Origin of the sequence: Streptomyces sp. 4F14, from assembly GCF_048159485.1 — a bacterium.
Taxonomy (GTDB): domain Bacteria; phylum Actinomycetota; class Actinomycetes; order Streptomycetales; family Streptomycetaceae; genus Streptomyces.
Window position 1 is genome coordinate 452,254 of the sequence record NZ_JBLRVY010000002.1, and the last position, 57,671, is coordinate 509,924.

The following is a 57,671-nucleotide window of genomic DNA, read 5'->3' on the forward strand; positions in this document are numbered from 1 at the left end:
CGGTGTTGAGGAAGCCTTCGTGGGACGCCGTGCGGCCGCGTTTGATCTCCGTCTCCCGTTGGAGGCGGGCGTGGAAGGACTCGACGAGGTCGCTGTCGGCGCGGCGCTCGGCGTAGCTCGTGAAGAAGAACGGCGGTCGGTCGGTCACGGATCCTCCCCGAAGTCGTGGGCCCGCCCGGCGGAGCCTGCTGCCCGAACGCCGTTCACAAGAACCCCGTTCACGAGACCCCGTTCACCGGTGCTCCCCCGCGGCCCTCCCCGAGTGTGCCCGAAATGCCCCCGGAGAACGCCCTGTTCCGGGAAGACGTCAGCTGGAGCCGCCCTGCTTGCCGTCCTTGACCGCCTTGTCGACCAGGTGGCGTACGACGCGGGTCGCCTCGTTGTCGCCCTGTTCCTCCAGCGCGTCGGCGAGGGCGGTGAGGACGGCCGGGGAGGTGACGGCGAAGTTGACGATGGCGATCGTCCGGTTGCGGGTGGAGCCGGCGTCGACCAGCGGGGCGAGCTGGATCGGGTCGACGGCGAGCTGGACGGACTGGATCCACAGGTCGAAGGTCTCGCGCGTGCCGTTGACGGGGGAGCGCAGCAGCGCCTCGATGAGGGTGCGCTTGTCGATGGGGTCGAGGAGGCTGCCGGGGCTGAGGACCGGCGTGCCGTGCGGCGGCGTGTCGAGGGTGGCGGGCGTGAGCTGGGCCATGTAGCCCTCGTACCCGAACTGGTAGACGTTGTCGGCGGCCATGAGCAGCGCGCCGGGGTGCCCGCCCGCGAGGCCGGCGAGGTGTTCGGCCTGCTCCGCGGTGATGCCGTCGGCGTGTTCCAGCAGGAGGGCCTGGGCGATGGTCTGGCTGAGCCCGTCGAGCGCGAGGCAGTTCTCGCCCCAGGTGAGGCCCTTGGTGCGGGAGGTGACGAGGCGGTGTCCCGCGCCGGGGACGAAGTGGTCGTAGATCCGGTCGGGGTCGGAGACGTTGTCGTACACGAAGAGCCACTTGCTGTCGGGTCTGGACCGCGGGGGAGCGCCGGGCGCCTGGGCGCAGCGTTCGCGCAGCACCCGGTACTGCTCCTCGATGAGCGCGGCCAGCCGGGTGTCGTCCTGTTCGCCGAAGCAGTCGAACCACCAGGCCACGTTGTAGCGCCGGGTGAAGCGTTTGCAGTACTCGATCGCCATCTGGGTCTTGCCGAAGCCCTGGCCCGACTCGGCGTCGTGCAGCAGGACATGGCCGTACCGGGAGAAGAGCCGCATGAGTTCGGCGATCTGCTCGTCGCGGCCCTGGAAGGGCAGGCTCTGTTCGGGGATGTTGGATATCGGCGGCGGTGCCGTGGCCGAGCGGGCGGAACGCGGCAGCGGCGGCTGAAGGGTCACCGCGTGTCTCCCCCGTGCTGTCCCGGTACGGCCGGGCCCAGGTCGTGGACCATGTCGCGCAGCAGTTGGGCCTGGCCCTCGTCCGAGCCGGTGAGCTGGACGACCGGAACGCCCCGGCGGACGAGCAACGGCCGTGGCTCGGCGTCGATCTGAACGGGGATCAGATCCGCCGCGTCCGGGCCGACGAACACCTCCTCCCACTGGTAGGGGTCGGGTGCGCCGGCGGTGAAGTAGCTGCGCGAGAAGACGACGACGACCCGCGAGCCCTGCTCCCTGGCCCGCTGGACCGCCTCCGACAGCGGCTCCAACTCGGTTCTCCAGCGCACCTGGTGGACGGCGGCGTCGGTGTCCTCCTCCAGCACCTCCTGCATCCAGTCGGCCCACGGCTGGTCGGCGCCGACGTAACTGATGGCCACGGAGCGGAGTTCGGGGGGACGGTGGCCCGTGTCCGTGAAGTGCAGGTAGCCGTTGTCCTCGCGCAGACCGGGGCCGGGGCCGGTGTGGGCGACGGCGAGTCCGGGGGCCGGGGCGGGGCGGCGGACGGCGGAGTGTCTGGTGCCGAACGCGGGGTGCAGGGACCAGGGCCGGATGCCTTCGAGGGGTTCGAGGCCGATGCCGCGCGCTCTGGCGATCCGGTGTGCGAGCAGGCCCAGGAGAGCGACGTACAGGTCGACCGCCTCGGGCAGCTGGGACTGCATCAGGCCCGACAGGCCCCGGCGTTCGTACAGGTCGCCGGCCTCGGTGCCGACGCCGTCCAGGTCGGCGAGGAACGGCCAGGGCTCCGGGGTGTCCAGGGGGCGTTCGCGCCGGGGGACCGGCTTCCACACCAGGGGGATCAGGCAGTCGGCGACCGGCAGGTCCGTGCGGTACTCCTGGCCGCGGATGCGGTGGCGGAACACCGCCCACTCCAGGCCGCAGTCACGGTCGCGGAAGTACTCCGGGGAGTAGAGCGCGACCATCACGCCGACCTGCGTGACCCCGCTCTCCAGCACCGGCCCCGAGCCGGTCTGCGGTCCGAGGACGCCGGCCACCCACAGGCCCTCCTGGGCCTTGAGCCGGTACTCCAGGTCGGCGTGGAAACGGCTGAGCGACGGCCAGCCGTCACCCCGGGTGCAGCTGGTGTAGAAGTAGTTGACGGATCGATCCACGCGCCCCTCGCAGACTGCCGCCGGACGGCCGGCAGGGCGTTGCTCTCACTGGCCTGAAACATGGGCTTCGCAACGTCTGGCTCCGGGTCGGCCCGGGACCCCGCTCTTCTGAGGATAGGCTTCCCAGGCCGCCCTGGGTACAGTGAAGAGTGCCTGGCGGGCGCACACGTCAGGCGTACGGGCACACGTCAGGCGTACGGAGGGGTATTCGCCGACGTCTCACGAGTCCCGGACTTTAGCAGGGTCCGAGGCCGGTCCCGCCTGCGGCGCGGGGCTCGGGGGGATGGGAGCGTGGCGTGACCAGGACCGAGCAGGACCGCGAAGGCGGGCGGGAGCGGGGCGAGTTAGCCGACGTGCTCCGGGCCGGGCCGGGTGACCGGCTGGACGGCCTGCCGCGTTCCGCGCTCGTCGAGGCCCTGTTGCGCCGGAACAGGAGCGGCCCCCTCACCCCGCCGGGGTGGCACAGTGCGGTCTGACGTCCGGCCGGCTGTCACCTTCTCCCAGTTCGTCGTCAAGCTGCACAGCCGCTGCGACTTCGCCTGCCCGGACTGCTACGTCTACGCCCTGCGCGACACCGGCTGGTCCACCCAGCCCCGTGCGATGCCGTACGAGGTAAGGGAGTTGACGGCCCGTCGGATCGCGGACCATGTCCGCGCGCACCGCCCGCCCCGGGCCCGCGTCATGCTGCACGGCGGCGAGCCCCTCCTCGCGGGCGAGCGCCGCGTCGCGCACTTCGCCGAGGCGCTGCACGGGCGGTGGCGGGACCTGGACATCCCGCTGGAGCTGGTCGTGCAGACCAACGGCGCGCAGATCACGCCGAGTTGGCTCGACCTCTTCCACCGCCACGGCATCCGCGTGGGCGTCAGCCTCGACGGGACGCGGGAGGCGCACGACCGGCGCCGGCGGCGCAGGTCGGGCCGGGGGACGTACGACGACGTACTGAAGGCGCTGGAGCTGCTGCGCGCCCACCCGTCCCTGTACGCCGGACTGCTGTGCGCGGTCGACCTCGAAGCCGACCCGGTGGAGACCTACGAGGCCCTCCTGAAGCAGCAACCCCCTTCCCTGGACCTCCTGTTGCCGCTCGGCACCCGCCAACACCCGCCGCCCGGACTGGAGTCGGGCCACACCCCGTACGCCCGCTGGCTGGCGACGGTGTTCGACCGGTGGTTCGACGCGCCGGTCCGGGAGGTCCCGGTGCGGATGTTCGACTCGCTGGTGGACGTCCTGCTCGGTGGGTCAACCGGCACTGAACTATGGGGAGTCGGCGGCTCCGACGTCGTCGTGGTCCAGCCCGACGGCGCCATCGAGCAGAACGACATCCTCAAGGCCGTCCACGAGGGCGCCGCGGGCACCGGCTTCCATCTCGCCCGGCACAGCCTCGACGAGGCCGCCGCGCACCCCGGGTTCGCGGCCGAGCGGGCGGGGATCGGCGGGCTGTGCGCGACCTGCCGGGACTGTCCCCTCGTACACGTCTGCGGCGGTGGGCTGCGGGCGCACCGGTACCGGGACGCCAACGGGTACGACAACCCGTCCTGTTACTGCGCCGACCTCAAGGCGTTCATCGCGCACGTTTCCGAACGCGTGAACGACAGTCTGCTCGCACTGGTGAAAGAGTGTCACAACCCCGTTACAGGACAAGGGAATCCCTCTACCATGGGGATGCCCGCCGGGGTAGAGCCGTTGCATTGATCAAAGGGATTCGCAAGGGCCTGGGCTGGGCCGGGGGGAGGCGAGCATGGTGCCGTACTTCTTCGTCAGCCATGCGGTCGAGGGCGCGGGGCGACGGGACGTCGAGCACTTCCACGCGGACCTCCAGACCGAGATCCGGGGCCGTACCGACCGCGAGCCGGGGTACGACGGACTCCTCGCCGACCACCGCCGCAGCGACCTCGCGCCGACCCCGCCGCCCGAGGTGCCCGCGATGAACTGCCGCTGCCTGGTGGTCCTTTATTCGCGGGAGTACTTCCGCAGCCCCTCCTGCGCCTACGACCTCACGGTCTTCGAGGAGCGCCTCAGCTGGCGGCTGCACCGCACCGGCGACGCCTCGGTGCGGCCGGTCGGGGTGGTGTGGCAGAGCGCGGGGCTGCCCGCGCGGCTCGTGGAGGAGACGGCCCGGCAGTCCGGGCAGAGCGCGGGCGCCGACTATCCGCGCCGCGGGGTGGGGCAGTTGATGCGCGATCCGGCGGCCCGCGGCGGCTACTTACGGGTGTTGCGGAATGTCGCCGACCGGGTACTGTCGGCGGCGGAACGGACACCGCCCACCATGACCGCACATGATGTCGGGTACCTCACGCCTTTCCGGGCTATGTCCCGTACGTCGGCCGTCTCATGGGATGTGCACCTTGCCCCCGTACCGGTACCGTGGCTGAGCGGGCGCACCGGTACGCCACAGGAACGGCCGGACTCGCCCCCTCGCACCAGATCCTGGTTCTCCTCCCCGGAGGACGGTGAGCGTCCCGTCCTCCGAGGACCGCATGGCTGACGCGAACATGTGGAGCAGCATCAATGAGCAGCGTGGAGCCGGAGCCGCCCGGCGCCGAGGCCGCCCATGAACCGGCGACCGTAGTCACCTTCTACTCCTACAAAGGAGGAGTGGGCCGCACGATGGCCCTGGCCAACGTCGCCTGGACCCTGGCCACCGAGGGCAGCCGCGTGCTCGTCGTCGACTGGGACCTGGAGTCCCCCGGCCTGCACCGCTTCTACCACCCCTTCCTGAACGACCCGGAGCTGACCCGCACGACCGGCGTCGTCGACATGGTCCAGGGCTACGGCCGGGACGTGGAGGCCCTGCTCGAACAGCAGCGTGAACAGCAGCTGGACGAGGACACCTTCGAACAGCGCCTGGGCGACCTGCTGTTGACGCACACCGACGTCCTCCCGCACCGCGACACCATCCGCTGGAGCGACTTCCGCGCCCCGGGCACCATCGACTACCTCGGCCCCGGCATCCAGAACGACGAGTACAGCGAACGCGTCGCCTACTTCGACTGGGCCGCCTTCTACGGCCAGCACCAGGGACGCCGCTTCGTCGAGACCCTCCGCGAGAGGCTGCGCCGAGGGCCGTACGACTACGTCCTGATCGACAGCCGCACCGGCCACTCCGACAACGCGAGCGTGTGCACGCTGTGGCTGCCCGACGTCGTCGTCGCCGGGTTCAACCTCAGCAACCAGTCCATCGAGGGCACCGCCTCCGTCGCCCACCAGATCCACCAACAGGCCCGCGAGACCCGGCGGGAGATCCGCATCCTGCCCGTCCCGATGCGCGTCGAGCACGCCGAACCCGGCAAGGCGGGCCGCCGCCGGGCCTACGTGGAACGGCGGTTCGCCGGACTCGTCGCCCCCCTCACCACCGGCTCCCTCGACGAGTACTGGGGCCAGGTCGAGGTCCCGCACCACCCCGCGTTCGCCTACGAGGAGACCCTCGTCCCCTTCACCCTGCGCCCCGGCACGAAATCCCTCCAACTCGACGCCTACGTACGGATCGCGCAGGAGATCACCCGCGGCAAGGTCTCCGGTGTGCGGCCCGTCCCCGAACCGCTGCGCCTGAGGTTCGCCGAGCTGTTCGAGGAGGTCCGCACCCCCGGCCGGCGCACCGCGCGCATCGTGCACGCCGCCCCCGACCGGCTGTGGGCCGAGTGGATCCGCGGCGTCCTCGCCCGCCTCGGCATCAGCTGCGAGACGACCCAGGAGTGGGACCCGCGCGCCCTGCCCGCCGACGCGAAACCCTCGTACACCATCCTCGTCGTCTCGCCCGCCCTCCAGTCAGCGCCCGCGCTCGACGCGGTCATCGAGCAGCACATGCGGGCCGCCGGGCGGCTCGGGTCCGGCGACCGGACCGACTCGATCGTCGCGGTACGGGTCGAGGAGACCCGCGTGCGGCCGCCGCTCGGCGACCTCAAGGGGCCGCACCTGCAGAACCTCGGCGAGAGCGAGGCCGAGGAACTCCTCCTCGACCACTTCGCGCAGAACGGCCAGGCCCGCACCCCGGGTTCCGGCGGGGTGCGCTTCCCCGGACAGAACCCGAAGATCTGGAAGACCCCGCCGAGGGGCGCCACCTTCCAGGGCCGCGAGGAGTGCATCGGCGCCCTGCGCGACACGTTCCCGCCCGGCCGGCCCGTCTCCCCGGCGATCCTCACCGGCCCCCTCGGCGTCGGAAAGAGCCGGATCGCCCTGGAGTTCGCCTACCGGTTCGCCCCCGACTACGACGCGATCTGGTGGCTGCGCGCCGACACCGCCACCTGCGTCCGCGACGAACTCGCCGCCCTCGGCGAGAAGTTGGGCGTCGCCCGGCGCTCCGCCACCGACGCCGTCGCCCGCACCCTGGACGCCCTCGCCGGCGGCTGGGGCGACCACCACCGCTTCCTCCTCGTCTACGACGACGTACGACGCGCCGCCGACCTGGGCGGCCTGCTGCCCGGCGGCGGTTCGAGCCACGTCCTGATCACCTCCGACGCCACCGACTGGCACGCCACCGGCCGCCCCTTCGAGATCGGCATGCCCACCGAGACCGAGGCGGGCGAGCAACTGCGCCTGCACTTCCCCGGGTTGCCCGCCGACCTCGTCCACGACATCCTCGGCGTCTCCGGCTGCCTCCCGCAGACCGTCGAACAGGCCGCCGCCTACATCAAGAACGCCGGACCGCCCCTGCGCGAGGCCGTCGCCGCCTACGTCCGCGCCATGCGCACCCGTGCCGAGGGCGGCCAGGCCCCCGACGCCGCCTCCGAACCCGGCTACCCGGCCGCCGCGCACGCCACCTGGGCCGTCGCCCTGGAGTCCCTGCGCGCCGACCACCCCGCCGCCGAACGGTTCCTGCTGCTGCTCGCCCACCTCTCCCCGACCGGCGCCGCCCTCGACGTCCTGCGCAGCCCCGCCGCCCTGCGCTGGCTGTGCCCCGAGGAGCAGCCCACCGGCCCCGCCACCGCCGCCCGCGCCTTCCACGCGCTCGGCGAACGCGCCCTGGCCCGCACCGACTACGGCGTCGGCCGCGTCGTCGGCGACCCGATGGGCCTGCGCTTCCTGCGCGACGCCCTCACCGCCGAGGAGTTCCAGCAGTCCCGCGCCGCCACCTGGCGCGTCCTCGCCGCCCTCGTCCCGCCCGACCCGGAGGTCGACGAGGAACGCCACCAGCCGGTGTTCGAGGAACTCGACCAGCACGTCGACCCGAGCGGCGCCGCCCTCGGCGACGACCCGGACGTCCGCCGCTGGCTCGTCAACCAGGTACGCCACCGACGCCTCGCCCGCCGCCTCGACCCGGCCCGTGCCCTCGCCGAACAGCTCCTGGAGTCCTGGACGGAGAAACACGGCGACCTCGAAGTCACCGACGACATCCTGACTTTGAGGCTCGCCGTCGAACTCGGCAACGTCCACCGCGACGCGGGACGCTTCGCCGACGCCGAGCGGATCAACCACCGGGCGCTGAGCCGGCTGCGCGCCCAGCTCGGCCTGGAACACCCGTACACCCTGCGCAGCGCCACCGGCCGGGGCGCCGAACTGCGCGCCCTCGGCGAGGTCCAGGACGCCTTCGCCGAGGACCAGTCGACCGCCGACATCCTCACCACCGTCCTCGGCGCCGACAACCCGTACTCCCTGATGGCGTTCCTCAACCTCGGCCTCTCCCTCGCCATGGTCGGCATGACCGCCGAAGCCCTCGACCTGCACCGCGAGACCTACGAACGCAGCCGCCGCGTCCTCGGCATCACCCACGAACTCACCCTCAGCCTCGCCGTCCAACTCGGCTGCCGCTACCGGGAGTCGGGCGACTACCCCACCTCCCTCGCACAGCTGCGCCAGGCGTTCGCCGACGCCGAACGCCACCACGGCGAGTCCGACCCCGTCGCCCTCTACGCGGGCCGCGCGCTGGCCGCCACCCTGCGCCGCACCGGCCGCCACGACCCCGACCGGCTGCGCACCGCCCGCAAGTGCGATGCCGACGCCATGGCCGGCTGGCTCGCCTACGCCGGACCCGACCACCACGAACACCTCGCCGCCTCCCTCGCCCTCGCCGCCGACCTCAGGCTCCTCGGCGAACACGCGCAGGCGTGCCGCCTCGCAGAGAAAGCCGTACGCGGATACGGCAGTTGGCAGGAGGGCCACCCCTTCCACCGCATCGCGCAGACGAACCTGGCCCTGTGCCGGCGCTCCGCCGGGATCCTCGACGGCATGGCCGAGACCAGCGAACAGGGCTGGCGGGGCCTCGCCGAAACCCTGGGCTCCGACCACCCGTTGACGCTCATCGCGGCTCTCGACCACGCGGGCGCCCTCGTGTACGTGGGGGAGTCGGCCGCCGCCCTCGAACTCGACCGGCGCACCTACGAACGCCTCCGGATCCGCTGCGGCGACCGCCACCCCCTCACCGCGTTCGCCGCGACCAACCTCCAGGACAGCCAGGCCCGCGCCGGGGAGAGCGGCGGCGGACCCGGCGCGCAGCGGACCGAGCTAGACATCGACGTGCCGTACATCTAGAAGGGCAAGACCGTGAGGAACGGGCGGGAGTGGGGGCAACCGTGGTCGGCCGCGGTGCTCTCGCCGTGGAGAGGAACCGGGGCGAGCCTCGTGACGGCCACCGCCGGAGCGCTGATCGACGCCGAGACGGGGCCCAAGGGGCAGGACGTCGTCCTCATGGACGCCGACCTGGAGAGCGCCGGGCTCACCGCGCTGCTCACCGCCTGGCAGCGGCCCTGCGGCGACGAACAGGGCTGTGGGCTCGTCGGGTTCGCGCGGGAGGAGAAGATCGCGCTGCGCGACCGGGCCGCCCAGCCGCTGCTGCGCGAACTGTGCTCCAGCGACGGCCGCAGCAAGAACATGAGCCTCTTCGACGGGCTGCGCGGCCGGGGCAGTTCGGCGTTCGCCGGCCGCCCCGACCTGCCCGACATCGTCGGCCGGGCCACCGAGAGCCTCGCCGAGATCGCCGGCTGCCTCCTCGTCGACTGCGGCACCGGCTGGGGGCCGTGCACGCGCCGGGTCTGCGAGAGCGTCGAGTACGTCTTCCTCGTCGGCCCGCCGGACGGCCGTACCCATCCCGCCGTACGCGAACTCACCGCCCGCCTGGAGCGGGCGGGACTGCTGCGCAAGCTCGCGGGATACGTGGCGAACAGACCCGGTCCCCCTCCGCGACTTCCCGGCCACAATTCGGCAAACGGGGTTGGAGGCGCGGCCTCCAGGGACACACTGCCAGTACGCACCATTCTCGACCTGCCCTACGACCCCCGAGCCGCGCAGACCGTCGCCCAGGGGGCGCTGCCCGGCCCGCAGAGCCCCTTCGGCAAGGCGTTCCGCGAGGGCCTCGAAGCGCTCGAACCCGACCTGTTCCGCACCGGCTTCGGCCCAGGCGGCCACTGAGGAGGCGTGGTGGACACCGCGGACCCCGACCGAACCGACACCCTCACCAGGACCTCGGTGCTGACCCCGCTGCGCCTGCGCGCGGCCCATGTCACCACCGCCAGCGACGACTTCGTCGAGATGTGCGCCGAGGCGCTGCACTCCGACGGGCTCCACCACGTCGCCGCCTACCACCGGGGTGTCTACAACTACTCCGTGGACATCCTGGAGTCGGTCGCCGAGGACGCCGCCGTCGACCGCGAGCTGTACATCCGCGTCGGACGCCAGCTGAACTTCCTGCTCGGCCGGATGGACCGCGCGCTGCGCCCCGCCGAGAGCGGACGCCTCATCCGCACCGTCCTCAGACTGGGCGAAGCCTCCGTCTTCCACTACTACGTCCGCCCCGGCGAGTACCTGACCGGCGTCTCGCTGGGCGGCGAGCACGACGAGTCCGGCGACCGCGCCATGGCCGCCCTCGCCGTCCGGTTCGCGGAGACCCTGCGCCAGCACGGCCCGAACTACGGCGGGTTCGAGCCGCCCGACCTCAAGAAACCGCCGCCGCCCAGCCGTTCGAAGCCGGACGGCCCGACGACCCTCACCGAAGCCCTGCACACCGACCGCTCCGGCGCCGTCGGCCCCTGCCCCGAGGACCTCCTCACCGCCTGCGCCGCCGCCCTGTCCGTCGAGGACCTGCACTACGTCGCCTACCTCGACCCGGCCGGCTTCCTCTCCACCGACGTCCTCGAACTCGCCCAGCTCACCCCCTACTTCCGCAACATCAGCCGGCAGAGCCGCCGCGACCGCTACCAGGACATCGCCCAGCGGCTGCCGTTCGTCGTCGCCCGCCTCAACCACTCCTTGAAAGCCGTCCTGCCCGGCCGGCTCACCCGCACCGTCCTCGACGTCGACGAGGGCGCCCTCTACTACTCCGTCGTCGGCGACGGACCCTTCCTGCTCGGCGTCACCCTCAACCAGGACCGCGTCTTCTACGCCGACCGCGCGATGGCCGCACTGACCTCGACCGTGCAGGGCGTTCTCACGGCCGAGAGGTGAGGCAACTCGCCCTGCTGCTCGGCCTGCTGGCGGCGGGCTGGGTGACCGGGCTCGCCACCGGCGCGGACAGCCCCGGCGGGTTGGACGGGTTCCTGTTCACGACGATGCTCCTGCTCGCCGTCGGCCTCTACGGCGCCACCTGCGACATCTCGCTGCGTGAGGCCCGCGACCACCTCGGGCTGCTGCTCCTCGCGGTGACGGTCGGCGTCGTCGCCAAAGCCGCCCTGATCGCTCTCGCGCTCTGGGCCGTGGTGAGCGATCCCGCGTACCTCGTCCTCGCGATCACCGTCGCCCAGGTCGACCCCCTCTCCGTCGCCGCCCTGCGCGACTCCTCCCGCATGTCCCCGCGCGCGAAGACGATCCTCTCCGTCTGGGCGTCCTTCGACGACCCCGTGACCGTCCTGCTCACCGCGTTCACGGTCCCCCTGGTAGCCGACGGCGCGGGCATCGGCGGCTCGGCAGGAGGGTACGCGGCCCAACTCGGCTGGAGCGCCGTGCTGGTGGGGGGCGCCGGGGCCGTGTGGTTCTTCGTACGCCGGTGGCGCGGGCGTCTCGCCGATGCGGCCGGGGTCGTCCTGGTCGCGGGGATGCTGGTGCTCGCCGCGTCGTACACGCTGATGCTGGGGATCGCGGTCGTCGGGCTGTTCTTCCGGCCGGAGGCGCTGGGGCGCCGGCTCCCCCAAGTGACCAGGTTCGCCTACGGGTTCGCCGCGATCCTGCTCGGGCTGCTGCTCGTCGGGGGCGTCAGTGTCGGGTACGGGGTCGTGCTGGGCGCCGCCGCGTTCGCCGCGCACGCCGCCGTCGCGTCGGTGCTGACCCGGCGCCTGTCGCGCGGGGACCGGGTGCTGCTCGCGCTCGGCCAGCAGAACGGGGTCACCGCGATCGTCCTCGCGCTCTCCCTCGAACCGGCGTTCCCGCGCGCGCCGGCGATCGTCGCGCCCGCGATCGTGACCGTCAACCTGCTGCACTGGCTGGCGAATTCGACCGTGGGCGGGGCGGGGAAGGGGAACGGCCCGGTCCCTCGGTGGAAGAGGGGGCCGGGCCGTCGTTCACGTACCGCTACGGCTGGAAGCGCAGCACCTGCGGGTCGTGGTCGCTGATCTGGTCGTGGAACTCCGAGTTGATGTGCACGGAGTCGTACGCGAAGTCGCAGGACCGGCGGATCGAGGGGCTGATCAGGATCTGGTCGAGGACCTGCGCGTTGCCCTGGTAGACGTACGAGTAACGCTCGCTCTTCGGCAGGGACTTGATCGCCGACCAGAGCGCGCCGTCCGACTCCAGGATCTGCGCGGTGCCGGAGAACTCGAAGTCGTTGATGTCGCCGAGCGCGATGACGTCCGCGTTCTTCTGGGTGTCCAGGATGTTCTTGACGAACGCGTTGACCAGCGTGGCCTGCTGGTGGCGCTGCACCTCGGAGGAGCGGGCCGGGGGCTGGTACTGCGAGGTCAGAGCCTGGTCGCCGCCCTTGGAGTTGAAGTGGTTGGCGATCAGGAAGACGGTCTTGCCGCGGAAGGTGAACTCGCCGACGAGCGGCTTGCGGCTGTTCTTCCACGCCTCGTTCGCCGGGTCGATCCGGCCGGGGGAGACGGTCAGTTCGGCCTTGCCGCGCACCTTCGTGACACCGACGGCCGTCGTGGCGTCGCCGCCCGCGCGGTCCGTGAAGGAGACGCGCTCGGGGTTGAACAGGAACACCTGGCGGATGTTGCCGCCGGGCTCGCCGCCGTCCTGGCCGTCGAGCGGGGAGATCGAACGCCAGTCGTACTTCGGGCCGCCGGCCGCGACGATCGCGTCGATCAGCTTGGTGACCGTGACGTCCGCGGCGGTCGTGCCGTCGTTCTTCGCGCCGTTGTCGTCCTGGATCTCCTCCAGGGACACGATGTCGGGCGACTGGAGGTTGTGCACGATCGCGGCGGCGTGCTCGGCGAACGTGTTGTCCGAGGGGTCGAGGTTCTCGACGTTGTACGTCGCGACCGCCAGCTCGTTCCTGGACTGCTTGCGGGTCGTCTCGCGCTGGACGCCGGCGCTCTTCAGCGTGCCGAGCCGGCTCGCCACGAGGGTGTAGCCACCGAACTGGTTGTAGTCGAGGGGGCCGGTCGTCGCGCCCTTGAGGGTGTCGCCGACGTTCGCGACGGGGAAGTCCGCGGTCGCGCCGAGGGACTGGATCTGGAGGCGGCCGGTGTTCTGCGAGCCGTACGAGCCGTAGAGCGTGCCGCCCCGGCGGTTCGTGTTCTCCCACGGCTTGACCGTCACCCACAGCTCGGTGAACGGGTCCGTGGCGCCGACCACGCGGGTGTCGGCGACCTGGACGTTCATGCCCTCCAGGGACTCGTAGTAGTCCAGGGCGTACTTCCTGGGCTCCAGGGTGAGGGCGTTGATCGAGCCGTTCGGGGCGGGCGCGTACGCGGCGGGGACCGACCGCGCGTTGATGACGACCGGCGCCGGGACCGCGTTGCCGCTGGAGACGACCGTGGTGACCGGCTTCGTGATCTCGGTGATCGCCTGGTTGCCGGAGGCGGTGCCGCCGGGGACGAACTCCGAGACCGTACCCGTGACCGTGACCGCGTCGCCGACCGCGACGCCCTTGGGGGCCGAGCTGGTGAAGACGAAGACGCCCTCACTGGTCGCCGGGTTCGCGTCCGGGTTCGGGTCCTGGATCCAGAAACCCTTGGACGAGCCGTACGTACGGATGCCCGTGACGATGCCCGCCACGTCCGTGACCTGCTGTCCGGCGTACGGCGAGGTCCGGGTCGTGCCCTGGATGTCGTGGATGCGGACGGTGTCCGCGTGCGCGGGCGAGACGAGGACGACGGTGGACGCGGCCGAGCAGACGGCGGCGACGGTGAGCGCGGCGAGACGCGCGGACGACTTGCTGGGCAAGTTGATCCCTCCGGGGCGGGAATGGGTCGGGGCAAGGACGGCACAGCGCGTGGGGGGAGTGCGGGGTGTGTGACACGCGTAGAGAAACGGAGAGGACGGTGAACAGTCGTTCCCTGTTTCTACGCGCGTCAATCTCCTTGTTGATCGCGCCACTTGTCAAGGTTTCGGCCATGTACGGGGGCTGACGGGCAGGTGAACCGGGCGACAGGGGGCGAAACCCGTCTAGGCTTCGGGGTGAGGTACTTACGGGTCGTACCGCTGAGGAGAACAGCCGATGTCAGACAGCTCCCCCCTGCCGCCCGTGCGGCTCGCCCCCGAAGCGGAGCTGGCGCGCGAGGCGCTCGCCGTGCCGCTGCTGGAGCGGGCCGCGCGGCTCGCCCGGTGGGCAGGGCCCGGGACCCGGGTGGACGCCGGGGGCGGGCTCGTGGAGGAGCAGCTGCCGGCCGCCGCCGAGGAACTGGGGCTGACCGGGGAGGACGCTCCCGCGTACGCCAGCGAGGCGTGGCGGGTCGCCGTCGACGCCGGGCTCGTCGAGATCGCCGACGAGGAGGCCGGGACCGTCCGCACCGGCGAGGACCTCGCGCTGCTCGGCGGCTCCCCGCAGGACGTCCTGACCGTGTGGCTCGCCGCGCTGGAGACCGCCCTCGCCGACGCCGCCACCCCCGACCTCGACGCGCTCATGGAGATGATGGACGAGGGCGGCCGGGTCGACCTCTCCGAACTCGACTGGGACCCCGAGGCCGAGGCCGAGTTCCTCGACGGCGTCCTCGGCAACCTCTACCTGCTCTCCGTCAGCGAGGACGGCCCCGGCGAGGGCCCCGTCCCGCTGCCCGCCCTCGCCGCCTCGATGATCGTCCCCGGGGACATGGGGGAGCCCACCAACGACGTCCTGGAACAGGTCTCCGACGCGATGATGCGCCTCGACGACCAGTTCCGGCTGCTGGAGCCCGTCGGGCTCGTCGAGTACGACCCCGTCGACGAGGCACTCATGGACGGAGGGGACGGCGAGGCCGCCGACGGCGTCGACGAGACCGACGTCTCGCGGTACGGGATGGTACGGCTCACCCCGCTCGGCCGGTACGGGCTGCGGGCCCGGCTCCTCGACGCCGGGTTCGTCGTGCCGGCGGTCGGGGAACTCGCCGACAAGGGCGCCGACGCGCTGCTCGACGGGACCGCGTCCTACGGCTCGCGCGCGGCGCAGGCCGAGACCGAGCAGTGGCTCGGGCGGCGTCAACCCCTCGACGCGGCGCGGGAGTTGCTCGCGGCCGCCCGGGGCGCCGACGAAGGGGCTCCGCTGCGGCGGCTGCGGTGCCAGCAGGCGCTGTCGCTCGTCGGGGCGGAGGCGGAACCCGCCGTACGGGACGTCCTCGACGATCCCGAGCTGGGCGGGCTCGCGCGGGTGTGGCTCAGCGAGCTGGGGTTCGCCGATGTGCCCGCGCCGTCCGAGGAGATGGTGTTCTGGCTGACCATCGACACGGTGGCCGCGCAACTGGCCGCCGAGGGGAACTCCGAGGAACTCCAGGCGCTGGTCGAGGGGTTGGCCGCGCAGCACGAGGGGTTCTTCGCGGCGGTGTGGCGGGTGGGGCATCCGGCGACGGCGGACGTGCTGGAGGCGATGGGGAGGCTGCACCCGGACAAGCGGGTCGCCAAGGAGGCCCGTAAGGCGGCGTTCAAGGCGCGGTCGCAGCAAGGGAGTTGAGCCCTGTGCCACGGCTGCCGTTCCGTGCGGCGGTCCGTGTCCTTGGCGCGTTGTCCACCTGATGTTCGGATGTGACCCGAGGCGGGTCGGCGGACCCTCGTACGCCGCCCTCCATCGGCACTTCGACCGACTCAGGAGACCACCATGCCGCTCACCCGCAGGGACTTCGCCACGAGATCCGCGCTCACCGGAGCCGGCGTCGTACTGGCCGGAAGCGCGGGAGTGCTCGCCTCCGCACCCAACGCCCTCGCGTCCACCGGCACCGGGAGCGAGGACCTGGGGTACGGGCCGCTGATCGCCGACCCCCGGGGACTGCTCGCGCTTCCCGCGGGGTTCACCTACCGGGTCATCACCCACAGCGGACGCACCAGGCTGGAGTCGGGGGAGTTCACGCCGTCCAACCACGACGGGACGGCCGCGTTCGACGGACCGCGTGGAACGACCCTGCTGGTCAACAACCACGAGTTGCAGGGACCGCGCGACGGCTGGACCCACCCGGTGCCGCTCACCGACGGACTGGTCTACGACCCCGCCGCCTCCGGTGGCTGCACGGTCGTCGAGGTACGCCCCGACGGACAGGTCGCCGAGTGGGTCGGGATCGCCGGGACCTCCACCAACTGCGCGGGGGGACGCACCCCTTGGGGAACCTGGCTGACCTGCGAGGAGAACTCCGACCGCGCCGGCACCAACGGCATGACCAAGGACCACGGGTACGTCTTCGAGGTCGACCCCGTCGACCGCCGCGCCAACAAGGACCCGAAACCCCTGAAGTTCTTCGGGCGTTACGACCACGAGGCCGTCGTCATCGACCCCAGGCGCGGCCACGCCTACCTCACCGAGGACGCCGCGAGGCCCAGCGGCCTGCTGTTCCGCTGGACCCCGCCCGAGGGCTTCCGGCACGGCAGGGGGAAGCTGCGCACCCTCGCCGACGACGCGGGTGTCCTCCAGGCACCCAGGTGCTTCGACTCCACCGGCGCCTTCGTGGACGACCTGTCCCGGGCGACGAGGACCGGCACGGTGTACGGGGTCGACTGGGTGGACGTACCCGACCGGGACGCCGGCACCCTCCCCGTACGGATGCAGTTCGCCGACGGCGAGGTCACCCGGGCCCGCAAACTGGAGGGCATGTGGTGGGGCGACGGCGGCGCCTACTTCGTCTCCTCCTACGCCCGCTCCGGGAGCCCCGTCCAGCACGACGGACAGGTCTGGTTCTACCACCCCGAGCGCCGCACACTGACCCTGAAGGTGCTGCTGGGTCCCGCCGGGGACGACGCCTACCTCGGACCCGACAACATCACCGTCTCCCCCTACGGCGGCCTCGTCATCGCCGAGGACGGCGAGGGCGCCCAGCACCTCTTCGGCGCCACCGACTCCGGCCGCACCTACCCCATCGCCCGCAACGAACTCAACATCGGCACCGAAGAGGCTCCGGACTACGGCGAGTTCGCGGGCGTGACCTTCTCGCCGGACGGGCGGACGCTGTACGCCAGCATCCAGACGCCCGGGATCATGGTGGCGATCACGGGGCCGTGGAAGCGGCAGAAGCGGTGATTCCGGATGGGCCGATGAGCGGAGACGCCCGTCGGCCCATGCGCTGATCCTCGCCGCGCACCGCCCCCCGCGACGCCCCCGGCGCAGCACAATGCCACCATCACGGCGGCACGGGCGACGGGGGCGCACGGTGGAACGGATCGAGGTGCCCGACGTACCCGGCATGATCCGGGCGTACCACGGCGGCTGGGGCCAGGGCACCTTCCTCGCCCGGCTGAGCCACGACGACCGCGTCGCCCTCGTCGAGGCGGGCGTCGTCGTCGAGTTCGGCCGGGGAGAGGTCCTCGTGGCCGAGGGGGACGAGGGCACCGACGTCTTCCTGCTGCTGTCCTCGACCGTGAAGGTCACCGCGCGCACGGACAGCGACCGCAGCATGCTCCTCGCCGTGCGCACCGGCGGCGACGTCATCGGCGAACTCGCCATGCTGGAAGGGGTCCGGCGCACCGCCACGGTCTGGGTACGCGGCCGTGAACCCGTCCGCGCCGTACGCATCGAGGGGCCCCGCTTCCTCGACGCGCTGCGGGCTCTGCCGGACGCGCACGTCCGGCTCACGACCGCCGTGGCCCGCAAACTCAGGGCGGCCACCCGGCGGCGTGCCGGGATCGCCGGGTGGGCGACGGAGGTGCGGCTCGCGCAGGTCATCACGGACATGGCGGACGACTACGGGGTGCGGGGCAAGCCCGGCGGGGACGGGGCGATCATCGGCGTGGACCTCACGCAGGACGAGTGGGGTGCGCTGATCGGCGTCAGCGAGAGCACCGCGTACCGCGCCCTGAGCAGGCTCAAGGAGCGGAGACTCGTCTCCGTCGGGTACCGCAGGATCGAGGTGCCGGACGTCGAGAAGCTGCGCGCGTACGGTTCGCGGCAGCCGTAGAACCCGTCATCTGACGGCGTGCCGTCACGGAGTGCGGGCAGATCGTCATACTGCTGCCACGCGATGCCCGGTTGACCCGGTGCGCCGCGTGTCACACCGATCGCCACTCCTGTAAGGGGTTATGGCAGATGATCCGGAAAAGCGACAGGGGGAGTGTCCTCCGCGCCATCACCTTCGACGACGTACCGGGCTACAGCGGCAACGCGCCCCACGGCCAGCAGGCGCTGCTGCGCTCGGTGGGCGACGCGCGGGACAACGCCGCGCTCAGCGCCCAGATCCCGGACGCCAAGGAGTTCGTCCAGAACCACGGCGACGGCGAACTGGCCCGCTGGAACGAGCGCGTGCGGGCGCTGGACCTGCTGGACCGCTACGTCCCGGCGCTCGCCGTCGAACTCGGCAAGGAGAACGAGAGCCGCAGGCCGCAGCAGTGGGCGCGGCTGCGGCTCGCGGTGGTGGAGGGGTACAGCAAGCTGGCCGGCGACACTCTCCTCGGCAGTGCGACGGTCGCCGCGCGGCGCTTCCTGGACTGCGAGCAGTGCCGCCGGGCCCTCGCACTGCTGCCGAACCGGCCGCTGGTCGTCGTGATCGGCGGCGGGCTCTACGAGGTCGTCAAGGAGCGGTACGGGAGCCTCGCGCCGGAGCAGTTCGTGCGCATCGAGGTGGACATCCCGGAGAAGGGGTTCCGCGAGACGGCCTGGCTGACCGTGCCGGGGTGCGACACGGCCGAACTGGAGGTGCTGCGCAAGGAGTTCGAGGGGACGCGGAGTCGCGGTACGGGGGAGGGGACGGGCGGCGAGAGGGCGGGCGGCGGGGAGGCCCGCCGGGGTGGGGAGGCGGGCGGTGGCGTGCGCGGTGGCGAGGCGCAGGGGGAGGGGGAGGAGGGGGAGGGGGAGGGGGAGGGGCGCGATGATGACGTCCGCCGTCCCGCGCCGCGCCCTCGTCCCGCGCCGGATTCTCGCCTCGCGCCGGACCCCGGCTCCGCCGCACCTGGCCCCGGCCCCGCCCCGGACCCTGCCCCCGCCGCCCGGCGTCGTCGCTTCCGGTGGACGTCGAACCAGGCGCTGGCGACCGTCGTCGCGTCGGTGATCGCGGCCCTGGGCGCGCTCCTGCCCTCGCTGCTCTCGGACAGCGGCTCGTCCGGCGATTCCGGCAAGCCCTGGGTCGACGTCAGCGGTACCTGCACCGCACCGGGCGGTCGGCTCCAGGTCGGCTCGGGCGGGTTCACGCCCGGCAAGCCGTACACGGTCTCGGTGACCGACCCCGACGGCCGCCCCTACGGCCTGTCGTACGGCGCCGGCGGTACGGCGACCGCGCGGGGGACGCTGAACACCGGCTGGACCTGCGAGGCGCAGGACGCGCCGGGCACGTACACGATCACCGTCACCGACAGCACCACCGGCGAGAGCGCGCGCGACACGTTCCAGGTCGCCCGGGTCGGCTGAACACCCCGTAAGGAGAACGTCCATGCGTACCAACCGATGGCTTACGGCGGTCACCTCTGTGGCGCTCGTCGGCGGTGTGACCTTCTGGCTCACGTGGGACCCGTCCGGCACCCGGACCGCCGAAGGGGTCGCCGCGTCGGAGAGTGCCGACGCCCGTGCCACGAGCGCCGGTTCGCCGTACGTCCACACCCGCCCCGTCGACGACAAGGAGGGCGCCAACGGGAAGGTGACGCTGCGCAGTTGCCCGCAGGCCGGTGCCGACAAGCCGGTGGGGCAGAACGCGTGGGGCCTCAACTGCATGGCGCTCGCGAGCCTGGAGAACGGCACGGCCGTGACCATGCACTGCTGGGTGAGCACCACGCCTCCGCCGAAGTACGAGAGCGAGGACCAGGAACTCCCGTCGTCCGCGAAGTGGTTCAAGGTCACCGTCGCGGGCGGCGCCGAGCAGGGCCGCGAGGGGTGGGTCTGGTCGGACCTGGTCCGGGACCAGACGGACGAGACCTCCGAATGCCCCAGCATCGGCCACGAGAACGACCCGACGCCGCCCCCTCCCGAGCCGCTGGTCTTCCAGGTGACGGGGGTCTGCACCAGCGCGGGCGGTCGACTGGGCAACCGCAGTGGGGGGTTCACCCCGGGCGGGGAGTACACGGTCTCGGCGACCCGTCCCGACGGATCGCTCTACCCGCTCGCCTCCGACTCGGGCACGGTCGCGGCGGACGGCTCGGTCACGTGGAAGTGGCCGTGCGAGGGGGACCCCGCAGGGACGTACGCGACGGAACTCGTGGACGGGTCCACCGGGCGCACGGTGGGGGACACGTTCACGATCGGAGCGGCGCCGACACGGCCTGTCGGGTCGACACCGCCTGTTGACCCGACACCGACACCGACACCCACACCGCCGCCGCCCGTCCGGGAGATCACCGTCCACAACAAGGTCACGGACGGCCCGACCCGGATGCGCGAGGACAAGCCCGCCTACCTGTCCGAGGTCACGAAGAACTTCTGCGCCAGGAACGGCTGCGCCCTCCCCGGCACCGAACTGCGCACCGGCGACCGCATCACCGCCGTCTGCCGGACCGAGGGGGAGCGGACGACCAACGGCGAGGACGGCAACGCGCGCGACGACGCCAACGAGGGCCTCGCCGAGACCACGCTCTGGTACGGCATCCGTACGGGCGACGGCCGGTTCGGCTACATCTCCGCGATCTGGATCGAGCCGGGGCAACGCGACGGGCTCGGACTCCCGTCCTGCTGACGGGAGTTCCGGCCGCCGGACGGAAAATGATTCGCAGCGCCCGGAACACGCCTCCTAGAGTGAGGCACACGAAAGCACGCACCTCCCGGTGCGCGGACGGCGGTTACTTCTTCCAAAGAATCCGACACCGCAGTCGACTTGATCTCGGGAGGCGCGGCTTGTGGTGGGTGCCCGGTGCGCAGGCAACGGTTACTTCGGGACCTGGTCCTTAGGAATAGGGGTGCGGGTTCGAATCCCGTGATCGGCTCAGGGCCGATGTGGCGGAACGGAAGACGCGCCAGGATTTGTACCGTCGCCGACTCCTGACCTCGGGCCCCCTCCACGCGCCGTGCCTTCCCTCACGACTCACTGAATTTCGGGGGGAATTCACCATGGCCCGTTTCAACACCCGTGCCACGAAGGCGCGGACGACATCTCCCGTCACCACCACCGGCCGCACCCTGCGCACCGAGGAAGGCGGCCGAGGCCGCGAACGCGACCCGCGTTCCGAACTCTTCCTGCTCGCGGTCGCCAACTTCGTCTCCGAGGACACCTTCTACGAGTCCGGCGCCACCCGCGACAACCGGTTCGCCACGCTGGTACGCAAGTTGGCGGTCACCGACCCCGACTGGACGGCCGGCCTCCTCGGCTGGCTGCGCGGCGAGGGCAACCTCCGTACGGCGGCCGTCGTCGGCGCCGCCGAGTACGTGCACGCCCGCCTCGCGGCCGGCGTCACCGAGGGCCCCTCGAACCGCCGGGTCGTGGACTCCGTACTGCAACGCCCGGACGAGCCCGGCGAGTTGCTCGCCTACTGGACGGCGACCCACGGCCGTAACATCCCGAAGCCCGTCAAGCGCGGCACCGCCGACGCCGTACAGCGGCTCTACCACGCCAAGTCCCTGCTGAAGTACGACACTTCGGCCAAGGGGTACCGCTTCGGCGATATCCTCAACCTGGTGCACGCGGCGCCGGACCCGGCGAAGCCCTGGCAGGGTGAGCTGTTCCGGTACGCGCTGGACCGGCGTCACCACCCGGAGACGGCCGTGGCGCCCGCGTCGGACCAAGTGCTGCGGGCACACCGGGAGTTGATGGAGCTGCCGGTCGAGCGGCGGCGGGCGGTCGTCACCTCGCCCGGCGGCGCCGAGCGGCTCGCGGCGGCCGGGATGACGTGGGAGGCGCTGGCGGGCTGGCTCCAGGGGCCGATGGACAAGGAGGCGTGGGAGGCGGTCATCCCGTCGATGGGCGCGATGGCCCTGGTGCGCAACCTGCGCAACTTCGACCAGGCCGGGGTCTCCGACGAGGTCGCGGCTCAGGTCGCCGCCCGGATCAGCGACCCCGAACAGGTCGCGCGCTCCCGGCAGTTCCCGTTCCGCTACCTCGCCGCGTACCGGCACGCGCCCTCGCTGCGCTGGGCGTACCCGCTGGAGCGGGCGCTCGGCCACTCGCTGGCCAACGTGCCCGCGCTGCCCGGCCGCACCCTCGTCCTCGTCGACCGGTCCGGCTCGATGTGGCACCGCCTCTCGGAGCGCTCGCAGCTCAACCGGGCCGACGCGGCGGCGATCTTCGGCACGGCGCTCGCGCTGCGCGCCGAGGACGCGGACCTCGTCGAGTTCGGGACGACGAGCCGGCGGCTCGACCTCGACAAGGGGGAGTCGGTGCTGCGGATCCTGGAGCGCTTCGGCGACCTCGGCGGCACCGACACGGTCTCCGCGATCCGCTCCCACTACCGGGGCCAGGACCGGGTGCTGATCGTCACCGACGAGCAGTACGCGTACAGCTCGCACGGCGACCCGACGGAGCAGGTCCCGGCCCATGTCCCGGTCTACACCTGGAACTTGGCCGGATACCGGGCTGGTCACGGTCCTTCCGGGAAGGCGAACCGGCACACGTTCGGCGGGCTCTCGGACGCGGCGTTCCGGATGGTGCCGCTGCTGGAGAGCGCGCGCAACGCCGACTGGCCGTGGGTTTCCTGAGAATCGCCGCGTGAGAACACGCGTGAGAATAGAGGCCCGCACTTCGGGGGAGTGCGGGCCTTGCCCTTCATCTGACTGACATTTAACATTTCAATTCATGGAAGCCATAAGACCCGTGGGCCGCACCCTCCTCAGGGACCGCGCCTGTGAAGCCATTCGGGACGCGATCGTCAGCGGAGAGATCGAACCCGGCTCGGTGGTACGGGACATCGACCTGGCCGAGCGGCTCGGACTGTCGCGGGCGCCGGTGCGGGAGGCGTTCGCGCGGCTCGTGGACGAAGGGCTGCTGGAGAGCAAGCCGCAGAGCTACACGCGGGTCACCCCGCTCGTCGCGAGCGAGGTGCGGGACGCCGCCGCGGTCGTGGGCGCGATGCACGAGCTGGTCACCCGGATCGCCGTACCCTGCCTCGCCCCCGCGGACATCGCCGCGATGCGCGCCGCCAACGAACGGTTCGCGGACGCCGTCGTCGCGGGGGACGTCGACGCCGCGCTCCTCGCCGACGACGAGCTGCACGACGTACTCGTCCGGGTCGGCGACAACCGCGCCGCCGCCGCCACGGTCGCGCGCTACACGCCCCTCATCCGCCGCCTGGAGCGGCGCCGGTTCGGGGAGGGCGGGAACTGCCGGTCCACCGGGCTGCACGAGCAGTTGATCGACGCGTGCGAGGCGGGTGATGTGACCGGGGCGGTGCGGGTCACGGCGGAGATCTGGCGCGGGCTGGAAGAACTCGTCGACCTCGCCTGACAGTTGTCGATACACCCTCGGGAGACCCTCATGTCCCTTTCCTCGTACGAGCGTTACCCCCTCCTCTTCGGCCCCTCCCCGGTCCACCCCCTGGAGCGGCTCACCGCGCACCTCGGCGGCGCCGCGCTGTGGGCGAAGCGGGAGGACTGCAACTCCGGTGTGGCGTACGGCGGCAACAAGACGCGCAAGCTGGAGTACCTGGTCGCCGACGCCCTCGCGAAGGGGTGCGACACGCTCGTGTCGATCGGCGGGGTGCAGTCCAACCACACCCGCCAGGTCGCCGCCGTCGCCGCCCGCGCCGGGCTCAAGTGCGTGCTGGTTCAGGAGAGTTGGGTGGACTGGCCGGACGCCGTCTACGACAAGGTCGGCAACATCCTGATCAGCCGCCTCGCCGGGGCGGACGTCCGGCTTGTGAAGGCCGGGTTCGGGATCGGGTTCAAGGAGAGCTGGGAGCAGGCGCTGAGGGAGGTCGAGGAGTCGGGCGGTACGCCGTACGCGATCCCGGCCGGTGCCTCCGACCATCCGCTCGGCGGGCTCGGGTTCGCCGGGTGGGCGTACGAAGTCGCGGAGCAGGAACGGGAGTTGGGCGTCTTCTTCGACACCGTCGTGGTCTGTTCCGTCACCGGCTCCACGCAGGCCGGGATGGTCGCCGGGTTCGCGGCGCTGGAGGAGGCCGGCGGGCGTCCCCGCCGGGTGCTCGGCATCGACGCCTCCGCGAAGCCCGCCGCCACCCGGACCCAGATCGCCCGCATCGCCCGGGGAACCGGCCAACTCATCGGCGTCAAGCGCGAGTTGACCGAGGACGACGTCGAGCTGGACGAGCGCTACCACGCCGGGATCTACGGCGTCCCGGACGAGACGACCCTCGACGCGATGCGCCTCGCGGCCCGCACGGAGGGCATGGTCACCGACCCGGTGTACGAGGGCAAGTCCATGGCGGGCATGGTCGATCTGGTCCGGCGCGGTGAGATCGGCGCCGAATCGACCGTGCTGTACGCCCACTTGGGCGGGCAGCCGGCGCTGAACGCGTACAGCGCCCTGTTCTGAGCGGGCCGGCCCACGGCGATCCTGCGGCCGTGGGCCCGTTCGCGGGGGATCATGTTCGCGCGATGGCCGGATACAGTTCACAGCGTGTGGGCCGACGAAGAGCGACAGAAGCCGCGTATCGAGCAGCCTGACGGCTCCGGCCGCCGGGCCACCATCCATGACGTGGCCCGGCTGGCGGGCGTCTCGCGGCAGACGGTCTCCCGCGCGGTCAACGACAAGGGCGAGATCGACCCGGCGACCAAGCAACGCGTCCTGGACGCCGCCCGGCTGCTGGACTACCGGCCGAGCCGGTTCGCGCGCGGCATGGTCAGCAAGGGCACGGTGACCGCGGGGCTGGTCATCCCCGACCTGATGAACCCCTTCTTCCCCGAGGTCGCCGCCGGGGTCCTGGAGGCCGCCGAGCAGCGCGGCTGGCAGGTCGTCGTCTGCGACACCCGCTCCGACGAGATCCGCGAGCGCGAGGCGCTGGACATGCTGTCCCACCAGGCGGACGCGGTCGTCGGCTACTTCAAGAACGAGGACGACGTCCTCGCCCGCCACCTCGGCGGCGTCCCCCTCGTCCTGCTGGAGCGCGGCCCGCAGCAGACCCGGTTCGCGGCCGTCGGCATCGACGCGGCGGGCGGTCTCGAAGCCGGGATGGCGCACCTCGTCCGCGCCGGACACCGCCGGATCGGCATGCTCGACGGGGACCGCTCGCCCGGCCCCGGGCCCCGCCGGGAGGCGTTCCTCGCCGAGGCCCGGCGGCACGGCCTCGACCTGGACGAACGGTGGGTCGTGCGCTGCCCCGAGCACAGCGTCCTCGGTGGCGAGGCCGGCATGGAGCGGCTGCTCGACGAGCACCACCCGGAGGTCACCGCCGTGTTCGGGTTCAACGACCTGATCGCGGTCGGCGCGATGCGCACCGCGCGCCGGCGCGGGCTGACCGTCCCCGGCGACCTCGCGGTGATGGGCTTCGACGGGCTCGCGCTCGGCACCCTCGTCGAACCCGCGCTCACCACCCTCGACCTGGACAAACGCCTGCTCGGGAGGCTGGCGGTCGAGCAGGTCGCGCGGCTGCGCGCGGGGGAGGAACCGCTGTCCGGCGAGGACGCCTGGGTGACCCCCGAACTGGTGGTGCGGGCCTCGGCCTGAGCGCCCTGTCCTGCTGACAGGACGTCAGCACAATCCCCGTGTACGTGTCTTGACACTGGTTTTCGGCCGCCCCAATACTCAACGGCAACGTTCCCGTGAACGTTCACGGGAACGTTCACGAGGGCATCGACATCGTTGTCTTCGTTGCCTTCCTCGTCCTCGTAAAGCGAGCCGCTCGTGATGGAACACCGAACGATGTCCCGCAGACGCCTCCTCGGGGTCTCCCTCGGCGGCGCCGGCGGGGCCCTGCTGGGCCTGTCCGGCTGCGGGGCGAGCAGCGGCTCGGCCTCGGCGGGCACCGACCACCTGAGCCTGTGGTACTGGAAGGGCGCTCTGAGCGAGAAGCTCCTCGCCACCGCCCGCGACGCGGTCCCCGGCGTACCGGGGCTGCGGGTGCGCGGCGCGCAGATGCCGTCCGGCGAGATCGACTCCAAGGTGCGCACCAGCCTCGCCGCCCGCGCCTACGTCCCCGACATCACCGTCGCGAACTCCGACAACCTCGCGACGTTCTTCCCCGACGAGGACCAGTTCCTCGACCTGCGGGACTACGGCGCGGAGAAGGTCCAGGGCCAGTACCTCGACTGGAAGTGGAAGAGCTGTTTCACCCCGTCGGGCCGCATGATCGGCTTCCCGCTCGACGCCGGTCCGACCGCCCTGTACTACCGCCGCGACCTCTTCCAGAAGGCGGGGATCGCGTACGAACCCGCCGACGTCGCGCGGGAGTTGTCGACCTGGGAGAAGTTCATCGAGGCCGGCAGGAAGCTGCGTGCGGGCAACGGCCCGTACCTGGTCAGCAATATCGGCAACATCTTCCAGCAGGCCATGCTCCAGAGCACCAAGCAGTTCGTCGACTCCGGCAACCGGTTCATCGGCGATCAGGCGCACGTCCGCCGCGCCTGGGACACCGCCGTCGAGATCCTCAGGCAGGGCCTCGCCGCCCGGGTCTCGGACGGCACCCCCGACTACAACGCCGCGATGAACGGCAACCGCATCGCCACCATGACGACGGCCGTGTGGGCGATCAACGGCCTCAAGGACACCGCGCCGAAGACGACCGGGCTCTGGCGGCTGACGACGATGCCCAACGGGCCGGCGAACTACGGCGGTTCGTACATGACGCTGACCCGCTACTGCCGGGAGCCGGAGCGCGCGTTCGCCTTCCTGACCTGGCTGCTCAGCCCCGCCAACCAGCTCAAGTCCTACCAGGAGGCGGCCCTGTTCCCCACCACCCCGGCCGCGTACGCGAACCCCGCCATGCACCAGGCCGACCCCTTCTTCGGCGGCCAGCGGCCCATCGACGTCTTCGGCCCGGCGGCCCAGAAGGCGCCGGTCCTCTACTTCAGCCCGTACGAGGAGATCGCGAACACCCCGTTCTTCCAGGAGCTGACCAACGTCCAGACGCTCGGCAAGAACCCCGAGCGCGCCTGGCGGGACGCCGTCGACAGCGCCGAGTCCGCGCTGATCAGAGTGGGGGTGAGCTGACATGGCCGCCGTCGCCGAACAGGCCGCCCGCAAACGGCCGTTGGTGCGCCGTACGTCGTCCACCGCGCCCGGCGGGCCCCGGCGTCATCTCGGGCCGTGGCTCGCCATCGCGCCGTTCTACGTGCTGTTCGCCGTCTTCGGGGCGTTCCCCGTGGTGTTCTCGCTGTACCTGTCCTTCCAGGACTGGGACGGGATCGGGGACATGCGGTTCGTGGGGCTCCAGCAGTACGGATGGCTGCTCCAGGACTCGGTGTTCTGGCACTCGGTCCTCAACACCTTCGAGATCTGGCTCCTTTCGACGGTGCCGATGCTGTTCCTGGCGCTGGTGCTCGCGTTCCTGCTGCACTCGCAGGTGCGGTTCGGCGGGGCGCTGAGGGTCGCGTACTTCATTCCCAACGTGACCTCGATGGTCGCGATGACCATCGTCTTCGGGTCGGTGTTCGCGCAGACCGGGCTCCTCAACTCGGGCCTCAAGTCGGTGGGGTTGGGCGGGGTGGGCTGGCTGTCCTCCGAGTGGGGGATCAAGTCGGCGATCTCGCTGATGATCATCTGGCGGTGGGTCGGCTACAACGCGCTCATCTTCCTCGCCGGGATCCAGGCCATCCCGACCGAACACTTCGAGGCGGCGCGGATGGACGGCGCGAACAGCTGGCAGACCCTGTTCCGGGTCGTCGTACCGCAGCTGAGGCCCGTGATCCTCTTCGCCGCCGTCACCTCCACCATCAACGGGCTCCAGATCTTCACCGAGTCGCAGGTGCTGTTCCAGACCGACGACGTCGGGACCACCGGCGGGCCGGGTCAGGAAGGGATGACCATCGTGCTGTACCTGTGGCAAAAGGCGTTCAAGGACCACCAGTTCGGGTACGGGGCCGCGATGGGGTGGGTGCTCTTCGCGATCATCGCGGTGTTCACGATCGTCAACTGGCGTCTGGTGTCCGGGCGTCAGGACGGGGGGTCGCGCCGTGGCCGCTGACGAGAGGCAGAGCGCCGGACTCGCGATCGGGTCGGGGAGCCGGCTGACCCGGATCGCCGTCCGTGCCGTCCTCCTGCTGGGTGTGCTGGTCTCGCTGTTCCCCTTCTACTGGCTGGTCGTGATGGCGTCCGGCACGACGCAGGACATCTACCGCTATCCGCCGAAGCTGGTGCCGGGGCCGCATCTCCTCGACAACATGAAGCGGGTCGTCGACTCGGTCGATTTCTTCGGGTCGCTGTTCAACACGGTCGTCGTCGCGGTCGTCGGAACGGCGCTCGTGCTGTTCTTCGACTCCCTCGCGGCGTTCGCGTTCGCCAAGTACGACTTCCCGGCCAAGCGGTTCATGTTCGGCATGCTGCTGATGACGTACATGATCCCGGCCCAGCTCTCCCTCGTCCCGCAGTTCGTGACGATGGCCGAGTTCGGGTGGGCCGGGTCGCTCAAGGCGCTCATCATCCCCGGCGCGGCCAACGCGTTCGGCATCTTCTGGATGCGGCAGTACGCGGAGAACTCCTTGCCGGACGAGCTGCTCGACGCCGGGCGCATCGACGGGGCCGGGTTCTTCCGGCTGTACTGGCAGGTCGCGCTGCCGATGTTCCGGCCCGCGCTCGCGTTCCTCGGCATCTTCACGTTCATCGGGCTGTGGAACGAGTACATCTGGCCGCTCGTCGTCATGATCGACCCCGAGAAGGTCACGCTCCAAGTGGCGCTCGCCAACCTCAACGTCCTTTACCAGGCGGACTATTCGCTGGTCATGGCCGGGGCGCTGATGAGCGTCGTGCCGCTGATCGTCGTGTTCCTCATCGGGGCGCGGCACTTCCTGCGGGACCTGGCGGCGGGGGCGACGAAGATGTGAGGGCCGCGCGGACGGGGGCGCCTTCTTGGTGCCGGGGGCGTGTCGCCTGAGCCGACGCCGTACGCGGTCCGTGTTCGGCGTACTACGTCCGGGCTCGGCACAATACGTACGGTGGAGACAGCCCCCGGCGCGCGAGGAGTTACCGGATGACGCAGGCCAAGCCCATGCGCGCGGACGCCCGCCGCAACTACGAACGCCTGCTGAGGGCCGCCGCCGAGGCGTTCGCCGAACACGGGGAGCACGCGTCCCTCGACGACATCGCCAAGCGCGCCGGCGTCGGCTCCGGCACCCTCTACCGCCACTTCCCCACCCGCCAGGCCCTGCTGGAGGCGGCGTACCTCGACCGTATGGAGGCGCTCGCGGTGCGCGCCGACGAACTGGGCGCCGCCCTGCCGCCCGACCGGGCGCTCGCGGAGTGGCTCCACGAACTCTGCGTCGTCACCATCCAAGTACGGGGCATGCGCGCCCTGTTGGGGTCCGCCGTGACCGACGCGAACGCCAGCGTCTGCGGCACCCGGATGAAGGAGGCCGCGGGGAGGCTGGTCGAGGGGGCGCGGGTGGCCGGGTTCCTGCGGGGCGACCTGTCGACGGTCGACGTCCTGCTGCTGGCCCACGGGGTCGCCACGGCCGCGGAGTTGGGGCCCGGTGAGGGCCAAGTACAGCGGTACGTCGGGGTGTTGGTGGCGGGGATGCGGGCGTAGCCGTACGGGGCGAAACTCGTTTGCGCCGCCCGCACGGCCCGGCGATAGGTTCGCCGGCATGGACGAGATGGCCCTGCTCAAGCGTTCCGGTGGCCCGGTCACCCGCAGCCGCATCAGCCGCGACCTGGCCGCGCTCGGCCTCGGGCGCGGCGACGTCGTCATGTTCCACACCCGGATGTCCGCCATCGGGTACGTGCCGGGCGGGCCGCCGACCGTGATCGGGGCGCTCCAGGACGTCGTCGGACCGGCCGGGACCCTCATGGTGACCTGCGGCTGGAACGACGCGCCGCCCTACGAGTCCGTGACCTGGCCGCAGGAGTGGCAGGACGCCCTGCGGGCCGAACACCCAGCGTACGACGCCGACTTGAGCGAGGCCGACCACGGCAACGGCCGTCTGCCGGAGGCGTTGCGCCGTCTGCCCGGGGCCGTCCGCAGCCGCCACCCGGACGTCAGTTTCGCGGCCCTCGGCGCGGCGGCGGACGCCCTCATGGCCGACCACCCCTGGAACGACCCCCACGGCCCCGGCACCCCTCTCGCGAAGCTGGTCGCGCTGGGCGGCCGGGTCCTGCTGCTCGGCGCCCCCCTCGACACCCTGACCCTCCTCCACCACGCGGAGGCCCTCGCCGAGGCCCCCGGCAAGCGGTACGTCGACTACGAGCAGCCGGTCCTGGAGGACGGCCGCCGCGTCTGGCGCCGCTTCCACGACATCGACTCGCAGGAGGGGGCGTTCGACTACACGCCGGTGGTGCCGGAGGGGGAGGAGCCGTTCGCGGTCATCGCGCGGGACATGCTCGCGGCGGGGATCGGGCGGCGGGGGGAGGTCGGGGCGGCGGAGAGTTACCTGTTCGAGGCGGGGGAGGCGGTCGCTTTCGCGCGCGCGTGGATCGAGGGGAAGCTGGCGGGGTAGGGGGCGGCCGGGACTCCAGGAGCGTCGGGGGGAGGGCCGGCGCGCGCCCGCGCGTGAGCGCCTCGCCCGTCAGGAGGCGCACCGGGACCGGTGGGGGTTCCGGCGCGCGCCCCCGTCCGCCCTCAGCGCCGGGCCAACGCCCCCCGAGTCACCTCCAGGTCCGCGTCCGACGCGAGCCCCGCGTGGTACAGCCGGATCTCCGTCGCCCCCAGCGCCCGCGCGCGGGCGACGTCGTCCGCGAGGTCCCCGGGGCGGCCCCCCATCGCGGAGACGATGCCGAAGTTCGCCGCGATGACGGCTTGCCGGCCGGTGTCGGCGAAGGGGGACAGGAGTTCCGGCCCGCCCGCGCAGGGGACGACGACGCCGTCGGCGACGGAGAGGATGTGGGCGGGGTCGACGCCCGGGTTCGCGCCGACGTGGTAGGTCACCGGGTCGGCGTGCAGGAGGACCTGGAAACCGGCCGGGGCGGCGGCGCGGACGGCCCTGACGGCGGCCTCCTGGAGCGTGCGGGCCCGCTCGTCGCGCCACGCGCGCGTGGCCGTCGCGTACGCCTCGCCGAGCAGCTTCTCGACGCCCGTCCAGCCTTCGTCCTCGTGCGCCCCCTTCCACAGGGGCTCCAGGGCCTGGCGTACGGCGGCGGCGAGCGCGTCGGGGTCGGCGCCCTGCGCGGCGTACCCCTCGCGGCAGACGGCGCAGAAGCACAGGGCCATCAGGTACAGCCCCGCGTCGCCCAGCGGCACGCCGCCGGTCTTGTCGTGGGCGTGCAGGTGCTGGAGCCCGTACCAGCCGAGGGACTCCAGCTCGGTGCCGGCGGCGCCGGGGCGTACGGCGGCCTCGGCGGCGAGGTCGATCAGGTACGCGCGCGTGTCGGGCTGCGCGATGCAGGGCGCCCAGGGGTAGCGGTCGCCGTACGCGTTGACCACGGACGTGGTGGGGTGTTCGGCGCCGAGGCGGGAGTTGTGGGCGAGGACGACCCAGGTGTGGATCTCCAGGCCGGCCCCGGAGAGGGCCTCGGCGGCCGCTGAGAAGGCTTCTGAGGGCGCCCAGTCCCCGGCGGGGTACGGGCGGAGGGTCCGGCCCTCCCAGCGCGCGTCAGGGCCGTACAGGACCGCCGCGTGCTCGGCGGTGACGATGCGGTGGCGCGGGTGACGCGGCGTCAGGGCGCGCGTCGAGTGGTACGCGGCGGCCAGCGTCACCTGCTCCACGCCGAGCGAGGCGATCCGGGCCGGGGCCTCGGGATCGCCGTTGACGTCCCAGGGGTAGACGAACGTCGACGCCTTCACTTGGTCTCCTCCTCCAGCAGCGCGTGCCCGCGCTCGATCAGCTCCGCGAGCCGCTTCACATGATCCTCGGCCGGCTCGTGCAGCGGCGGCCGGACCTCCCCGACGTCCAGCCCGCGCATGCGCACGGCGGCCTTGACGAGAGAGACGGCGTACCCGCGCCCCTGCGCGCGCAGTTCGACGTACGGCCGGAAGAACCCGTCGAGGAGCCGGTTCACGGTGTCGTCGTCGCCCTCGCGCAGCGCGCGGTGGAACGCGTTCGCGAGGTCGGGGGAGAAGCAGAACACGGCGGACGAGTACAGGGTGACGCCCAGCGCGCGGTACGCGAGCTGCGTCTGCTCGGCGGTCGGCAGGCCGTTGAAGTACAGGAAGTCCCCGGGGACCTCGGTCCGTACGGCGCTGACGATGCGCTGCATGAGGTCGAGGTCGCCGTACCCGTCCTTGAGGCCGACGATGCCTTCCGTGCGGGCGAGTTCGACGACCGTCTCGGGCGTGAAGACGGCGTTGTCGCGCTGGTAGACGATCACCGGCAGCGGGGTCGCGGCGGCCACCTCGCGGTAGTGCCGCAGCAGCCCTTCCTGTCCGGCGACGACCAGGTAGGGCGGCAGGACGAGCAGCCCGTCGGCGCCGGCCTCGTGCGCGGCGCGCGCGTACCGGACGGCGAGCCGTGTCCCGTACCCGGCGCCCGCGACGACCGGCACGCGCCCGTCGGTCGCCTCGACGGCCGCGCGCACGCACGCCTCGAACTCGTCCAGGTCGAGCGCGTGGAACTCGCCGGTGCCGCAGCACGCGAAGACGGCCGCCGCGCCGGCGTCGACGCCCGCGCGTACGTGCGCGCGAAAGGCGTCCAGGTCGAGGGAGCCGTCCGCGGCGTAGGCGGTGACGGGGAAGAAGAGGGGCCCGGTGGGGGCGGTGAGGCGGTCGGCGAGAGGGGCGGTCGGCACGGGCTCTCCCTGGCGGTCGGGCGACCGCTCACAGACAGGCGGTCACACTTCTGATCGACGTACATATTCATGAACGTGACCACTCTAAGGAGCCCTGTTGTGGCGGGTCAAGCGTGCGGAGGCGGCCCGGGGAGCGGATCTCGCGACTCCGTGCCCTCTTGACGAGGGGCGACGGGAAACCTACTTTGTCCAAGCATGTGAATATCGATCACGCATGCGCCCACTCGTTCGCCCCGGAGGAGAACCCGAGGATGCCCGCTCCGCGCACCGTCCTGCTCACCGGCGCCGCCGGCGGCCTCGGCACCCTGATGCGGGGCCTGCTCCCGGCGTACGGCTACGACCTGCGCTGCCTCGACCTCGTCCCGGTCGACGGCGACCCCGGCGCGATCACCGCCGACCTCGCCGACCGCGACGCCCTCAGGGACGCCGTACGGGGTGTCGACGCGATCGTCCACCTCGCGGGCATCTCCCTGGAATCCTCGTTCGAGAAGATCCTCAAGGCAAACATCGAGGGCACCTACAACCTGTACGAGGCCGCGCGCGCGGAGGGCGTGCGCAGGATCGTCTTCGCCTCCTCGAACCACGCCGTCGGCTACACCCCGCGCCCGCGCGAGGGCGACCCGCTGATCCCGGTCGACACACCGCGCCGCCCCGACACGTTCTACGGCCTGTCGAAGTCCTTCGGCGAGGACCTGGCCCAGCTCTACTGGGACAGGCACGGCCTGGAGACGGTCTCCGTGCGCATCGGCTCCTGCTTCGCCGAACCCACCTCGGTGCGGATGCTGTCGATCTGGATGAGCCCCGCCGACGGCGCGCGCCTGCTGCACGCCGCGCTGACCGCCGAGGACGTCGGCCACACCGTCGTCCACGGCTCGTCCGCGAACACGCGCCTGTGGTGGGACCTCACCTCCGCGCGGGCGCTGGGCTACGACCCGCAGGACGACTCCGAGCCGTACGCCGAGAAGCTGATCGCCGAGCAGGGGGAGCTCCAGGAGGGCAACGAGGCGCACGCCTACCTCGGCGGCGGCTTCGTGACGGATCCGCCGATCTGGCCGCACTGACCCCCCACGGGATCATGCGGGCGGGCGCCGAACGGGCCCGCCCGCAGCCCATTCGGGCACCCGCCCCGCCCGGTCCGGCGGGCCCGCGCAGGTCCGAGCGGGCACGCGCCCGAAGACGACGGGCCCGAACGGGCCGCATCGGACGCGTGACGGACCTGTTCAGCGCACCGCCCCGCCGGTAGAACTTCCCCCGAGAGCCCGAACGGGCCCCGCGAGCCCCTGATGGGCCGTCACGGGCCCTGATGGGCCGCTGTGAGCCCGAACGGGCACCGAGGGATCCCGGAGGTGGTCGGCATGGATCAGAGGACCGCAGAGGAGCGCCAGCGCGAGATCGTGCGCGTCGCCCGCGCCACCGGCTCCGTCGACGTCACCGCCCTCGCCGCCGACCTCGGCGTCGCCAAGGAGACCGTACGGCGCGACCTGCGCGCCCTGGAGGACCACGGCCTCGTCCGCCGCACCCACGGCGGCGCCTACCCCGTCGAGAGCGCAGGCTTCGAGACGACGCTCGCGTTCCGGGCGACCAGCCACCTCCCCGAGAAGCGTCGCATCGCCGCCGCCGCTGCCGGGCTCCTCGGCGACGCCGAGACCGTCTTCGTCGACGAGGGCTTCACCCCGCAGCTCATCGCCGAGGCCCTGCCGCGCGACCGCGCGCTGACCGTCGTCACCGCCTCCCTGCCCGTCGCGGGCGCGCTCGCGACGGCCGACCACGTCTGCGTCCTGCTGCTCGGCGGGCGCGTACGCGCGGGGACGCTCGCCACCGTCGACCACTGGACGACGAAGATGCTCGCCGGCTTCGTCGTCGACCTCGCCTACCTCGGCGCCAACGGCATCACCCGCGAGCACGGACTCACCACCCCCGACCCGGCCGTCGCCGAGGTCAAGGCCCAGGCGGTGCGCGCCGCGCGCCGGGTCGTCTTCACCGGCGTGCACACCAAGTTCGGGGCGGTCAGCTTCTGCCGGTTCGCCGAGGTGGGCGCGGTGGAGACGATCGTCACGAGCACCGCGCTGCCGGCGAGCGAGGCGCACCGGTACTCGCTGATGGGACCGCAGGTCCTGCGGGTCTGAACAACCGACTCAGTTCATACGCAATCGATCCCCAGGGAGCGTCCCATGCGCGTCCCCAGTCTGCTGTCCGCTCTCGGCCTCCTCCTCCTGACCGGCTGCTGGACCGGTGCCGGCGGCTCCGGCTCCGGCGGCGACTCCATCAACGTCCTGATGGTCAACAACCCCCAGATGACCGAACTCCAGAAACTCACCCCCGACCACTTCACGCGACAGACCGGCATCAAGGTCAACTTCACCGTCCTCCCCGAGAACGACGTCCGCGACAAGATCAGCCAGGACTTCGCCAACCAGGCCGGCCAGTACGACGTCGCCACCCTCTCCAACTACGAGATCCCCATCTATGCCCGCAACGGCTGGCTCCACCCCATGGACACCTACCTCGCCAACGACCCCGCGTACGACGAGAAGGACGTCCTCGCCCCCATGCGCACCTCCCTCACCGGCGACGACGGAAAGCTCTACGGCCAGCCCTTCTACGGCGAGTCCTCCTTCCTGATGTACCGCAAGGACCTCCTCGCCGCCCACGGCCTCACCATGCCCGCCCGCCCCACCTGGACCCAGGTCGCCGACCTCGCCGCGCGGCTCGACGGCGCCGAACCCGGCATGAAGGGCATCTGCCTGCGCGGCCTGCCCGGCTGGGGCGAGGTCATGGCCCCCCTCACGACCGTCGTCAACACCTTCGGCGGCACCTGGTTCGACAAGGACTGGAAAGCCCGCCTCGACTCCCCGGAGTGGCGGCGGGCCGTCTCCTTCTACGTCGGCCTGGTCCGCGACCACGGCGAGTCCGGCGCCGCCCAGTCCGGCTTCGCCGAATGCCTCAACAACATGACCCAGGGCAGGACCGCCATGTGGTACGACGCCACCTCCGCCGCCGGCTCCCTGGAGGCCGCCGGCTCCCCGGTCAAGGGCAGGATCGGCTACGCCCCCGCACCCGTCGAGAAGACCGACGCCTCCGGCTGGCTCTACACCTGGGCCTGGGGCATGGAGAAGGCGTCCCACAACGCCGACAAAGCCTGGAAGTTCATCTCCTGGGCCTCCGGCAAGCAGTACGAGCGGCTCGTCGGCGAACAGATCGGCTGGGCCAACGTCCCGGCGGGCAAACGCAGTTCCACCTACACCTACCCCCAGTACCGCCGATCCGCCGCCGCCTTCCAGGAGATGACCCGCGAGGCCATCGAGGCGGCCCGCCCGAACGACCCCGGCGTCCAGCAACGCCCCGCGCCCGGCATCCAGTTCGTCGGCATCCCCGAATTCACCGACCTGGGCACCAAGGTCTCGCAGGAGATCAGCGCGGCCATCGCGGGCCGCCAGTCCGTCGACTCGGCGCTGCGCAAGGCCCAGCGGCTCGCCGAACAGGTCTCCGAGGAGTACGAGGGACGATGACCGCGATGTCCGTACGGCCGGCCGGAGTTGCCCCGCGCCTGCGCGCCTGGTCCACCCGCGCGCCCCTGCTCCCCGCCCTGGTCTTCATGATCGTCGTCACCCAACTGCCGTTCGTGGCAACAGTGGTGATCTCCTTCTTCGACTGGAACGCCCTCTACCCCGACGCCCGCGGCTTCACCGGCCTCGACAACTACCAGCAGGTGCTGACCGATCCGGACCTGCGCCACTCCGTGTGGACGACCGTCCTGCTCACGGCGTCCGTGGTGATCGCCAGCCTCCTCATCGGCCTCGCGCTCGCCCTGCTGCTCGACCGCCGCTTCAAGGGCCGGGGCGTCGTCCGCACCCTGCTCATCGCCCCGTTCCTGGTCGTGCCGGTGGCCGCCGCGCTGCTGTGGAAGCACGTCCTCTACAACCCCGAATACGGCCTGCTCAACGGCCTGTTGCACTACGTCGGCGGACCGCGGCCCGACTGGATCTCGAACACCCCGCTGCTCGCCGTCGAGGCCGCGCTCGTGTGGCAGTGGACGCCGTTCATGATGCTGATCCTGCTCGCCGGGCTCCAGAGCCGCGACCGCGAACAGATCGAGGCCGCCCGCGTCGACGGCGCCGGGGACTGGCAGGTGTTCCGGTACCTCACGCTGCCCCACCTGCGCCGCTACCTCGAACTCGGCGCGCTGCTCGGCTCGATCTACATCGTGCAGAACTTCGACGCCGTCTTCACCATCACCTCCGGCGGCCTCGGCACCGCCAACCTCCCCTACACCGTGTACCAGAGCTTCTACCAGGCCCACGAGAACGGGCTCGCCTCGGCCGCCGGCGTCCTCGTCGTCATCGGCTCCCTGATCATCGCCACGCTCGCGCTGCGCGTGGTGTCGTCCCTGTTCCGCGAGGAGGTGTCGCGCGCGTGAACGCCGTACGCAGCAAGGGACTCGGCCTGCTGGCCTGGTTCCTGGGGATCGTGTTCTTCCTGCCGATCGCGTGGATGGCGCTGACGTCGTTCCACTCCGAGAGCGACGCGGCGACCAACCCGCCTTCCTTCACCGCCGCGTTGACGCTCGACGGCTACCGGGACTTCTTCGGCGTCGGCGGTGGGGCGAGTCCCTGGCCGTCGCTGATCAACTCGGCGGTGGCGTCGGTGAGTTCGACGCTGCTGGTGCTGCTGCTCGCGCTGCCGGCCGCGTACGCGCTGTCGATCCGGCGGGTGCGGAAGTGGACCGACGTGCTGTTCTTCTTCCTGTCGACGAAGATGCTGCCCGTCGTCGCCGGACTGCTGCCCATCTACCTCTTCGCCAAGAACACCGAACTCCTCGACAACATCTGGCTGTTGGTCCTGCTCTACACGTCGATGAACCTGCCGATCGCCGTGTGGATGATGCAGTCCTTCCTGTCCGAGGTGCCGGTCGCCGTGATCGAGGCCGCCCGGGTCGACGGGGCGCGGCTGCCGACGGTCCTGCTGCGGGTCGTCGCGCCGATCGCGCTGCCCGGGATCGCCGCGACCGCCTTGATCTGCTTCATCTTCAGCTGGAACGAACTGCTGTTCGCGCGGGTGCTGACCGGGGTCGTCGCCGAGACCGCGCCCGTCTTCCTCACCGGGTTCATCACCAGCCAGGGGCTGTTCCTCGCCAAGGTGTGCGCCGCGTCGCTCGTCATCTCGCTGCCGGTGCTGGCGGCGGGGTTCGCGGCGCAGGACAAGCTGGTCCAGGGCCTGTCGCTGGGAGCCGTCAAATGAACATCCACGCACGTGAGTTGGGAGCCGCGACATGAAGGCCGCCGTCATCGAGTCCGTGGGCCGCGCCGTCGTCACCGAGGTCCCCGACCCCACACCAGGCCCCCGCGAGGTCGTCGTCGAGGTCGCCGCCTGCGGCCTGTGCGGCACCGATCTGCACATCCTCCAGGGCGAGTTCGCGCCCAGCCTGCCGATCGTGCCGGGCCACGAGTTCGCGGGCGAGATCGTCGGACTCGGCTCCCAGGTCACCGAGTTGAGGATCGGCGACCGGGTCGCCGTCGACCCCTCCCTGTACTGCCACGAGTGCGCGTACTGCCGTACCGGCCGCAACAACCTCTGCGAACGCTGGGCCGCGATCGGCGTCACCACGGCCGGCGGAGCGGCCCGCTACGCCCTCGCCCCGGTCGCCAACTGCGTACGCCTCCCGGACCATGTCCGCACCCAGGACGCGGCACTCGTGGAACCGCTGTCCTGCGCGGTGCGCGGCTACGACGTGCTGCGCGCCCGCCTCGGCGCGCACGTCCTGATCTACGGCTCCGGGACGATGGGGCTGATGATGCTGGAGCTGGCCAAGCGGACCGGCGCGGCGAGCGTGGACGTCGTCGACGTGAACCCGGCGCGGCTGGAGACGGCGAGGCTGCTCGGCGTCTCCAAGTCGGCGGAAAACGCTGACGAGTTGGAGCGCCCCCAGGGCTGGGACGTCGTCGTCGACGCGACCGGCGACGCGGCGGCGATCCAGGACGGGCTCGGGCGCGTCGCGAAGGCGGGCACGTTCCTCCAGTTCGGCGTCGCCGACTACGCGACCCGGGTCACCATCGACCCGTACCGCATCTACAACCAGGAGATCACCATCACCGGGTCGATGGCCGTGCTGCACAGCTTCGAGCGGGCGGCGGAGCTGTTCGCGGGCGGGGTGCTCGACCCGGACGTGTTCATCAGTGACCGGCTGCCGCTGGAGAACTACCCACAGGCGCTGGAGCAGTTCGCGAAGGGTGTGGGGCGCAAGGTCGTCGTAGTACCACGGTAGGGGATTCGGCAGGCACCATTCCCTTTCCGGCCGCACCCTGTGCACCATGAACCGCCAACCGCCACAAGGCGGTTGGCGACTTCCCGCACGACTCATGGAAAGGGCGAATCCCTTTCCTCCTTGTCTCTGGGGGGACTTCGTGAACCGAAGACCAACGACCGTCGGCGTGTCCGTCGCCGCCCTGCTCCTGGCCGCCGCGCCCCTCGCGGCGCCGACTGCCGCAGCCGATACGGCAGATACCCCGGCCTCCATATCCGGCCGCTATCTCGTCACCCTCACCGACCAGCCGATCGCCACCTACGACGGTGGCGTGGAGGGCATCCCCGCGACCAAGCCGGAGGCGGGCGAGAAGGTCGACGTCACCACCGACGAGGCCCGCCGCTACCGCACCCACCTCGTCGACGAGCAGAACGCGGCGGCGAAGAAGGTCGGCGCGAAGGTCGCCCGCCACTACTCCGTCACCACCAACACCTTCTCCGCGAAGCTGACTCCGGCCCAGATCCTCAAGCTCTCCGCGACCAAGGGCGTCGTCTCCGTGACGCCCGACCGGATCCACCAGGCGACCGACGACAAGAACTCCGTCGACTACCTGCACCTCTCCGGCCGCAAGGGCCTGTGGTCGGCGCTCGGCGGCACCGCCAACGCCGGCAAGGGCGTCGTCATCGGCGACCTCGACACCGGCATCTGGCCCGAGAGCGCCTCCTTCGCCGCCCCCGCGCTGACCGCCGCCAAGCCCCCGGCCTGGGACAAGTACCGCCCCTACCTGAGGGGTACGACGACCGTCATGCGCAAGACGGACGGCGCGACCTTCACCGGGACCTGCGAGGCAGGCGAGGAGTTCACGGCCGCCGACTGCAACCGCAAGGTCATCAGCGCCCGCCAGTACGGCGACGCCTGGCGCGAGTGGGTCCCCGAGGCCAACCGCGCCGACTACATGTCCCCGAGGGACGGCGGCGGCCACGGCTCGCACACCGCCTCCACGGCGGCCGGCAACACGAACGTGCCCGCCTCGATCGACGGCCGCTCCTACGGCAAGATCTCCGGCGTCGCGCCGGGCGCCGCCATCGCCGTCTACAAGGTCCTGTGGGAGAGCAAGGACGGCACCCAGTCCGGCGGCCTGACCAGCGACATCGTCGCCGCGATCGACCAGGCCACCGCCGACGGCGTCGACGTCATCAACTACTCCATCGGCAGCAGCTCCGAGTCCCCCGTGGACGACCCGATCCAGATCGCGTTCCGCAACGCCGCCGCGGCCGGCGTCTTCATCTCCACCTCCGGCGGCAACTCAGGCCCCGGCGCGAGCACCCTCGACAACATCGCGCCGTGGACGACGACCGTCGCCGCGAGCACCATCGAGCCGTACAAGGGCACCGTCGTCCTCGGCAACGGCGAGCGCTACACCGGCATCAGCACGACGCTGACGGGTACGGTCGGCCCCGCGCCGCTCGTGCGCTCGACGGCCGTGAAGAACGCGGGCGCGAGCGCCGCCGACGCCGCCGTCTGCGCGCCGGACACCCTCGACCCGGCGCTGGCCGCGGGCAAACTCGTCGTCTGCGACCGGGGTGTCGTCGACCGGGTCGCCAAGTCCGCCGAGGCCAAGCGCGCGGGCGCCGTCGGCCTCGTCCTCGTCAACGTCTCCCAGGGCAGCACCGACGGCGACTCGCACAGCCTCCCGACGGTGCACCTCAACGTCCCGGACTCCACGACCGTACGCACCTACGCGGCGGGCGCCGGCGCGACGGCCTCCCTCGTCACCGGCGGCGCGGACATCCCCTACCCGCAGGTCGCCGGGTTCTCCTCGCGCGGGCCCTCGCTCCAGAACAACGGGGACATCCTCAAGCCGGACATCTCCGCGCCGGGCGTGACGATCCTCGCGGCCGTCGCCCCGCCGTCCAACCGGGGCCACGACTTCGACTTCTACTCCGGTACGTCGATGTCGGCGCCGCACATCACCGGGCTCGCGGCGATCTACCTCGCGCTGCACCCCAAGTGGTCGCCCATGGCGATCAAGTCGGCGATGATGACGACCACCACACCGACCCTGACGCCCGAGGGCAAGACCAGCGAGGACGTCTTCGCGCAGGGCGCCGGCGAGGTCTCCGCGTGGGGCATGCTGCGGCCCGGGCTCGTCTACGACTCAGCCGAGCGCGACTGGCTGCGCTACCTGGAGGGCCTCGGCATCGACACCGGCACGGGCGCGAAGCCGATCGACGCCAGCGACCTCAACTCGGCGTCCATCGCCGTCGGGGACCTCGTCGGCAGCCAGACCGTGACCCGTACGGTGACCGCCGTCACCCCGGGCGTCTACCGGGCCTCCGTCGACCTGCCGGGCGTCAAGGCGACGGTGACGCCGTCCACGCTGCGGTTCACCCGGCCGGGTGAGCGCAAGACGTTCACCGTCAAGCTCGACGTCACCACCGCGCCCGTCGGGGTCGCCGACACCGGGTCCCTGACCTGGACCTCCGGCCGTACGGCCGTCCGCAGCCCGATCGTCGTCACCCCGCAGGCCGTCCGCGCGCCCGCGCGGGTGACCGGGACCGGCGCCGCCGGGCAGGTCGCCTACCAGGTGACCTCGGCCGCCTCCGCGTTCACCGCGACGCCCACCGGGCCGGTCTCCGCCACGCCCGACAGCGGGACGCTGACCGGGGCCGACGAGGTCGACTACCTGCCAGCCGTGCCCGCCGGGACCAAGGCCGCCGAGATCACCGTGCGGTTCGGGGCGAGCACCGGGGTCACCGGGTTCGTGTACGGGCGGATCGTCGACGGACAGCTCGTCGACACCGCCGTCGCGCTGCCCGACGCGCAGGGCGTCGCCAACGCCGTGCTGACGAAGCCGGAGGCGGGGACCTACCTCGTCGCCGTCATCCAGGAGGCCGGTACGAGCACGCCCGGGACGACGACGTACTCGTACCAGTTCAACGCGGTCGGGAGTGGATCGGTTCCCGCCGGGTCACTGTCCGTGACGCCCGCCTCGGCGACCACCACGCCGGGGACGCCGGTGAAGGTGACGGCCGCCTGGAACGGGGTCGGCACGGGCGCGCGGTCGACCGGGTGGGTCGAGTACGCGAACGGGGCGGGGACGGTGGTGAGCCTGAACTGACGCTCCGTCCTTGAGCAGGGGTGGCCCCGTCTCCCGGGAGTTCCAGGGGGCGGGGCCGCTTCCGTCGCACGGCCGGAGATCGCCCGTCCGGGTGAAGGTGGGACAGGAGAGCGGGTAAGGGAACGGCAAAGTGGTCTCGTTCGTTCACCCGGCATGACCGCTATGACCCCCGGCTCGAACATCCCTCTCCCCGTCGCGAGAGTGACGGTGGACGTCTCCGCGCCCGTGCGGCTCGACGTCTCGGGCCTGCTGCTCACCGCCGACGGCAAGGTGCGCTCGGACGACGACTTCATCTTCTACAACCAGCCCGCCGGCCCGGGGGTGACCTACCGTTCCGGCGGCGGCTCCGCGCCCGACGCGATCATCGTCGACACGGCCGTGATCCCGCCCGGCATCGAGAAGGTCGTCGTCACCGCCAGCCCCGACGCGGCGGGCCAGACCTTCCAGGGCATCGAACCGACCGCGACGATCCGGGGCGCCGACGACAACGGCGTCATCGCGACGTTCACCCCGCCCCAGCTCGGCGCCGAGACCGCCCTCGTCATCGTCGAGATCTACCTCCGCAACGGCGCGTGGAAAGCCCGCGCGGTGGGACAGGGGTACGCGAACGGGCTCGCGGGCATCGCGACGGACTTCGGCGTGACGGTGGAGGAACCCGCGCCGACGCCCGCATCCACGCCCACACCCGCGCCCGCGCCTGCGCCTGTGGCGCCCGCCCCCACGCGGGCCGTCGCCTCGACGCCGCCGCCCGCCGCCGCGCCCCCGATGCCGGCCGCGCCGCCGCCCGGCGCCGGGAAGATCAACCTCGACAAGGGGCGCGTCAGCCTCCAGAAGAACCAGACCGTGTCCCTCGTCAAGGGCGGTCAGCCGCTCCTCGCCCAGGTCAAGATGGGGCTCGGCTGGGAACCGGCCTACCGGGGGCGCGACATCGACCTCGACGCGTCCGTCATCGCGTACGGGCCGCAGCGCAACCACGTCGACAGCTGCTACTTCGGCAAGCTGTCCATCCTCGGCGGCTCGATCAAGCACTCCGGCGACAACCTCACGGGCGAGGGCGGCGGTGACGACGAGGTGATCGTCGTCGACCTCGGCCGTATCCCGCAGGACGTCACCGGCCTCGTCTTCACCGTCAACTCCTTCTCCGGGCAGAAGTTCACGGAGGTCGCCAAGGCGTACTGCCGCCTCATCGACGCCGCGAGCGGCGAGGAACTCGTCCGCTTCGACCTCACCAGCGCGGAGGCGCAGACGGGGGTGATGATGGCCAAGCTCATCCGGCAGTTCACGGGCGAGTGGGAGATGACGGCGATCGGCGACTTCGTGAAGGCACGGACGGTCCGGAACATGGTGAAGCCGGCGGGACAGGCGCTGTAGGACACGCCGGGTTCCCGCTCCGGGCGGGGCACCTCCTGCGGGGGCGCGCAGGGGGTCCGCCCGGGGCTTCGGAGGGCTTGCGGAGGCCGGCTGGAGCGCCTTCGGTTGTGCCGGTGCCGTCGAGCTGACCGTGGTCGCAATGCGGGGAACGCTTCCCCTGCGTAGCGGGAGCGTGGGTCTCCCTCCGGCCTTCCCTCACCTCGCGTGCTGTTTGGTGCCCCCGGCCCGCAGCAGCGGCAGTGCCGTTCCCAGCCACGCCGCTCCGAGTGCGACCAACACCGGGCGGTAGCCGACCAGTTCGACCAAGGCCGCGCCCGCACCGAGGCCGATCACGTTCGGTGCGTACACCAGGGTGTTCGCCGTGGCCACCGTCCGGCCCAGCATCTCGTCCGGTGTCTCCCGCTGTACGGCCGTCAGCGTGGCGATCAGGACGCACGGCAGCCCTGCGCCGATCGCCGCACTGGTCAGGAACGCCACGGCGTCCGACGGGACCGCCCGCAAGGCCACTGCGACCGCCGTCACCCCGATCCCCCACGCCGCGAACCTCCTCTCCCCGAGCCACCGCAGGGCCCGCCCCGACAGCAGCCCGACACTCACGGAGCCGGCTCCCTGCACGGCGTACAACACCCCCGCGAACGAAGGGGAGTGGCCCAGGCCGTCGATCACCGCGTACAGCAGCGCGCCGTTCAGCCCGGCACAGAGCATGGAGAAGCCGCCCGCGAGGACGAGGGGCCGGAGGCGGGGGTGGGCCCAGAGGTGACGGGCGCCGGCGGAGGCGGGGGAGAGGAGTTGGCGGAGGGGGCGTCGGTGGGGGCGGGGGTGGTCAACTCGCTTTGCCTGTGGGGGAAGTGGGGGTGTGTCGTTCTGGGCGTGCTCGGGAAGCGGGTGCGCGGAGTCCTGTGGCTGACTGGGAGGTGAGTATGCGGGGGCCTGTGCCTGCTCGGGAGTTGGGAGCCCGGCGTCCCGCGCTCGCCCGGGAATCACGTGCCCGGCGTCCCGTGCCCGTCCAGGAAGCAAGCGCACGGTTCTCCTCGCCCGCGCGGGAAGCGAGCCCCCGGTCCTTCTCGCCCGTGTGAGCAGGGACCGCACCTTTCCTCTCGCCCCTGGGGGAAGCGCACCCCCGGCGCTCCTCGCCCGTACGGGAAGTGAGCGCGCCCCGCCCTTCGCCCCGGTCGTCCGCCCGACTCCCGCCACCGGCCCCGGCGTTGTCCGTTCCCGGGAAGCCTCACCCGCTCCCGTCCGCAACCCCGCGTAGATCCCCGCCGCCACCACGAACGTCCCCGCGTCCAGCAACACCACCGCAGGCCCGCCGTACACCGCGTACAGCCCCGCCCCCGCCAACGGTGCCACCAGCTTCATGCCCTCGGTGATCGCCATCCGCAGCCCGTTGAAGTCGCCGAGGAGTGCCGTCGGGAGGGTGCCCGCGACGAGCGCCGCCTCGGCGGCATCGTTGACGACCCCTGTCGCGCCGTACACGAGGAGGACCCCGAGGACGAGCCAGACGAGGCCGGGGGAGTCGACGGTGAGCAGGACCGGGAGGAGCGCGGCGAGGAAGAGGCTGGAGGCGATGAGGAGGGGCCGGCGGGGGAGGCGGTCCGCGAGGGCGCCGAGCAGCGGCCCCGCGAGCGTCGGCGCCCACATCGCCAGCATGCACAGCGCCGCGAGCCCGTCGGATCCGGTGAGGTCCTTGACCCACACGCCGGAGACCAGCCAGAGCGCCGAGGTCCCGAACCCGGAGACCACGACGCCGGTGAGGTAGAGGGCCGCGTCGCGGTTCCGCAGGACGGCCCAGGTGGTTGTCGTCATGCCTGGTCATCGTGGGTCTAAGGAGGGGGGTACGACATCGGGCATCGGCCTTAGGTACGAGGACCCGGACGGGGACGCCACTGAGGCCCGGGTGGCTCCCGAGGGGTACCCGGGTACATCCCGGGGGCTACGAGGCCCTTCCCCACCCCCTTCTCCACCCCCTTCTCCACCCCCTTCTCCACCCCCTGCCCCCGCCGTAGATCCCACCGATCCCCGGACGCCCCACCACCCCCACCCGTACCCTCCGACCCATGCCCCTGAGCCTCACAGTCCTCGGCACCGCCTCACCCCACCCGGCCCCCGACCGCCCCTGCTCGGGCTACCTCCTGCGTGGCGGCGGCGCCGAGGTGTGGGTGGACGCCGGTCCGGGGACGTTCGCGGAGTTGCAGCGGCACACCGACCCGAGCCGGCTGACGGCGATCTGGCTGTCGCACCTGCACGCCGACCACAGCGCCGACCTCCTCGCCGCGGTGTACGCGTTCGCGTTCGGCGGCATGACCCCGGCCGCGCCGATCCCGGTGTACGCGCCCCGCGACTGCGCGCTCAGGGTCGCCGGCTTCCTCGGCAGGGCCGACGTCCGCTTCCTCAGCGGAATCCTCGACTTCAGGCCGCTGTACGACGGCCTCCTCGTCCGGCACTGGAACCTGCGCCTGGCCGCCCGGGCGGTCCGGCACGACACGGAGGCGTACGGGCTGCGCGCGGAGTGCCAGGGCAGCGTCCTGGCGTACTCGGGGGACACGGGCCCCTGCGACGCGCTCACCGAACTCGCCACGGGAGCCGACGTGTTGCTGTGCGAGGCGGACATCGACCAGCACGACCGGCATCACGAAGGCGAACAGGCGCATATGACACCGGAGGACGCGGGGGAGGCGGCGCGCAAGGCGGGCGTACGGGAGCTGCTCGTCACGCACATCGGGCCGACGCTCCAGCGGCAGACGGCGACCGGCCGCGCCGCGCTGGCCTTCGGCGGACCCACCCGCATGGCACGTGAGGGTGAGACGTTCCGGTTCTGACTTCTGTCAGAAGCATTGACGAAACGCTTACCCCCTCCCTACCTTCAACGCGTCGTACTTCGTACGTCATATATGAGACGCGATACGCGAGATCAGATACGCGACTTCCGAGAGGCGCGCATGACCTCTGTGCCCACGCCGATCCCCTCCCGGACGCAGTACGTCCTGGAGGAGATCAAACGCCGCATCCTCACCGGGCGTCTGACGCCTGGTCAGGCCCTGGTGGAGACCGAACTCGCCGCACACTTCGGGGTGTCGAAGACCCCGGTGCGCGAGGCGCTCAAGACCCTGGCCGGCACCGGTCTCGTCGTGATGAGCCAGTACAAGGGCGTCACGGTGCGCATGGTGGACGCGGACATGGCGCGCGAGGTCTACGACGTACGGCTCCTGCTCGAACCGGAGGCGCTGCGCAGGACGGTGAGCCGGGGAGCCTCCCTGGACGCCGCCCGCGCCGCGCTGACCCGCGCCGACGAGGCCGGCGACACCGCCGAACGCTCCCTCGCCAACCGGGAGTTCCACCGCGCCCTGTACCTGCCGTGCGGCAACCCGCTGCTCGGCCGGATGCTCGACGAGGTCCGCGACCAGGCCGCCCTGGTCTCCGCCGTGGCGTGGGCGGCGTCGCCGTCCTGGGAGCGCGAGGCGGGCGAGCACCGCGAGATCCTGCGGCTCGCCCTGGCCGGCGACGCGGACGGCGCGGCCCGCGCCCTGCACGCCCACATCGGATCCTTCGTCGAGCGGGCTTTCCCCCACGAGGCGAACCAGGAAGGTCAGGAATGAGCAACGTGGCGTTCGAGACCCAGCGCACGGCCCTGGCCGACGTCGTCGCCATCCCGGTGACCCCGTTCGCCGAGGACGGCGGCCTCGACGAGACCGTCTACCGCTCCTTGCTGCACCGCCTCCTCGACGGCGGGATCACCACGCTCACCCCCAACGGCAACACCGGGGAGTTCTACACCCTCACCCCCGAAGAACGGCGCCGCATCACGGAGTTGACCCTCGAAGAGGTCGGTGACCGCGCCTCGGTGCTCGTCGGCGTCGGCCACGACATCCCGAGCGCCGTCGAATCCGCCCGCCACGCACGGGCGTTCGGCGCCCACATGGTGATGGTCCATCAGCCGGTGCACCCGTACGTCTCGCAGGCAGGCTGGGTCGACTACCACCGGGAGATCGCCCGGGCCGTACCGGAGTTGGGCGTCGTCCCGTACGTCCGCAACGCGCAGTTGCGCGGTGAGCGGCTCGCCGAACTCGCGGACGCCTGCCCGAACGTGATCGGCGTCAAGTACGCCGTCCCGGACGCCTCCCGGTTCGCGGCGTTCGCGCGGGACGCGGGCCTGGAGCGGTTCGTGTGGGTCGCGGGGCTCGCCGAGCCGTACGCGCCCTCCTACTTCTCGGCCGGTGCGACGGGCTTCACGTCGGGGCTGGTGAACGTCGCCCCGGCCGTCTCGCTGAACATGATCGAAGCGCTTCGCTCCGGGGACTACCCGGCCGCGATGAAGGTCTGGGAGCAGATCCGGCGCTTCGAGGAACTGCGCGCGGCCAACGGTTCCGCGAACAACGTCACCGTCGTCAAGGAGGCCCTGGCCTCACTCGGCCTGTGCCGCCGGGAGGTGCGCCCGCCGAGCCGGACGCTGCCCGAGGACGAGCGCGCCGAGGTCGCCGCGATAGCCGCCGGGTGGTCCCTGTGAACGCGCCGCGCAAAGCACCCGAAGACCTGAGGAGCCATCAGTGGTACGGCACCGATGGCCAGTTGCGCACCTGGTCGCACAACGCCCGTATGCGCCAGCTGGGTTACGAGTCCGAGGAGTACCGGGGCCGCCCGGTGATCGCCGTCCTCAACACCTGGTCCGACATCAACCCCTGCCACGTCCACCTGCGCGAGCGCGCCGAGGCGGTCAAGCGGGGCGTGTGGCAGGCGGGCGGCTTCCCCCTCGAATTCCCGGTCTCCACGCTCTCGGAGACCTACCAGAAGCCGACCCCGATGCTCTACCGCAACCTCCTCGCGATGGAGACGGAGGAGCTGCTGAGGTCGTACCCGGTCGACGCGGCGGTCCTGCTCGGCGGCTGCGACAAGTCGACGCCCGCCCTCCTGATGGGCGCCACCTCCGCTGACGTACCGTCACTCTTCGTCCCCGCGGGGCCGATGCTGCCCGGGCACTGGCGCGGCGAGACCCTCGGCTCCGGCACCGACATGTGGAAGTACTGGGACGAGCACCGCGCCGGCAACCTGACGGACTGTGAACTACGGGAACTCCAGGGCGGATTGGCGCGCAGCCCCGGCCACTGCATGACCATGGGTACGGCGTCCACGATGACCGCCGCCGCCGAGGTCCTGGGCATGTCGCTGCCGGGCGCCTCCTCGATCCCGGCCGTCGACTCCGCGCACGAGCGGATGGCCGCCGCCTCCGGACGCCGGGCCGTCGAGCTGGCCTGGACCGGGCTGAAGCCGTCAACGATCCTGACGCGCGAGGCGTTTGAGGACGCCGTCACGACCGTGCTCGGGCTCGGCGGCTCCACCAACGCGGTCATCCACCTCATCGCGATGGCGGGCCGCGCGGGCATCAAGCTCACCCTCGACGACTTCGACCGCATCGCCCGCACCGTCCCGGTCCTCGCCAACGTCCGCCCCGGCGGCCGGACTTACCTGATGGAGGACTTCTACTTCGCGGGCGGCCTGCCCGCCTTCCTGTCCCGCATCACCGACCTGCTGCACCTGAACAGGCCCACGGTGAACGGGACGCTGGGCGAGCAGCTCGACGGCGCCGTCGTCCACAACGACGACGTCATCCGCCCCCGCGACAACCCGGTCGCCGCCGAGGGCGGGGTCGCCGTCCTGCGCGGCAACCTCTGCCCCGACGGCGCGGTCATCAAGCACATCGCCGCCGACCAGAACCTCCTCAAGCACACCGGCCGCGCGGTCGTCTTCGACGACTACAAGACGATGCAACGGACCATCAACGACCCGGCGTTGAACATCACCGCCGACAGCGTCCTGGTCCTGCGCGGCTCCGGCCCCAAGGGCGGCCCGGGCATGCCCGAGTACGGCATGCTGCCGATCCCCGACCACCTGCTCAAGCAGGGCGTCCGCGACATGGTCCGGATCTCCGACGCCCGGATGAGCGGCACGAGTTACGGCGCCTGCGTCCTGCACGTCGCGCCCGAGTCGTACGTCGGCGGCCCTCTCGCCCTGGTCCGCACCGGCGACACCATCACGCTGGACGTCGCCGCCCGCAGCCTGCGACTCGACGTGGACGACGACGAGTTGGCGCTCCGCCGGGCGAACTGGACGCCGCCCGCCACCCGTTACGAGCGCGGCTACGGCGCCCTCTACAACGAGCAGATCACGCAGGCCGACACCGGCTGCGACTTCGAGTTCCTCGCGCGCCCCGGCAAGGTCCAGGACCCGTACGCCGGCTGAACCACCCCGCACGGTACGACCAGGCATCCGCACGCCTGTGGAGAAAGCGCTTACCGCACGACGTACACGCACCAGCACGCCGTATCAGAACGCGCTCACCGCACCACGTACACGAACGGAGAGACAGTCATGGCCCAAGCCGCAGCCGTGGCGAAAAAGCCCGCGCCACCCCGGCGGCGCCGGGCCTCCGCCACCCCGCGCAGGCTCCCGTATCTGCTGATCGCGCCGGCCGCCCTGCTGATGCTGGGCTTCATCGCCTACCCGGTGATCAGCGTCTTCTACTACAGCCTCCAGCACTTCAACCCCACCAAGCCGTGGCGCGACGGCTTCGCCGGACTCGACAACTTCCGGCAGATCTTCACCGACGACCCGCAGTTCTGGGACACGCTGACCTTCAGCGCCAAATGGGTGTTCGTCGAGGTGGGCCTCCAGCTGCTGTTCGGCCTCGCCCTCGCGCTGATTGTCAACCAGACGTTCGTAGGAAGGGCGTTGGGCCGCGCGCTCGTCTTCTCGCCCTGGGCCGTCTCCGGCGTCCTGACCTCCGCGATCTGGGTGCTGCTCTACAACTCCCAGACAGGCATCACCCGTTACCTCGCCGACATGGGCATCGGCTCCTACGGCACGAGCTGGCTGTCGGACACCTCGACCGTCTTCCCGGCCGTCGTCATCGCCGACCTGTGGCGCGGCGTGCCGTTCTTCGCGATCCTCATCCTCGCCGACCTGCAGTCCGTCTCGAAGGACCTCTACGAGGCCGCCGAGGTCGACGGGGCCAGCAGGATCAAGCAGTTCTGGCACATCACGCTGCCGCACCTCAAGGACGCGATCATCCTCTCCACGCTGCTGCGCGCGGTCTGGGAGTTCAACAACGTCGACCTCCTCTACACGCTGACCGGCGGCGGACCGGCCGGAGAGACGACGACCCTCCCGCTCTACATCGCCAACACCAGCGTGGAATCCCACAACTTCGGCTACGCGTCCGCCCTGACCACGGTCGCGTTCGTGATCCTGCTCTTCTGCTCGATGATCTATCTGCGGCTGAGCAAGTTCGGAGGCGAGTCCAAGTGACCACCACCCACGCCACCGAGCCGGCACCCGCTCCCGTGCGCCAACTCCCCGCCCCCGAGCGCCCGGTGAAGCACCGCCGCGCCTGGGACGAGGTCCCCCGCTGGCAGATCTACCTGCCCCTGTCGATCTACCTCGTCTTCACGCTCATCCCCTTCTACTGGATCCTCCTGTTCGCCCTCCGCCCGGCCGGGTCGACTTCCCTCGTGCCGTGGCCGATGACCTTCGACCACTTCGAAAAGGTCTGGACGGAACGGCAGTTCGGCACCTACTTCGAGAACAGCGTGTACGTCGGCATCGCCACGCTCCTCGTCACCACCCTGGTCGCCCTCGCCGGCGGATACGCCCTCGCCCGCTTCGACTTCAAGATCAAGCGCGGGTTCATGCTGGCCCTGCTCTGCTCGCAGTTCGTGCCGGGCGCACTGCTGCTCGTCCCGCTCTTCGAGATCTTCGCCGAACTCAAGATGATCAACTCGCTGGTCAGCGTCATCATCGCCGAGACGGTCTTCCAGCTCCCGCTGTCGATGATTTTGATCAGCAACTTCATCAAGAACGTGCCCTACTCCCTCGAAGAGGCGGCCTGGGTCGACGGCTGCAACCGCTTCACCGCGTTCCGCATCGTCGTCCTGCCGCTGCTGCGGCCCGGGATCATCGCCGTCGGCTCCTTCGCCTTCGTGCACTCCTGGAACCACTTCCTGTTCGCGCTGATGTTCCTCAGCAACCAGGACAAGCAGACGATCCCCGTCGGCCTCAACACCCTGATGAGCTCCGACAGCGTCGACCTCGGCGCCCTCGCGGCGGGCGGCATCATCGCCGCCGTACCCGTCGTGATCGTCTTCGCGTTCATCCAGAAGTGGCTCATCACCGGGTTCAGCGCGGGGGCGGTGAAGGGATGAGACTCCGTCAACTCGCCGTGGCGGCAGCCCTGTTGCCGTTACTCGCCCTCCCCGCCCACGCCGAGGCCCGCGACACCAGCCGCGACACGCTTCCGGCGAACGACGGCTGGGCCGCGTACGGACCCGGCACCACCGGAGGCTCGGCCGCCGACGCCGCGCACGTCCTCACCGTCACCACCCGCGCCGAACTCGCCCGCGCCCTCGACGGCGGCAGCGACACCCCGAAGATCATCAAGGTCGCCGGGACGATCGACGCCAACACCGACGACCGGGGACGGCGCCTGGACTGCGCGGACTACGCCACCGACGGGTACGACCCGGCCGCGTACCTCGCCGCGTACGACCCCCGTACCTGGGGGGCGGCCAAGCCCACCGGACCGCAGGAGGACGCCCGCCAGGCGTCGGCGGCCAGGCAGGCCGAGCGCGTAGTCCTCAAGGTGGGGTCCAACACCACCCTGGTAGGGGTCGGCAAGGCGGTCATCAAGGGCGCGAACCTCCAGGTCAGGAACGCCACCAACGTCATCGTCCGTAATCTCGACCTGCGCGACGCCTACGACTGCTTCCCCGTCTGGCAGCCCAACAGCGGCGGCCTCGGCGACTGGAAGACGGCGTACGACAACCTGTGGCTCTCCGGAGCCACCCACGTCTGGGTCGACCACGTCACCTTCAGCGACAAAGGCCACCCCGACGCCGAGGAGCCCACCCGCTTCGCGCGCAACTACCTGCGCCACGACGGGCTGCTCGACATCACCAACGCCTCCGACCTCGTCACCGTCTCCTGGAGCCGCTTCGCCGACCACGACAAGGCGATCCTCATCGGCAACGGCGACACCGCGACCGGCGACCGGGGCAAGCTGCGCGTCACTCTGCACCACAACGAGTTCCGCGGCATCGTCCAGCGCGCGCCCCGCGTCCGCTTCGGACAGGTGCACCTCTACAACAACCGCTACCTGGTGACCGGCGACGACTACCGCTACTCGATCGGCGTCTCCACCGAGTCCGCCCTCTACGCCGAGAACAACGCCTTCCACACGCCCGGCCACATCGAGGTCGCCGACCTGGTCAAGAGCTGGAACGGCAGTGCCCTCCACCAGAGCGGCACCCTCTTCAACGGCTACCCCGTCGACCTCCTCACCATCTACAACGCCTACAACTCCGGCAGCGAACGCGACCTGACCGCCGACGTCGGCTGGACACCCACCCTGCACACCACGATCGACAGCGCCGACGCGGCCGACCGGGCGGTGGCCCGCGGCGCGGGCGCGGGGAGGCACCCGTGAGCATCGACATCGTCCTCGCCGGCGCGCGCGGCCACGGCCGCTGGCACCTCGACAACATCCTCCGCCTCCAGGACAAGGGCATCGTCCGCCTCGCGGGCCTGTGCGAACTCACCCCGCTCACCCCGGACGAGATCCCCGCCGGCCTCGGCACCCCCGAGCAGTCCCCGGACCTCGGCGCCCTCCTGGACTCCACCGGCGCCCGGATCGCCGTCATCTGCACGCCGATCCCCACCCACACCGACCTCGCGCTGACCGCCGCGCGCCGGGGCGTGCACCTCCTGCTGGAGAAGCCCCCCGCGCCGTCGTACGCCGAGTTCCGCCGCATGGCCGACGGCGTCGCCGCCGCGGGCGTCGCCTGCCAGATCGGCTTCCAGTCGCTCGGCTCGCACGCCGTCCCCGCGATCCGCGAGCTCATCGCCGACGGGACGATCGGCGAGGTCACCGGCGTCGGGGGAGCGGGTGCCTGGGCCCGCGCCGAGTCCTACTACCGACGCGCCCCCTGGGCGGGCCGACGCCGCCTGAACGGCGCGGACGTCATCGACGGCGCCCTCACCAACCCCCTCGCCCACGCCGTCGCCACCGCCCTCGCCCTGGACGGCGCCGTCCGCGCCGAGGACGTGACCCGCGTGGAGACCGAGCTGTTCCACGCCAACACCATCGAGTCCGACGACACCTCCTGCGTACGCGTCACCACCTCCCACGGCCGTCCGGTCACCGTCGCCGCGACCCTGTGCGCCGAGCGGCCGGGCGAGCCCTACGTCCTCGTCCACGGCGGCAAGGGCCGGATCACCTACTGGTACAAGCAGGACCGCGTCCTCCTCCAGCGCGCCGGCCACGGCCCGGAGGAGTACGAGTACGGCCGCACCGACCTGCTTGAGAACCTCGTCGATCACCTGACGGACAACACCCCCCTTCTCGTCCCACCCGACTCCACCGGCGCCTTCATGACCGTCGTGGAAGCGATCCGCACCGCCCCGGACCCTGCCCAACTGCCCGAAACCGCCTGGTACCTCCTGAACGAGGAGGAACGCCGGGTGGTTCCCGGAATCGACGACCTCGTGGAGAAAGTCGCCGACTCCCTCTTCCTCTACTCCGAACTGGGTGCGCCCTGGGCGTCGCCGAAAGAGCCGGAAGAGCCGAAAGAGCCGAAAGAGGTGAGCACCCGATGACCGCCCCCGACACCGCCGTCCTGCGCGTCGCGGGCCGCCCCGTCGGCCGCTACGTCACCCGGCCCGAACTGCCCGCCCGGCTCTCCCCGCGCCCCTACCTCCACCCCGTCACCACCCTCGCCGGCACGGCGGTCACCGAGCTGACCCCCGCCGACCACCTCCACCACCTCGGCGTCGGTGTGGCCGTACCCGACGTCGAGGGGTTCAACTTCTGGGGCGGACGCACCTACGTCGAAGGGCAGGGCCCGACCGAACTGGACAACCACGGCGTCCAGCGGCACACCGGCTTCCAGCTCCGCGACCCCGACGGGTTCGTGGAGGAACTGCGCTGGACCACAGCGGGCAGTTCGGGCGGCCCGGGCACCTCGGGCCGCGAGCTGCTGCGCGAGCGCCGCACCGTCGCCGCCACCGAACTCACCGACACCGCCTGGGCGCTGGACTTCACCTTCTCCCTCACCAACCCCGGCCCGGGACCCCTGTCCATCGGCAGCCCCGCCACCAACGGCCGCCCCGGCGCCGCGTACGGCGGCTTCTTCTGGCGGGCCCGCAAGGAGAGTTCACCGCCCGACGTCTTCACCCCGGCCGCGCAGGGCGAGGCCGAGGTGCACGGCACGCACGCCGACTGGCTCGCGCTGGCCGGCACCGACTGGACCCTCGTCCTCGCCGGCGCCACCGAACTCACCCGACGCGACCCCTGGTTCGTCCGCACCGCCGAATACCCCGGCGTGGGCTCGTCGTTGGCGTCCACGCAGCGGCTGACGGTCCCGCCCGGCGCGACCGTCGTACGCCGGATCGTCACCGTCGTCGCCGACGGGCGGCTCGGGCGCGACGAGGCGACGGCCCTCGTCCGGAAGGCGGTCAGCCAGTGACGTACACCAACCCGATCCTCAACGCCGACTGGTCCGACCCCGACGTCCTGCGCGTCGGCGACGACTTCTACCTCACCGCGTCCAGCTTCGGCCGCGCCCCCGGACTGCCGCTGCTGCACTCGCGGGACCTCGTCAACTGGACGCTCGTCGGACACGCACTCCAACTCCTCGAACCCGCCGCCGAGTTCAGGAGCCCCCGGCACGACTGCGGAGTCTGGGCGCCCTCGCTACGGCACCACGACGACCGGTTCTGGATCTTCTGGGGCGACCCCGACCAGGGCATCTACCAGATCAACGCCCCCGAGATCAGGGGACCTTGGACCCGCCCGCACCTCGTCAAGGCCGGCAAGGGCCTCATCGACCCCTGCCCCCTGTGGGACGACGAGACCGGCGAGGCGTACCTCGTCCACGCCTGGGCCAAGTCCCGCTCCGGCGTGAAGAACCGCCTCACCGGCCACCGCATGAACCCCGACGGCCGGTCACTTCTCGACGAGGGCAAGGTCATCGTCGACGGCGACCGCCTCCCCGGCTGGTTCACCCTCGAAGGCCCCAAGCTCTACCGCCACGAGGGCCGCTTCTGGATCCTCGCCCCCGCCGGGGGAGTGGAGACCGGTTGGCAAGGCGCCTTCCGCGCACGGGAGTTCTTCGGCCCCTACGAGGAGCGGATCGTCCTCGAACAGAAGGACACCGACGTCAACGGCCCCCACCAGGGCGGCTGGGTCCGCACCCAGACCGGCGAGGACTGGTTCCTGCACTTCCAGCAACGCGGCGCCTACGGCAGGGTCGTCCACCTCCAGCCGATGCGCTGGGGCGCCGACGGCTGGCCCGTCCTCGGCGCCGACGGGGCCCCCGTCGCCGTACACGAACGCCCCGCCCTGCCGCCGCAGCCGGACGCCGCGCCCGCCACCGACGACGACTTCCCCGGCGGACGCTTCGGCCGGCAGTGGGCCTGGACGGCGAACCCGCAGGACGGCTGGGCCACCCAGCACTCAGGGGACGGCCTGCGGCTGTCCTGCGTCCGCACCGCCGACGCCCATGACCTGCGGAAACTCCCGAACATCCTGACCCAGCGGCTCCCCGGTACCCCCTCGGCGGTCGAGGTGACCCTCGAACTGCCCAGCGAGGACCCCGGCGCCCGGGGCGGACTCGCCGTCCTCGGCGACGCGTTCAGCTGGATCGGGCTCCAGCGCGGACCCGACGGGACCGTCCACCTCGTGCACCGGTTCGCGGAAGGCGTCGCCGAGCGCGAACGCGACGCCGCGCACCCGCAGTTGGTGCCGACCGGCCGGGTCCGGCTGCGCATCGAGATCGGCGCGGGCGCGCGCTGCCGGTTCTTCTACGACGTCGGCGAGGGCCTGCGTCCGTCGGGCCCCGTCTTCACCGCCACGCCCTGGCGGTGGGTGGGCGCCCTGCTCGGACTCGTCGCCCTCGCACCCGAAGGAAGCGGCCACGCGGGCTCCGCCGTGTTCATCCGCTTCCGGATCAGTCCTCTGTAACTCACGTACTCAGCACGCCTGTTGGGAGCCGCAATGACGCACTTCCCTAGCAAGCGCAGACCGGGCATCGGGGTGGTCCTCGCCGCCCTGCTCGGCATGACCGCCGCCCTGGGACTCGGCACGGTCGGGGAGGCGAACGCCGCCGCCGGGGCGCCGGACACCGTCAACTCCGGGGCGAACCCCGCCCGTTGGACGGACACCCCGCACGGCTTCGCCTCCCTCGCGGGCGGTACCACCGGCGGCGCCGGCGGCCAGGTCGTCACCGTCACCGACCAGGCGTCCCTGGCCAAGTACGCCTCCGCGCCCGAGCCTTACGTCATCCGCGTCAAGGGCTCGATCGCCGTGGAGCCCTTCGGCTCGGACATCGTCGTCGCCTCGGACAAGACCGTCATAGGCGTCGGCGACACCGGCGAGATCGTCCACGGCGAACTCCACCTCAACCCCGGCACCAGCAACGTCATCATCCGCAACCTGACGATCCGCGACTCGTACGTCGAGGGCGACTGGGACGGCAAGACCACCGACTTCGACGCGATCCAGATGGACACCGTCGACCACGTGTGGATCGACCACAACCGCCTCCAGCACATGGGCGACGGACTGCTCGACATCCGCAAGGACAGCCAGTACGTCACCGTCTCCTACAACCAGTTCCGCAGCCACAACAAGGCACTCGGCATCGGCTGGACGACGAACGCCCTCACCCAGATCACCATCGACCACAACTGGTTCACCGGCACCAAACAACGCAACCCCTCGGCGGACAACTGCGCCTACGCGCACCTCTACAACAACTACCTGTCCGCACAGGTCGGCGACGGCGATCCGGTCTGGACGTACGGCAACTGGTCCCGGGGCCGCACCAAGATGGTCATCGAGAACAGCTACTACGACGGCGTCCAGCACCCCTACCAGGCAGACACCACGGCCGAGTTGGTGCAGCGCGGCTCGATCCTGCGCAACACGACCGGCCGCACGGACAGTTGGGGCACCGCCTTCGACCCCCGTGACTTCTACGGCTACCGCCTCGACCCGGCGGCGGCCGTACCCGCGCTGGTGACGCGCTTCTCCGGCCCGCAGCAGCGGATCGGTACGACGCTGCACGTCCCCGCCGCCTACCCGACCGTCCAGGCCGCCGTGGACGCCGTCCCGGCGGGCAACGACGTACCCGTGACGATCGCGGTCGCCCCCGGCACCTACCGCGCCAAGGTGTTCATCCCCGCGAACAAGCCGAAGATCCTCCTGCAGGGGACTGGACAGAGCCGCGCCGACACCGTCATCGTCTACGACACGCCCGCCGCGTACGGCGGTTCGACGGGAAGCGCGACGGTACGGATCGCC

At 71.5% G+C, this 57,671-nt stretch carries 47 protein-coding genes (2 of these 47 only partly in view); 40 read left to right on the top strand and 7 right to left on the bottom strand.

Annotation, left to right across the window (positions count from 1 at the left end):
- From ACLZOT_RS04345 to ACLZOT_RS04355, 3 genes are all read right to left on the bottom strand, one after another.
- Positions 1–148, bottom strand: partial view of a TIR domain-containing protein gene (locus ACLZOT_RS04345; protein ID WP_416967345.1) — the start only. 857 nt of this gene lie to the left of the window's left edge; only the first 148 of its 1,005 coding nucleotides appear in the window; the start codon lies at positions 146–148; its stop codon lies beyond the left edge, outside the window.
- A 159-nt stretch (positions 149–307) separates the two neighbouring features.
- Positions 308–1,357, bottom strand: a complete 1,050-nt coding sequence (locus ACLZOT_RS04350; protein WP_416967346.1) for a hypothetical protein — start codon at positions 1,355–1,357, stop codon at positions 308–310.
- Entirely contained in the window at positions 1,354–2,505 is a 1,152-nt protein-coding gene (locus ACLZOT_RS04355) for a TIR domain-containing protein (RefSeq protein WP_416967347.1), read from the bottom strand. The genes ACLZOT_RS04350 and ACLZOT_RS04355 overlap by 4 nt, the downstream gene beginning before the upstream one ends.
- A 296-nt stretch (positions 2,506–2,801) precedes the next feature.
- Between ACLZOT_RS04355 and ACLZOT_RS04360 the strand changes: the two genes are divergently transcribed.
- The 7 genes from ACLZOT_RS04360 to ACLZOT_RS04390 all read left to right on the top strand — a co-directional run bounded on the left by ACLZOT_RS04360 (position 2,802) and on the right by ACLZOT_RS04390 (position 11,975).
- The gene (locus ACLZOT_RS04360; RefSeq protein ID WP_416967348.1) at positions 2,802–2,981 is read left to right on the top strand and encodes a hypothetical protein; all 180 of its coding nucleotides are present in this window, start codon (positions 2,802–2,804) and stop codon (positions 2,979–2,981) included.
- Positions 2,971–4,194 carry an FxsB family cyclophane-forming radical SAM/SPASM peptide maturase gene (locus tag ACLZOT_RS04365; RefSeq protein ID WP_416967349.1) on the top strand — a complete coding sequence of 408 codons (1,224 nt, stop codon included), beginning with the start codon at positions 2,971–2,973 and terminating at the stop codon, positions 4,192–4,194. Before ACLZOT_RS04360 ends, ACLZOT_RS04365 begins: the two co-directional genes overlap by 11 nt.
- Positions 4,195–4,240: 46 nt before the next feature.
- Positions 4,241–4,987, top strand: coding sequence for a hypothetical protein (locus ACLZOT_RS04370; RefSeq protein WP_416967350.1), 747 nt, complete (start codon positions 4,241–4,243; stop codon positions 4,985–4,987).
- A gap of 23 nt (positions 4,988–5,010) precedes the next feature.
- A complete protein-coding gene (gene fxsT, locus ACLZOT_RS04375) occupies positions 5,011–8,967 on the top strand; it encodes an FxSxx-COOH system tetratricopeptide repeat protein (RefSeq protein ID WP_416967351.1) in 3,957 nt (1,318 codons plus the stop codon).
- A 90-nt stretch (positions 8,968–9,057) separates the two neighbouring features.
- The gene (locus tag ACLZOT_RS04380) at positions 9,058–9,843 is read left to right on the top strand and encodes a MinD/ParA family ATP-binding protein (RefSeq protein ID WP_416967352.1); all 786 of its coding nucleotides are present in this window, start codon (positions 9,058–9,060) and stop codon (positions 9,841–9,843) included.
- 9 nt (positions 9,844–9,852) lie between these two features.
- Positions 9,853–10,875 (top strand): hypothetical protein, encoded by a 1,023-nt coding sequence (locus tag ACLZOT_RS04385; protein WP_416967353.1) that lies wholly within the window; start codon positions 9,853–9,855, stop codon positions 10,873–10,875.
- Positions 10,872–11,975 (top strand): hypothetical protein, encoded by a 1,104-nt coding sequence (locus ACLZOT_RS04390; RefSeq protein WP_416967354.1) that lies wholly within the window; start codon positions 10,872–10,874, stop codon positions 11,973–11,975. The genes ACLZOT_RS04385 and ACLZOT_RS04390 overlap by 4 nt, the downstream gene beginning before the upstream one ends.
- Here ACLZOT_RS04390 and ACLZOT_RS04395 read toward each other — a convergent pair.
- A complete protein-coding gene (locus tag ACLZOT_RS04395) occupies positions 11,935–13,752 on the bottom strand; it encodes an endonuclease/exonuclease/phosphatase (protein WP_416967355.1) in 1,818 nt (605 codons plus the stop codon). The two genes, ACLZOT_RS04390 and ACLZOT_RS04395, sit on opposite strands and share 41 nt — an antisense overlap.
- Positions 13,753–14,026: 274 nt before the next feature.
- Here ACLZOT_RS04395 and ACLZOT_RS04400 point away from each other — a divergent pair, with 274 nt between their 5' ends.
- From ACLZOT_RS04400 to aac(3), 14 genes are all read left to right on the top strand, one after another.
- Entirely contained in the window at positions 14,027–15,451 is a 1,425-nt protein-coding gene (locus ACLZOT_RS04400; protein WP_416967356.1) for a hypothetical protein, read from the top strand.
- A 144-nt stretch (positions 15,452–15,595) separates the two neighbouring features.
- The gene (locus ACLZOT_RS04405; protein WP_416967357.1) at positions 15,596–17,002 is read left to right on the top strand and encodes an alkaline phosphatase PhoX; all 1,407 of its coding nucleotides are present in this window, start codon (positions 15,596–15,598) and stop codon (positions 17,000–17,002) included.
- A gap of 130 nt (positions 17,003–17,132) precedes the next feature.
- Complete coding sequence (locus ACLZOT_RS04410; RefSeq protein ID WP_416967358.1) at positions 17,133–17,876, top strand: Crp/Fnr family transcriptional regulator; 744 nt, start codon at positions 17,133–17,135, stop codon at positions 17,874–17,876.
- A gap of 128 nt (positions 17,877–18,004) precedes the next feature.
- Positions 18,005–19,318 (top strand): hypothetical protein, encoded by a 1,314-nt coding sequence (locus tag ACLZOT_RS04415; RefSeq protein WP_416967359.1) that lies wholly within the window; start codon positions 18,005–18,007, stop codon positions 19,316–19,318.
- Between the two features lie 22 nt (positions 19,319–19,340).
- The gene (locus tag ACLZOT_RS04420; RefSeq protein ID WP_416967360.1) at positions 19,341–20,573 is read left to right on the top strand and encodes a hypothetical protein; all 1,233 of its coding nucleotides are present in this window, start codon (positions 19,341–19,343) and stop codon (positions 20,571–20,573) included.
- A 371-nt stretch (positions 20,574–20,944) separates the two neighbouring features.
- Entirely contained in the window at positions 20,945–22,525 is a 1,581-nt protein-coding gene (locus tag ACLZOT_RS04425) for a TROVE domain-containing protein (RefSeq protein WP_416967361.1), read from the top strand.
- Between the two features lie 97 nt (positions 22,526–22,622).
- The gene (locus tag ACLZOT_RS04430; RefSeq protein WP_416967362.1) at positions 22,623–23,270 is read left to right on the top strand and encodes a GntR family transcriptional regulator; all 648 of its coding nucleotides are present in this window, start codon (positions 22,623–22,625) and stop codon (positions 23,268–23,270) included.
- 30 nt (positions 23,271–23,300) lie between these two features.
- On the top strand, positions 23,301–24,317 hold the full coding sequence (locus tag ACLZOT_RS04435; RefSeq protein ID WP_416967363.1) for a 1-aminocyclopropane-1-carboxylate deaminase: 1,017 nt from the start codon (positions 23,301–23,303) through the stop codon (positions 24,315–24,317).
- Positions 24,318–24,401: 84 nt separating this feature from the next.
- Positions 24,402–25,448, top strand: a complete 1,047-nt coding sequence (locus tag ACLZOT_RS04440; protein ID WP_416967364.1) for a LacI family DNA-binding transcriptional regulator — start codon at positions 24,402–24,404, stop codon at positions 25,446–25,448.
- A 195-nt stretch (positions 25,449–25,643) separates the two neighbouring features.
- The gene (locus ACLZOT_RS04445) at positions 25,644–26,930 is read left to right on the top strand and encodes an ABC transporter substrate-binding protein (protein ID WP_416967365.1); all 1,287 of its coding nucleotides are present in this window, start codon (positions 25,644–25,646) and stop codon (positions 26,928–26,930) included.
- A 1-nt stretch (position 26,931) separates the two neighbouring features.
- Positions 26,932–27,903: a carbohydrate ABC transporter permease gene (locus tag ACLZOT_RS04450; protein WP_416967366.1), complete on the top strand. Its 972-nt coding sequence runs from the start codon at positions 26,932–26,934 to the stop codon at positions 27,901–27,903.
- Positions 27,893–28,759, top strand: coding sequence for a carbohydrate ABC transporter permease (locus ACLZOT_RS04455; protein ID WP_416967367.1), 867 nt, complete (start codon positions 27,893–27,895; stop codon positions 28,757–28,759). Before ACLZOT_RS04450 ends, ACLZOT_RS04455 begins: the two co-directional genes overlap by 11 nt.
- A 146-nt stretch (positions 28,760–28,905) precedes the next feature.
- Complete coding sequence (locus ACLZOT_RS04460) at positions 28,906–29,460, top strand: TetR/AcrR family transcriptional regulator (RefSeq protein WP_416967368.1); 555 nt, start codon at positions 28,906–28,908, stop codon at positions 29,458–29,460.
- Between the two features lie 58 nt (positions 29,461–29,518).
- Positions 29,519–30,367: an aminoglycoside 3-N-acetyltransferase gene (gene aac(3), locus ACLZOT_RS04465; protein ID WP_416967369.1), complete on the top strand. Its 849-nt coding sequence runs from the start codon at positions 29,519–29,521 to the stop codon at positions 30,365–30,367.
- 122 nt (positions 30,368–30,489) lie between these two features.
- On the opposite strand, the gene ACLZOT_RS04470 is transcribed toward aac(3), so the two are convergent.
- Positions 30,490–31,650, bottom strand: a complete 1,161-nt coding sequence (locus ACLZOT_RS04470) for a hypothetical protein (protein WP_416967370.1) — start codon at positions 31,648–31,650, stop codon at positions 30,490–30,492.
- On the bottom strand, positions 31,647–32,591 hold the full coding sequence (locus tag ACLZOT_RS04475) for a 5-dehydro-4-deoxyglucarate dehydratase (protein ID WP_416967371.1): 945 nt from the start codon (positions 32,589–32,591) through the stop codon (positions 31,647–31,649). Before ACLZOT_RS04475 ends, ACLZOT_RS04470 begins: the two co-directional genes overlap by 4 nt.
- A 251-nt stretch (positions 32,592–32,842) precedes the next feature.
- Between ACLZOT_RS04475 and ACLZOT_RS04480 the strand changes: the two genes are divergently transcribed.
- The 8 genes from ACLZOT_RS04480 to ACLZOT_RS04515 all read left to right on the top strand — a co-directional run bounded on the left by ACLZOT_RS04480 (position 32,843) and on the right by ACLZOT_RS04515 (position 43,324).
- Positions 32,843–33,652, top strand: coding sequence for an NAD-dependent epimerase/dehydratase family protein (locus tag ACLZOT_RS04480; protein ID WP_416967372.1), 810 nt, complete (start codon positions 32,843–32,845; stop codon positions 33,650–33,652).
- Between the two features lie 294 nt (positions 33,653–33,946).
- Positions 33,947–34,717 (top strand): DeoR/GlpR family DNA-binding transcription regulator, encoded by a 771-nt coding sequence (locus ACLZOT_RS04485; protein ID WP_416967373.1) that lies wholly within the window; start codon positions 33,947–33,949, stop codon positions 34,715–34,717.
- 45 nt (positions 34,718–34,762) lie between these two features.
- Positions 34,763–36,100: an ABC transporter substrate-binding protein gene (locus ACLZOT_RS04490; protein ID WP_416967374.1), complete on the top strand. Its 1,338-nt coding sequence runs from the start codon at positions 34,763–34,765 to the stop codon at positions 36,098–36,100.
- The gene (locus tag ACLZOT_RS04495; RefSeq protein WP_416967375.1) at positions 36,097–37,008 is read left to right on the top strand and encodes a carbohydrate ABC transporter permease; all 912 of its coding nucleotides are present in this window, start codon (positions 36,097–36,099) and stop codon (positions 37,006–37,008) included. The genes ACLZOT_RS04490 and ACLZOT_RS04495 overlap by 4 nt, the downstream gene beginning before the upstream one ends.
- Positions 37,005–37,829 (top strand): carbohydrate ABC transporter permease, encoded by an 825-nt coding sequence (locus ACLZOT_RS04500; protein ID WP_416967376.1) that lies wholly within the window; start codon positions 37,005–37,007, stop codon positions 37,827–37,829. Before ACLZOT_RS04495 ends, ACLZOT_RS04500 begins: the two co-directional genes overlap by 4 nt.
- 31 nt (positions 37,830–37,860) lie before the next feature.
- Positions 37,861–38,853, top strand: coding sequence for a zinc-dependent alcohol dehydrogenase family protein (locus ACLZOT_RS04505; protein ID WP_416967377.1), 993 nt, complete (start codon positions 37,861–37,863; stop codon positions 38,851–38,853).
- A 139-nt stretch (positions 38,854–38,992) separates the two neighbouring features.
- Complete coding sequence (locus ACLZOT_RS04510; RefSeq protein ID WP_416967378.1) at positions 38,993–41,953, top strand: S8 family serine peptidase; 2,961 nt, start codon at positions 38,993–38,995, stop codon at positions 41,951–41,953.
- 162 nt (positions 41,954–42,115) lie between these two features.
- Positions 42,116–43,324 (top strand): TerD family protein, encoded by a 1,209-nt coding sequence (locus ACLZOT_RS04515; protein WP_416967432.1) that lies wholly within the window; start codon positions 42,116–42,118, stop codon positions 43,322–43,324.
- A 195-nt stretch (positions 43,325–43,519) separates the two neighbouring features.
- Here ACLZOT_RS04515 and ACLZOT_RS04520 read toward each other — a convergent pair whose 3' ends face one another.
- Positions 43,520–45,130, bottom strand: coding sequence for an MFS transporter (locus ACLZOT_RS04520; protein ID WP_416967379.1), 1,611 nt, complete (start codon positions 45,128–45,130; stop codon positions 43,520–43,522).
- A gap of 251 nt (positions 45,131–45,381) precedes the next feature.
- On the opposite strand from ACLZOT_RS04520, the gene ACLZOT_RS04525 reads away from it, so the two are divergent.
- The 11 genes from ACLZOT_RS04525 to ACLZOT_RS04575 form a co-directional block, all read left to right on the top strand.
- Positions 45,382–46,143 carry an MBL fold metallo-hydrolase gene (locus ACLZOT_RS04525; protein ID WP_416967380.1) on the top strand — a complete coding sequence of 254 codons (762 nt, stop codon included), beginning with the start codon at positions 45,382–45,384 and terminating at the stop codon, positions 46,141–46,143.
- Between the two features lie 120 nt (positions 46,144–46,263).
- A complete protein-coding gene (locus ACLZOT_RS04530; protein ID WP_416967381.1) occupies positions 46,264–46,920 on the top strand; it encodes a GntR family transcriptional regulator in 657 nt (218 codons plus the stop codon).
- On the top strand, positions 46,917–47,828 hold the full coding sequence (locus ACLZOT_RS04535; protein ID WP_416967382.1) for a dihydrodipicolinate synthase family protein: 912 nt from the start codon (positions 46,917–46,919) through the stop codon (positions 47,826–47,828). The genes ACLZOT_RS04530 and ACLZOT_RS04535 overlap by 4 nt, the downstream gene beginning before the upstream one ends.
- Complete coding sequence (araD, locus tag ACLZOT_RS04540) at positions 47,825–49,558, top strand: L-arabinonate dehydratase (RefSeq protein WP_416967383.1); 1,734 nt, start codon at positions 47,825–47,827, stop codon at positions 49,556–49,558. Before ACLZOT_RS04535 ends, araD begins: the two co-directional genes overlap by 4 nt.
- A gap of 129 nt (positions 49,559–49,687) precedes the next feature.
- On the top strand, positions 49,688–50,623 hold the full coding sequence (locus ACLZOT_RS04545) for a carbohydrate ABC transporter permease (protein ID WP_416967384.1): 936 nt from the start codon (positions 49,688–49,690) through the stop codon (positions 50,621–50,623).
- The gene (locus ACLZOT_RS04550) at positions 50,620–51,516 is read left to right on the top strand and encodes a carbohydrate ABC transporter permease (protein WP_416967385.1); all 897 of its coding nucleotides are present in this window, start codon (positions 50,620–50,622) and stop codon (positions 51,514–51,516) included. Before ACLZOT_RS04545 ends, ACLZOT_RS04550 begins: the two co-directional genes overlap by 4 nt.
- Positions 51,513–52,796, top strand: coding sequence for a pectate lyase family protein (locus tag ACLZOT_RS04555; RefSeq protein WP_416967386.1), 1,284 nt, complete (start codon positions 51,513–51,515; stop codon positions 52,794–52,796). Before ACLZOT_RS04550 ends, ACLZOT_RS04555 begins: the two co-directional genes overlap by 4 nt.
- On the top strand, positions 52,793–53,965 hold the full coding sequence (locus ACLZOT_RS04560) for a Gfo/Idh/MocA family protein (RefSeq protein WP_416967387.1): 1,173 nt from the start codon (positions 52,793–52,795) through the stop codon (positions 53,963–53,965). Before ACLZOT_RS04555 ends, ACLZOT_RS04560 begins: the two co-directional genes overlap by 4 nt.
- Positions 53,962–54,834: a PmoA family protein gene (locus tag ACLZOT_RS04565; protein WP_416967388.1), complete on the top strand. Its 873-nt coding sequence runs from the start codon at positions 53,962–53,964 to the stop codon at positions 54,832–54,834. The genes ACLZOT_RS04560 and ACLZOT_RS04565 overlap by 4 nt, the downstream gene beginning before the upstream one ends.
- Positions 54,831–56,330, top strand: coding sequence for a family 43 glycosylhydrolase (locus ACLZOT_RS04570; RefSeq protein ID WP_416967389.1), 1,500 nt, complete (start codon positions 54,831–54,833; stop codon positions 56,328–56,330). Before ACLZOT_RS04565 ends, ACLZOT_RS04570 begins: the two co-directional genes overlap by 4 nt.
- Before the next feature lie 33 nt (positions 56,331–56,363).
- Positions 56,364–57,671: the 5' portion of a pectinesterase family protein gene (locus ACLZOT_RS04575; RefSeq protein WP_416967390.1), read on the top strand. The gene runs 687 nt beyond the window's last position; 1,308 of the gene's 1,995 nt are visible here — the first part of the coding sequence; the start codon lies at positions 56,364–56,366; the stop codon falls past the right edge of the window.

Bases quoted from the DNA above. Each gene is read 5' to 3' on its own strand.
- ACLZOT_RS04520 (WP_416967379.1), bottom strand. From the start codon at position 45,130: ATGACGACAACCACCTGGGCCGTCCTGCGGAACCGCGACGCGGCCCTC.
- ACLZOT_RS04435 (WP_416967363.1), top strand. From the start codon at position 23,301: ATGTCCCTTTCCTCGTACGAGCGTTACCCCCTCCTCTTCGGCCCCTCC.
- ACLZOT_RS04445 (WP_416967365.1), top strand. From the start codon at position 25,644: ATGTCCCGCAGACGCCTCCTCGGGGTCTCCCTCGGCGGCGCCGGCGGG.
- ACLZOT_RS04515 (WP_416967432.1), top strand. From the start codon at position 42,116: ATGACCCCCGGCTCGAACATCCCTCTCCCCGTCGCGAGAGTGACGGTG.
- ACLZOT_RS04415 (WP_416967359.1), top strand. From the start codon at position 18,005: ATGATCCGGAAAAGCGACAGGGGGAGTGTCCTCCGCGCCATCACCTTC.
- ACLZOT_RS04535 (WP_416967382.1), top strand. From the start codon at position 46,917: ATGAGCAACGTGGCGTTCGAGACCCAGCGCACGGCCCTGGCCGACGTC.
- ACLZOT_RS04420 (WP_416967360.1), top strand. From the start codon at position 19,341: ATGCGTACCAACCGATGGCTTACGGCGGTCACCTCTGTGGCGCTCGTC.
- fxsT (WP_416967351.1), top strand. From the start codon at position 5,011: ATGAGCAGCGTGGAGCCGGAGCCGCCCGGCGCCGAGGCCGCCCATGAA.
- ACLZOT_RS04430 (WP_416967362.1), top strand. From the start codon at position 22,623: ATGGAAGCCATAAGACCCGTGGGCCGCACCCTCCTCAGGGACCGCGCC.
- ACLZOT_RS04480 (WP_416967372.1), top strand. From the start codon at position 32,843: ATGCCCGCTCCGCGCACCGTCCTGCTCACCGGCGCCGCCGGCGGCCTC.
- ACLZOT_RS04490 (WP_416967374.1), top strand. From the start codon at position 34,763: ATGCGCGTCCCCAGTCTGCTGTCCGCTCTCGGCCTCCTCCTCCTGACC.
- ACLZOT_RS04545 (WP_416967384.1), top strand. From the start codon at position 49,688: ATGGCCCAAGCCGCAGCCGTGGCGAAAAAGCCCGCGCCACCCCGGCGG.
- ACLZOT_RS04460 (WP_416967368.1), top strand. From the start codon at position 28,906: ATGACGCAGGCCAAGCCCATGCGCGCGGACGCCCGCCGCAACTACGAA.
- ACLZOT_RS04565 (WP_416967388.1), top strand. From the start codon at position 53,962: ATGACCGCCCCCGACACCGCCGTCCTGCGCGTCGCGGGCCGCCCCGTC.
- ACLZOT_RS04495 (WP_416967375.1), top strand. From the start codon at position 36,097: ATGACCGCGATGTCCGTACGGCCGGCCGGAGTTGCCCCGCGCCTGCGC.
- ACLZOT_RS04370 (WP_416967350.1), top strand. From the start codon at position 4,241: ATGGTGCCGTACTTCTTCGTCAGCCATGCGGTCGAGGGCGCGGGGCGA.
- ACLZOT_RS04425 (WP_416967361.1), top strand. From the start codon at position 20,945: ATGGCCCGTTTCAACACCCGTGCCACGAAGGCGCGGACGACATCTCCC.
- ACLZOT_RS04555 (WP_416967386.1), top strand. From the start codon at position 51,513: ATGAGACTCCGTCAACTCGCCGTGGCGGCAGCCCTGTTGCCGTTACTC.
- ACLZOT_RS04525 (WP_416967380.1), top strand. From the start codon at position 45,382: ATGCCCCTGAGCCTCACAGTCCTCGGCACCGCCTCACCCCACCCGGCC.
- ACLZOT_RS04405 (WP_416967357.1), top strand. From the start codon at position 15,596: ATGCCGCTCACCCGCAGGGACTTCGCCACGAGATCCGCGCTCACCGGA.
- ACLZOT_RS04450 (WP_416967366.1), top strand. From the start codon at position 26,932: ATGGCCGCCGTCGCCGAACAGGCCGCCCGCAAACGGCCGTTGGTGCGC.
- ACLZOT_RS04485 (WP_416967373.1), top strand. From the start codon at position 33,947: ATGGATCAGAGGACCGCAGAGGAGCGCCAGCGCGAGATCGTGCGCGTC.
- ACLZOT_RS04400 (WP_416967356.1), top strand. From the start codon at position 14,027: ATGTCAGACAGCTCCCCCCTGCCGCCCGTGCGGCTCGCCCCCGAAGCG.
- ACLZOT_RS04505 (WP_416967377.1), top strand. From the start codon at position 37,861: ATGAAGGCCGCCGTCATCGAGTCCGTGGGCCGCGCCGTCGTCACCGAG.
- ACLZOT_RS04530 (WP_416967381.1), top strand. From the start codon at position 46,264: ATGACCTCTGTGCCCACGCCGATCCCCTCCCGGACGCAGTACGTCCTG.